The organism is Sphingobium sp. TomTYG72 (genome assembly GCF_055394715.1).
In genome coordinates this window covers 165,576-219,425 of the sequence record NZ_AP027336.1, presented here as the reverse complement: position 1 = coordinate 219,425, position 53,850 = coordinate 165,576, and the positions used below count along the sequence as shown (strand labels likewise).

At 63.1% G+C, this 53,850-nt stretch carries 62 protein-coding genes, 1 other RNA gene and 1 pseudogene (2 of these 64 running past the window's edge); 30 read left to right on the top strand and 34 right to left on the bottom strand.

Features of this window, described 5'->3' with window-relative positions; all coding sequences use genetic code 11:
* Both ACZ5U1_RS01180 and ACZ5U1_RS01175 read right to left on the bottom strand, forming a co-directional pair.
* On the bottom strand, window positions 1-892 hold the 5' portion of the coding sequence (locus ACZ5U1_RS01180; RefSeq protein WP_464779015.1) for an NAD(P) transhydrogenase subunit alpha. 227 nt of this gene lie to the left of the window's left edge; only the first 892 of its 1,119 coding nucleotides appear in the window; its start codon is at window positions 890-892; its stop codon lies beyond the left edge, outside the window.
* Window positions 893-917: 25 nt separating this feature from the next.
* Complete coding sequence (locus tag ACZ5U1_RS01175; RefSeq protein ID WP_464779014.1) at window positions 918-1,043, bottom strand: aa3-type cytochrome c oxidase subunit IV; 126 nt, start codon at window positions 1,041-1,043, stop codon at window positions 918-920.
* A 157-nt stretch (window positions 1,044-1,200) separates the two neighbouring features.
* On the opposite strand from ACZ5U1_RS01175, the gene ACZ5U1_RS01170 reads away from it, so the two are divergent.
* The 3 genes from ACZ5U1_RS01170 (at window position 1,201) to ACZ5U1_RS01160 (ending at window position 4,646) form a co-directional block, all read left to right on the top strand.
* The gene (locus tag ACZ5U1_RS01170; protein WP_464779013.1) at window positions 1,201-2,649 is read left to right on the top strand and encodes a sigma-54-dependent transcriptional regulator; all 1,449 of its coding nucleotides are present in this window, start codon (window positions 1,201-1,203) and stop codon (window positions 2,647-2,649) included.
* A gap of 84 nt (window positions 2,650-2,733) precedes the next feature.
* Complete coding sequence (locus ACZ5U1_RS01165) at window positions 2,734-3,351, top strand: hypothetical protein (RefSeq protein WP_464779012.1); 618 nt, start codon at window positions 2,734-2,736, stop codon at window positions 3,349-3,351.
* Window positions 3,352-3,641: 290 nt separating this feature from the next.
* Entirely contained in the window at window positions 3,642-4,646 is a 1,005-nt protein-coding gene (locus ACZ5U1_RS01160; protein WP_464779011.1) for an IS30 family transposase, read from the top strand.
* Between the two features lie 60 nt (window positions 4,647-4,706).
* Here the strand turns inward: ACZ5U1_RS01160 and ACZ5U1_RS01155 are convergent, their stop codons facing one another.
* Window positions 4,707-5,522, bottom strand: a complete 816-nt coding sequence (locus ACZ5U1_RS01155) for an HpcH/HpaI aldolase/citrate lyase family protein (protein ID WP_464779010.1) — start codon at window positions 5,520-5,522, stop codon at window positions 4,707-4,709.
* Between the two features lie 98 nt (window positions 5,523-5,620).
* Between ACZ5U1_RS01155 and ACZ5U1_RS01150 the strand changes: the two genes are divergently transcribed.
* Together ACZ5U1_RS01150 and ACZ5U1_RS01145 are read left to right on the top strand one after the other, a co-directional pair.
* Complete coding sequence (locus ACZ5U1_RS01150; RefSeq protein ID WP_464779009.1) at window positions 5,621-6,592, top strand: SPFH domain-containing protein; 972 nt, start codon at window positions 5,621-5,623, stop codon at window positions 6,590-6,592.
* Window positions 6,592-7,035 (top strand): NfeD family protein, encoded by a 444-nt coding sequence (locus ACZ5U1_RS01145; RefSeq protein ID WP_464779008.1) that lies wholly within the window; start codon window positions 6,592-6,594, stop codon window positions 7,033-7,035. The genes ACZ5U1_RS01150 and ACZ5U1_RS01145 overlap by 1 nt, the downstream gene beginning before the upstream one ends.
* Window positions 7,036-7,433: 398 nt before the next feature.
* On the opposite strand, the pseudogene ACZ5U1_RS01140 reads toward ACZ5U1_RS01145, so the two are convergent.
* From ACZ5U1_RS01140 to ACZ5U1_RS01125, 4 genes and pseudogenes are all read right to left on the bottom strand, one after another.
* Window positions 7,434-8,439: pseudogene (locus ACZ5U1_RS01140) on the bottom strand (IS30 family transposase).
* Between the two features lie 212 nt (window positions 8,440-8,651).
* The gene (locus tag ACZ5U1_RS01135; RefSeq protein ID WP_449471277.1) at window positions 8,652-9,467 is read right to left on the bottom strand and encodes a ferredoxin--NADP reductase; all 816 of its coding nucleotides are present in this window, start codon (window positions 9,465-9,467) and stop codon (window positions 8,652-8,654) included.
* A 173-nt stretch (window positions 9,468-9,640) separates the two neighbouring features.
* Window positions 9,641-9,958, bottom strand: coding sequence for a hypothetical protein (locus tag ACZ5U1_RS01130; RefSeq protein ID WP_464779007.1), 318 nt, complete (start codon window positions 9,956-9,958; stop codon window positions 9,641-9,643).
* Window positions 9,959-10,072: 114 nt separating this feature from the next.
* Window positions 10,073-11,668, bottom strand: a complete 1,596-nt coding sequence (locus ACZ5U1_RS01125; protein WP_464779006.1) for a phosphoenolpyruvate carboxykinase — start codon at window positions 11,666-11,668, stop codon at window positions 10,073-10,075.
* A gap of 286 nt (window positions 11,669-11,954) precedes the next feature.
* Here ACZ5U1_RS01125 and ACZ5U1_RS01120 point away from each other — a divergent pair, with 286 nt between their 5' ends.
* From ACZ5U1_RS01120 to ACZ5U1_RS01075, 10 genes are all read left to right on the top strand, one after another.
* The gene (locus ACZ5U1_RS01120) at window positions 11,955-12,659 is read left to right on the top strand and encodes a response regulator (protein ID WP_464779005.1); all 705 of its coding nucleotides are present in this window, start codon (window positions 11,955-11,957) and stop codon (window positions 12,657-12,659) included.
* The gene (locus ACZ5U1_RS01115) at window positions 12,628-14,223 is read left to right on the top strand and encodes a sensor histidine kinase (protein ID WP_464779004.1); all 1,596 of its coding nucleotides are present in this window, start codon (window positions 12,628-12,630) and stop codon (window positions 14,221-14,223) included. The genes ACZ5U1_RS01120 and ACZ5U1_RS01115 overlap by 32 nt, the downstream gene beginning before the upstream one ends.
* A 93-nt stretch (window positions 14,224-14,316) precedes the next feature.
* Window positions 14,317-14,751 carry an HPr kinase/phosphorylase gene (locus tag ACZ5U1_RS01110; protein WP_464779003.1) on the top strand — a complete coding sequence of 145 codons (435 nt, stop codon included), beginning with the start codon at window positions 14,317-14,319 and terminating at the stop codon, window positions 14,749-14,751.
* Entirely contained in the window at window positions 14,748-15,680 is a 933-nt protein-coding gene (gene rapZ / locus ACZ5U1_RS01105; RefSeq protein WP_464779002.1) for an RNase adapter RapZ, read from the top strand. The genes ACZ5U1_RS01110 and rapZ overlap by 4 nt, the downstream gene beginning before the upstream one ends.
* A 29-nt stretch (window positions 15,681-15,709) precedes the next feature.
* On the top strand, window positions 15,710-16,114 hold the full coding sequence (locus tag ACZ5U1_RS01100; RefSeq protein WP_097091003.1) for a PTS sugar transporter subunit IIA: 405 nt from the start codon (window positions 15,710-15,712) through the stop codon (window positions 16,112-16,114).
* The gene (locus ACZ5U1_RS01095) at window positions 16,111-16,383 is read left to right on the top strand and encodes an HPr family phosphocarrier protein (RefSeq protein ID WP_464779001.1); all 273 of its coding nucleotides are present in this window, start codon (window positions 16,111-16,113) and stop codon (window positions 16,381-16,383) included. Before ACZ5U1_RS01100 ends, ACZ5U1_RS01095 begins: the two co-directional genes overlap by 4 nt.
* Window positions 16,384-16,448: 65 nt before the next feature.
* Window positions 16,449-17,252 (top strand): TrmH family RNA methyltransferase, encoded by an 804-nt coding sequence (locus ACZ5U1_RS01090; protein WP_464771900.1) that lies wholly within the window; start codon window positions 16,449-16,451, stop codon window positions 17,250-17,252.
* A gap of 24 nt (window positions 17,253-17,276) precedes the next feature.
* Window positions 17,277-18,551: an MFS transporter gene (locus ACZ5U1_RS01085; RefSeq protein WP_464779000.1), complete on the top strand. Its 1,275-nt coding sequence runs from the start codon at window positions 17,277-17,279 to the stop codon at window positions 18,549-18,551.
* A gap of 202 nt (window positions 18,552-18,753) precedes the next feature.
* Window positions 18,754-18,933, top strand: coding sequence for a hypothetical protein (locus ACZ5U1_RS01080; protein ID WP_464778999.1), 180 nt, complete (start codon window positions 18,754-18,756; stop codon window positions 18,931-18,933).
* 4 nt (window positions 18,934-18,937) lie between these two features.
* A complete protein-coding gene (locus ACZ5U1_RS01075) occupies window positions 18,938-19,930 on the top strand; it encodes a TerC family protein (protein WP_464778998.1) in 993 nt (330 codons plus the stop codon).
* A gap of 94 nt (window positions 19,931-20,024) precedes the next feature.
* On the opposite strand, the gene rplS is transcribed toward ACZ5U1_RS01075, so the two are convergent.
* The 6 genes from rplS to ffh all read right to left on the bottom strand — a co-directional run bounded on the left by rplS (window position 20,025) and on the right by ffh (window position 24,092).
* Entirely contained in the window at window positions 20,025-20,393 is a 369-nt protein-coding gene (rplS, locus tag ACZ5U1_RS01070) for a 50S ribosomal protein L19 (protein WP_464778997.1), read from the bottom strand.
* A gap of 11 nt (window positions 20,394-20,404) precedes the next feature.
* On the bottom strand, window positions 20,405-21,136 hold the full coding sequence (gene trmD / locus ACZ5U1_RS01065) for a tRNA (guanosine(37)-N1)-methyltransferase TrmD (protein WP_196225395.1): 732 nt from the start codon (window positions 21,134-21,136) through the stop codon (window positions 20,405-20,407).
* Entirely contained in the window at window positions 21,133-21,405 is a 273-nt protein-coding gene (locus ACZ5U1_RS01060; protein ID WP_464778996.1) for a hypothetical protein, read from the bottom strand. The genes trmD and ACZ5U1_RS01060 overlap by 4 nt, the downstream gene beginning before the upstream one ends.
* Before the next feature lie 13 nt (window positions 21,406-21,418).
* On the bottom strand, window positions 21,419-21,868 hold the full coding sequence (gene rimM, locus ACZ5U1_RS01055; protein ID WP_464779929.1) for a ribosome maturation factor RimM: 450 nt from the start codon (window positions 21,866-21,868) through the stop codon (window positions 21,419-21,421).
* A 162-nt stretch (window positions 21,869-22,030) separates the two neighbouring features.
* The gene (gene rpsP / locus ACZ5U1_RS01050; protein WP_464771894.1) at window positions 22,031-22,516 is read right to left on the bottom strand and encodes a 30S ribosomal protein S16; all 486 of its coding nucleotides are present in this window, start codon (window positions 22,514-22,516) and stop codon (window positions 22,031-22,033) included.
* 103 nt (window positions 22,517-22,619) lie between these two features.
* Window positions 22,620-24,092, bottom strand: coding sequence for a signal recognition particle protein (gene ffh / locus ACZ5U1_RS01045; protein WP_464778995.1), 1,473 nt, complete (start codon window positions 24,090-24,092; stop codon window positions 22,620-22,622).
* A gap of 348 nt (window positions 24,093-24,440) precedes the next feature.
* Here ffh and dapF point away from each other — a divergent pair, with 348 nt between their 5' ends.
* The 4 genes from dapF to ispZ all read left to right on the top strand — a co-directional run bounded on the left by dapF (window position 24,441) and on the right by ispZ (window position 28,350).
* Window positions 24,441-25,244 carry a diaminopimelate epimerase gene (gene dapF / locus ACZ5U1_RS01040; RefSeq protein WP_464779928.1) on the top strand — a complete coding sequence of 268 codons (804 nt, stop codon included), beginning with the start codon at window positions 24,441-24,443 and terminating at the stop codon, window positions 25,242-25,244.
* 3 nt (window positions 25,245-25,247) lie between these two features.
* Complete coding sequence (mtaB, locus tag ACZ5U1_RS01035) at window positions 25,248-26,660, top strand: tRNA (N(6)-L-threonylcarbamoyladenosine(37)-C(2))-methylthiotransferase MtaB (protein ID WP_464778994.1); 1,413 nt, start codon at window positions 25,248-25,250, stop codon at window positions 26,658-26,660.
* Window positions 26,657-27,595 (top strand): signal recognition particle-docking protein FtsY, encoded by a 939-nt coding sequence (ftsY, locus tag ACZ5U1_RS01030; RefSeq protein ID WP_404956525.1) that lies wholly within the window; start codon window positions 26,657-26,659, stop codon window positions 27,593-27,595. Before mtaB ends, ftsY begins: the two co-directional genes overlap by 4 nt.
* Before the next feature lie 107 nt (window positions 27,596-27,702).
* Window positions 27,703-28,350, top strand: coding sequence for a septation protein IspZ (gene ispZ, locus ACZ5U1_RS01025; RefSeq protein ID WP_464778993.1), 648 nt, complete (start codon window positions 27,703-27,705; stop codon window positions 28,348-28,350).
* A 71-nt stretch (window positions 28,351-28,421) separates the two neighbouring features.
* Here the strand turns inward: ispZ and ACZ5U1_RS01020 are convergent, their stop codons facing one another.
* The gene (locus ACZ5U1_RS01020; protein ID WP_464778992.1) at window positions 28,422-28,985 is read right to left on the bottom strand and encodes a urate hydroxylase PuuD; all 564 of its coding nucleotides are present in this window, start codon (window positions 28,983-28,985) and stop codon (window positions 28,422-28,424) included.
* A 211-nt stretch (window positions 28,986-29,196) separates the two neighbouring features.
* On the opposite strand from ACZ5U1_RS01020, the gene ACZ5U1_RS01015 reads away from it, so the two are divergent.
* Window positions 29,197-29,808 (top strand): superoxide dismutase, encoded by a 612-nt coding sequence (locus ACZ5U1_RS01015; protein WP_464778991.1) that lies wholly within the window; start codon window positions 29,197-29,199, stop codon window positions 29,806-29,808.
* A gap of 130 nt (window positions 29,809-29,938) precedes the next feature.
* A complete protein-coding gene (locus ACZ5U1_RS01010; protein ID WP_464778990.1) occupies window positions 29,939-30,370 on the top strand; it encodes a hemerythrin domain-containing protein in 432 nt (143 codons plus the stop codon).
* On the opposite strand, the gene ACZ5U1_RS01005 is transcribed toward ACZ5U1_RS01010, so the two are convergent.
* The 11 genes from ACZ5U1_RS01005 to mscL all read right to left on the bottom strand — a co-directional run bounded on the left by ACZ5U1_RS01005 (window position 30,363) and on the right by mscL (window position 38,934).
* Window positions 30,363-30,707: a (2Fe-2S) ferredoxin domain-containing protein gene (locus ACZ5U1_RS01005; protein WP_464778989.1), complete on the bottom strand. Its 345-nt coding sequence runs from the start codon at window positions 30,705-30,707 to the stop codon at window positions 30,363-30,365. The two genes, ACZ5U1_RS01010 and ACZ5U1_RS01005, sit on opposite strands and share 8 nt — an antisense overlap.
* Entirely contained in the window at window positions 30,680-31,228 is a 549-nt protein-coding gene (locus ACZ5U1_RS01000) for a J domain-containing protein (RefSeq protein ID WP_460987511.1), read from the bottom strand. The genes ACZ5U1_RS01005 and ACZ5U1_RS01000 overlap by 28 nt, the downstream gene beginning before the upstream one ends.
* Before the next feature lie 190 nt (window positions 31,229-31,418).
* An RNA gene (gene rnpB / locus ACZ5U1_RS00995) (RNase P RNA component class A) lies at window positions 31,419-31,806 on the bottom strand.
* A 43-nt stretch (window positions 31,807-31,849) separates the two neighbouring features.
* A complete protein-coding gene (locus ACZ5U1_RS00990; protein ID WP_464778988.1) occupies window positions 31,850-32,548 on the bottom strand; it encodes an N-acetylmuramoyl-L-alanine amidase in 699 nt (232 codons plus the stop codon).
* Between the two features lie 144 nt (window positions 32,549-32,692).
* Complete coding sequence (locus ACZ5U1_RS00985; protein WP_464778987.1) at window positions 32,693-33,565, bottom strand: CheR family methyltransferase; 873 nt, start codon at window positions 33,563-33,565, stop codon at window positions 32,693-32,695.
* A complete protein-coding gene (locus ACZ5U1_RS00980; protein WP_464778986.1) occupies window positions 33,562-34,644 on the bottom strand; it encodes a chemotaxis protein CheB in 1,083 nt (360 codons plus the stop codon). Before ACZ5U1_RS00980 ends, ACZ5U1_RS00985 begins: the two co-directional genes overlap by 4 nt.
* A 46-nt stretch (window positions 34,645-34,690) precedes the next feature.
* Entirely contained in the window at window positions 34,691-35,056 is a 366-nt protein-coding gene (locus ACZ5U1_RS00975) for a response regulator (protein ID WP_196225378.1), read from the bottom strand.
* A 77-nt stretch (window positions 35,057-35,133) separates the two neighbouring features.
* A complete protein-coding gene (locus tag ACZ5U1_RS00970) occupies window positions 35,134-35,571 on the bottom strand; it encodes a chemotaxis protein CheW (RefSeq protein ID WP_464778985.1) in 438 nt (145 codons plus the stop codon).
* Window positions 35,572-35,581: 10 nt separating this feature from the next.
* On the bottom strand, window positions 35,582-37,945 hold the full coding sequence (locus ACZ5U1_RS00965) for a chemotaxis protein CheA (RefSeq protein WP_464778984.1): 2,364 nt from the start codon (window positions 37,943-37,945) through the stop codon (window positions 35,582-35,584).
* Window positions 37,946-38,084: 139 nt separating this feature from the next.
* Window positions 38,085-38,360, bottom strand: a complete 276-nt coding sequence (locus ACZ5U1_RS00960) for a hypothetical protein (RefSeq protein ID WP_464778983.1) — start codon at window positions 38,358-38,360, stop codon at window positions 38,085-38,087.
* A 145-nt stretch (window positions 38,361-38,505) separates the two neighbouring features.
* Window positions 38,506-38,934 (bottom strand): large conductance mechanosensitive channel protein MscL, encoded by a 429-nt coding sequence (gene mscL, locus ACZ5U1_RS00955; protein ID WP_196225374.1) that lies wholly within the window; start codon window positions 38,932-38,934, stop codon window positions 38,506-38,508.
* A 102-nt stretch (window positions 38,935-39,036) separates the two neighbouring features.
* On the opposite strand from mscL, the gene ACZ5U1_RS00950 reads away from it, so the two are divergent.
* The 4 genes from ACZ5U1_RS00950 to ACZ5U1_RS00935 are packed head-to-tail and all read left to right on the top strand — an operon-like array spanning window position 39,037 to window position 41,668.
* Window positions 39,037-39,642, top strand: a complete 606-nt coding sequence (locus tag ACZ5U1_RS00950; protein ID WP_464778982.1) for a LemA family protein — start codon at window positions 39,037-39,039, stop codon at window positions 39,640-39,642.
* 9 nt (window positions 39,643-39,651) lie between these two features.
* Entirely contained in the window at window positions 39,652-40,449 is a 798-nt protein-coding gene (locus ACZ5U1_RS00945; protein ID WP_464778981.1) for a TPM domain-containing protein, read from the top strand.
* Entirely contained in the window at window positions 40,449-41,126 is a 678-nt protein-coding gene (locus tag ACZ5U1_RS00940) for a TPM domain-containing protein (protein WP_464778980.1), read from the top strand. The genes ACZ5U1_RS00945 and ACZ5U1_RS00940 overlap by 1 nt, the downstream gene beginning before the upstream one ends.
* Entirely contained in the window at window positions 41,123-41,668 is a 546-nt protein-coding gene (locus tag ACZ5U1_RS00935; protein ID WP_464778979.1) for an NUDIX hydrolase, read from the top strand. The genes ACZ5U1_RS00940 and ACZ5U1_RS00935 overlap by 4 nt, the downstream gene beginning before the upstream one ends.
* Before the next feature lie 3 nt (window positions 41,669-41,671).
* Here ACZ5U1_RS00935 and ACZ5U1_RS00930 read toward each other — a convergent pair whose 3' ends face one another.
* Window positions 41,672-42,130 carry a DUF6456 domain-containing protein gene (locus ACZ5U1_RS00930; RefSeq protein WP_464778978.1) on the bottom strand — a complete coding sequence of 153 codons (459 nt, stop codon included), beginning with the start codon at window positions 42,128-42,130 and terminating at the stop codon, window positions 41,672-41,674.
* Between the two features lie 100 nt (window positions 42,131-42,230).
* Between ACZ5U1_RS00930 and ACZ5U1_RS00925 the strand changes: the two genes are divergently transcribed.
* Both ACZ5U1_RS00925 and ACZ5U1_RS00920 read left to right on the top strand, forming a co-directional pair.
* Window positions 42,231-42,794: a helix-turn-helix domain-containing protein gene (locus tag ACZ5U1_RS00925; RefSeq protein WP_196225368.1), complete on the top strand. Its 564-nt coding sequence runs from the start codon at window positions 42,231-42,233 to the stop codon at window positions 42,792-42,794.
* Window positions 42,795-42,852: 58 nt separating this feature from the next.
* Window positions 42,853-44,025, top strand: a complete 1,173-nt coding sequence (locus ACZ5U1_RS00920) for a glycosyltransferase (protein WP_464778977.1) — start codon at window positions 42,853-42,855, stop codon at window positions 44,023-44,025.
* A gap of 97 nt (window positions 44,026-44,122) precedes the next feature.
* Here the strand turns inward: ACZ5U1_RS00920 and ACZ5U1_RS00915 are convergent, their stop codons facing one another.
* Entirely contained in the window at window positions 44,123-44,869 is a 747-nt protein-coding gene (locus ACZ5U1_RS00915; protein WP_464778976.1) for an HAD-IIB family hydrolase, read from the bottom strand.
* Window positions 44,870-44,945: 76 nt separating this feature from the next.
* Here ACZ5U1_RS00915 and ACZ5U1_RS00910 point away from each other — a divergent pair, with 76 nt between their 5' ends.
* Window positions 44,946-45,773 (top strand): phosphotransferase family protein, encoded by an 828-nt coding sequence (locus ACZ5U1_RS00910; RefSeq protein WP_464778975.1) that lies wholly within the window; start codon window positions 44,946-44,948, stop codon window positions 45,771-45,773.
* Here the strand turns inward: ACZ5U1_RS00910 and ACZ5U1_RS00905 are convergent.
* The 7 genes from ACZ5U1_RS00905 to thiS all read right to left on the bottom strand — a co-directional run bounded on the left by ACZ5U1_RS00905 (window position 45,766) and on the right by thiS (window position 52,983).
* On the bottom strand, window positions 45,766-47,034 hold the full coding sequence (locus ACZ5U1_RS00905; RefSeq protein WP_464778974.1) for a capsule biosynthesis protein: 1,269 nt from the start codon (window positions 47,032-47,034) through the stop codon (window positions 45,766-45,768). The two genes, ACZ5U1_RS00910 and ACZ5U1_RS00905, sit on opposite strands and share 8 nt — an antisense overlap.
* Window positions 47,027-48,619: a capsular polysaccharide export protein, LipB/KpsS family gene (locus ACZ5U1_RS00900; RefSeq protein WP_464778973.1), complete on the bottom strand. Its 1,593-nt coding sequence runs from the start codon at window positions 48,617-48,619 to the stop codon at window positions 47,027-47,029. The genes ACZ5U1_RS00905 and ACZ5U1_RS00900 overlap by 8 nt, the downstream gene beginning before the upstream one ends.
* Window positions 48,620-48,694: 75 nt before the next feature.
* Window positions 48,695-49,993, bottom strand: a complete 1,299-nt coding sequence (locus tag ACZ5U1_RS00895; protein ID WP_464778972.1) for a glycosyltransferase family 4 protein — start codon at window positions 49,991-49,993, stop codon at window positions 48,695-48,697.
* Window positions 49,994-50,037: 44 nt separating this feature from the next.
* Window positions 50,038-50,478, bottom strand: a complete 441-nt coding sequence (locus tag ACZ5U1_RS00890) for an HIT family protein (RefSeq protein WP_464778971.1) — start codon at window positions 50,476-50,478, stop codon at window positions 50,038-50,040.
* Window positions 50,479-50,489: 11 nt separating this feature from the next.
* Window positions 50,490-51,125 (bottom strand): CoA transferase subunit B, encoded by a 636-nt coding sequence (locus tag ACZ5U1_RS00885; RefSeq protein ID WP_464778970.1) that lies wholly within the window; start codon window positions 51,123-51,125, stop codon window positions 50,490-50,492.
* The gene (locus tag ACZ5U1_RS00880; RefSeq protein ID WP_464778969.1) at window positions 51,125-51,835 is read right to left on the bottom strand and encodes a CoA transferase subunit A; all 711 of its coding nucleotides are present in this window, start codon (window positions 51,833-51,835) and stop codon (window positions 51,125-51,127) included. Before ACZ5U1_RS00880 ends, ACZ5U1_RS00885 begins: the two co-directional genes overlap by 1 nt.
* Before the next feature lie 146 nt (window positions 51,836-51,981).
* The gene (gene thiS, locus ACZ5U1_RS00875) at window positions 51,982-52,983 is read right to left on the bottom strand and encodes a sulfur carrier protein ThiS (protein WP_464778968.1); all 1,002 of its coding nucleotides are present in this window, start codon (window positions 52,981-52,983) and stop codon (window positions 51,982-51,984) included.
* A gap of 122 nt (window positions 52,984-53,105) precedes the next feature.
* On the opposite strand from thiS, the gene aroQ reads away from it, so the two are divergent.
* Window positions 53,106-53,546 (top strand): type II 3-dehydroquinate dehydratase, encoded by a 441-nt coding sequence (gene aroQ, locus ACZ5U1_RS00870; protein WP_464778967.1) that lies wholly within the window; start codon window positions 53,106-53,108, stop codon window positions 53,544-53,546.
* Window positions 53,547-53,630: 84 nt separating this feature from the next.
* Window positions 53,631-53,850, top strand: the 5' end (the start) of a protein-coding gene (gene accB, locus ACZ5U1_RS00865) for an acetyl-CoA carboxylase biotin carboxyl carrier protein (RefSeq protein ID WP_464778966.1). It continues 260 nt past the right edge of the window; only the first 220 of its 480 coding nucleotides appear in the window; the start codon lies at window positions 53,631-53,633; its stop codon lies off the right edge, out of view.

The window sequence follows — 53,850 nt, the reverse complement described above, 5'->3', positions numbered from 1 at the left end:
CGCCTTCGACATTGCCGCCCTGTTCGACAGCAAGGTCGACGATCACGCTACCCGGCTTCATCGTCGCGATCTGCGCGTCGGTGATGAGGCGCGGGGCGGGCTTGCCCGGAATCAGCGCTGTGGTGATGACGATGTCCTGCTTGGCGATGTGGCTGGACACCAGTTCGGCCTGCGCCTTCTGGTAATCCTCGGACATTTCGGTGGCATAGCCGCCCTTGCCTTCGCCCTCGATACCCGCGACGCTTTCGACGAAAACCGCCTTCGCGCCAAGGCTTTCGATCTGCTCCTTGGTGGCGGAGCGCACGTCGGTCGCCGACACCTGCGCGCCCAGCCGCTTGGCCGTGGCGATCGCCTGAAGCCCGGCGACGCCCACGCCCATGACGAACGCCTTGGCCGGGGAGATCGTCCCTGCCGCCGTCATCATCATCGGGAAAGCGCGGCCATATTCGGCCGCAGCGTCCAGCACCGCCTTGTAGCCAGCGAGGTTCGATTGCGAAGACAGGATGTCCATCGACTGAGCGCGGGTGATGCGCGGCATGAATTCCATCGCCAGCGCCTCATAACCCGCCGATGCATAGGCATCGACACGCGCGCGCTCGACAAAGGGGTTGAGGCCCGCGACGATCCACGCGCCGGGCTTCGCGCCTGTAATGGTCGCGACGTCCGGCCCCTGAACGCCCAGGATGATGTCCGCGCCCGCCACCGTCGCAGTGCGATCGGCAATCGTTGCACCCAGCGCGGCATAATCGGCATCAGCGATGGCGGCGGTCAGGCCTGCGCCTGCTTCCACCGCGACATCAGCGCCCAGCGCCTTGAACTTCTTGACGGTTTCCGGCGTACCGGCCACCCGGCGCTCACCCTCGGCAAGCTCCTTGATAATCGCGATCTTCATCGACATCCCCCTCGCGGCACCAATCTCAGCTGGAGATCAGCAGGACGACGATCGCAGCCAGCACCACGCATGCGATGGTGCCCCACTTCACGAGGGACACGAACCCCGAATAGGTCTGGGTCGCGCTCTCCATATTTCCTTCTGACGCCATTTCCATTCCCTTAGTCGCCTGTGTTTTTAAGCGCGCCCCTCTTATCGACAAGGTTCTCCCCCCTCAACCTCGAAACAGAGGAAGAAAAACTTTCCGGTTAAGGGCGCCTTTACCCCCTTGGGCTAGGCTGGCGCCACCGAACAAGAAGAGGGGTAAGATGGCGCGCGACGGCGTTCCCATGCTGATGCTGATCGATGAAGAGCCTGCCCAGCGCAGGCTTGTGTCGGCGCTCGCCGCACGCGCCGGGTGGCGCACGATCTTCGCGAGTGACGGCGACATGGCGATCGCCATGCTCGGCACGCAGGACGGCATGCGGCTCGACGCGGTGCTGCTCGATCAATGGATTCCGGGTCCGGAAGCCACCGGCCTCGTCCGCGAATTGCGCAGCCGCCGCCCTGCGCTGCCCATATTGATTCTGACCGCGCATAACAGTGTTGCGGTTGCCGTCGATGCAATGCGCGCTGGTGCGACGGACTATCTGGCCAAGCCGGTCGCGCCCGAAAGGCTGCTCGCCGCGCTCAACGCCACCCTGTCGCAGGAGCATGGCAAGGGCGAGCTGCGCCCGCTCACGGAGAAGATTTCCGCCGCCCTGTCGTTCGAGGATGTGGTCGGCGCCGCGCCGCAATTCCGCGCCGCCCTCGCCATCGCGGCAAAGGCGGCGCGCGCCCGCGTGCCCGTCCTGATCGAAGGCGAAAGCGGCGTCGGCAAGGATGTCATCGCCCGCGCCATTCACGCCGCCTCACCCCGCCACAAACAGGCGATGGTCACGGTCAATTGCGGGGCCATCCCCGCGAATCTCGTCGAATCGGACCTGTTCGGCCATGAGCGCGGCGCCTTCACCGGCGCCTTCGAGCGCCAGGTCGGCAAGTTCGTCACCGCCGACATGGGCACGATCTTCCTCGATGAAGTCAGCGAAATGCCGCTCGACGCTCAGGTAAAGCTGCTGCGCGTCCTGCAGGATGGCGAAGTACAACCCCTCGGTGCGCGCAGGCCGGTCCATGTCGATGTGCGGATCATCGCCGCGACCAACAAGCGGCTGGTCGAAGAAATCGAAGCGGGCCGCTTCCGCGAGGACCTCTATTATCGCCTGAACGTCGTGCAGCTGACCATCCCGCCGCTGCGGGAACGGATCGGCGACGTGCCCGCGCTCTGCCGCCATCTGCTGGCCCGCATCGCCACCCAGCCGGGCCTTCGCGGCCTGGGCCTCACCGACGATGCGCTCGCGCTGCTGATGCAGCATGAATGGCCTGGCAATGTGCGCCAGCTTCAGAACGCCCTCTTCCGCGCCGCCGTCCTGTGCGAAGGCGACGCCCTGACGCCGCAGGATTTCCCGCAGATCGCCGCGCATATCCGGACGCGCGCCAGTGGCGAGCCGCTCCATCCCCGCCTGCGCACCGTGCCGCAGACTCACCGGGAAGCGGCAGGCATCACCCTGTTCGAAGGCGACGGCCATGTCCGCCAGCTCGCGGAGATCGAAGCGGACGTGATCCGCCTCGCCATCGGCCATTATCGCGGCCGCATGACGGAGGTTGCCCGCCGCCTCGGTATCGGCCGATCGACCCTTTACCGCAAGCTCGCCGAACTCGGGATCGACAGCGCCGCCTGAACGCCCGTCGCGGCGTAGCGCTCATCCGCCGCTCGGCATCGTTGCGACGTTGAAATGTCGGGCCGCCTATGCTTTGGACAGGGCATGAAAAAGCTCAGCCAAGCCGCCCTCCTCTCCCTCCTCCTGCTGGCCGCCTGCGGGCGCGCCGAGCCGGTGGAGGATATGCCGAGCCAGGAAGAACTGGCCGCCGCAGCCAATGCCGCCGCAGCCAAGGCGCTGGCGGAGGGCAAGGCGGAGGCCGCCGAGAACCGCAACTATGTGAATGACGATCGCGGCTTTTCGGTCAGCTTCCCCGAAGGCTGGGAACAGGATGCCGCCGCAAGCACCCCCGACGGCACGGTCTTTCAGGACCCCGGCGCAGGCGCGGACGTCCGCGTCTTCTGGCAACGCAATGGAGAACAGCAGACGCTCCAGCAGGTCGTCCAGTCGATGAGCAGCGGTTCAGAAGGCGTCGATGGCGACTTCATCGGCGACAATGAATATCGCGGTACGGCCAATGATGGCGAGGGTAACAATGTCGCCGTCCGCCTGCTGGGCCAGCCGGACGGGGGGATCGTTACCGCCACCTTCGTTTACCCGGAGATGCTGAGCGAACAATATCAGCCGATCGCGAAGAAGGTGCTGGATAGCTTGCGTGTTTTTGCGGCGAAGGGGGCGGCGCCTGCGGAAGCCGGGAAAGCGGCCAACGCTACGGAGCGATAGAGGCCATATCTCCCCTCCCGCAGGCGTTCAAACGAGGCACGTGACTCGTTTGAAGGGCCGGGGGTGGGCCTGCGCAACGCCAGATTTACATTTTGAGGTAAGCCCAGAAGCTCGCTTCGCTCGCGCCCACCCCTAACCCCTCCCGCAAGCGGGAGGGGGATGTTTCAGACTTGCCCCAAAATCCGTCATGCCAGCGCAAGCTGGCATCTCCATCGATAGCGCTCAACCCAGCCTCACGAGATCCCCTGAGTTCACGGAACAAGTGCAACACCTGCTAGGGTGTTGTTGCGATGGGACAGAGATATGGCCAGCTCAGCCTTGAGGAGCGGATCGAGATTTACCGCCTGCATGCAGGCGGTAAATCGCAAAGAGCCATAGCGGCGCATCTCGGGCGGGCACCGGCTACGATCAGCCGCGAACTGCGGCGCAACAGCGTGCGAACCAAGGTCTGGCCCGGTGGCTATGAGCCTGTCCGCGCCCAGCAGCTTGCCGAACGCAGGCGCCGATGGGATTGCCGCTTCAAGCTGGAACGCCAACCGGACCTGCGCGGCCTTGTGAGGGACGGCCTTGCGATGGGATGGTCCCCCGAGCAGATCGCAGGCCGATTGACGCGCGAACATGGTCGCACCCTCATCAGCCCTGAGTCAATCTACCGCTTCATCTATCACCGTTCGGCACAGAAGGATTACTGGCATCGCCTGCTGCCACGCGCCCGGCACAGGCGCGGTCACCCTGTCCCTACCGGCGGGAGCATGCTCGACATCATCAAGCATCGCCGCCCCTTGACCGAGCGCCCGCCCGACGCCGATGATCGGCAAAGCCCAGGCCATTGGGAAGCCGATTTCATGCTGTTTGCCTGCTATGGCCAGGCCATCCTCGTCGCCCATGAACGCGCCTCCCGGTTCACGATCATCCACCGGCCACAGGATCGAAAGGCCCGCAGAACCGCAGGCCATCTGGCGGACATGCTGGCCGACCTGCCCAAAACCCTCCGGCGCTCCATCGCTTTCGACAATGGACCCGAGTTCGCCCGGCATCACCAGCTCGCAAACCAGATCGGTATCCAGACCTTCTTCTGCGATGTCCGTTCACCCTGGCAAAAAGGCGGCGTCGAAAATGCCATCGGACGCCTCCGCCGCAGCCTGCCGCGCAAAACCAACCTCGATGCCATCACCCCCGATGACATCCTCGCTGCCATACAGCGATACAATCATACGCCAAGAAAATGCCTCGACTTCCTTACTCCCGCAGAGGCATTCTCACGCTTCAATCCAAATGTTGCACTTCAAACGTGAATCTACATCCCAGCGTCCGCTGGGATGACGGCGTTAACAGGCAATCACACCCCACACCCATCAACCCATCACCGCCTCAGCCCTCGCAACGAGCGCCCGGGCCTCCTCGACATGCATCCCCTCGATCATGCGCCCCTCGAACCGCTCAGCTCCACCTGTCGCCGCCTCGATCAAGCGCCGTGCGTCAGCAACCGCCTGCGCATCCGGCCCGAACACCTGATTGGCGACCGGCACCTGGCTCGGGTGGATCAGCGTCTTCCCGTCGAAACCAAGGGCATGCCCGGCGGCGCATTCCGCTTCGAACCCCGCTTCATCGTCCAGCCGGTTGAACACGCCATCGAATACCGCGATCCGCGCCGCTCGCGCGTTCAGTATCACTGACTGCAAGGCGAAGCTCAGCCCTTCCCGACCCGCGGAAGGAGGAATGCCAAGGTCCTGCCGCAGGTCATTGGTGCCCATGAACAGCCCAGCCGTGCCCTCCTCCGCCGCGATCGACGTGGCGGCAAGAACGCCAGCCGCGCTTTCGATCATGGCGATGACCGGCTTCTGGCAGACGCTGAACACGTCGCGCACCTGCTTGGCGTTTTCGACCTTGGGCAGGATGACATAGTCTGCGGCGGAACGCTTGACCGCGATCATTTCCGGGCCGTGCCACGGCGTCCCTTCGGCATTGATCCGCACGGCGCACAGCCGCTTGCCAAAGCCTTCCGCCGCCGCTTCCACGGCATTGGCGCGCGCCTCCTCCTTGCGATCGTCGGGCACCGCATCTTCCAGGTCCAGCATGACCATATCGCAGGACAGCGTACGCACCTTGGCGATGGCGCGCTTGTTCGACGCTGGCAGAAACAGCAGCGATCGGGCGTGGCGCAGCAACATGGCAGGTCTCCTGTATGGCCCAACCGCCTTCGTGACGGTTTGACTTTCCCCGTTAACGAATCCGCGTCATAGTCAAGCGCTTCTTAAGGGGGAAAAAGATGCTGACGACCTTCGCGCTAACGGTGACCTTCCTGGTGCTCTTCTATCTGGCCGTGAGCGTCAAGGTAGTGCGTCAGGGCTATCAATATACCATAGAACGCTTCGGCCGTTTTACCGAAGTCGCCCGCCCCGGCCTCAATTTCTACCCCGCGTTCTTCTACGCCGTTGGCCGCAAGATCAACATGATGGAGCAGGTCGTCGACATTCCGGGGCAGGAGATCATCACCAAGGACAATGCCATGGTGTCGGTCGATGGCGTCGTCTTCTTCCAGGTGCTGGACGCCGCGAAGGCCGCCTATGAAGTCTCCGAGCTTTACGTCGCGATCATGCAGCTTGCGACCACCAACCTGCGCACCGTCATGGGCTCGATGGACCTCGACGAAACCCTGTCGAAGCGCGACGAGATCAACGCCCGCCTGCTCTCGGTCGTCGATCATGCCACCAACGCCTGGGGCATCAAGATCACCCGCGTGGAGCTGAAGGACATCCGCCCGCCCGCCGACATCGTCAACGCCATGGGCCGCCAGATGAAGGCGGAACGCGAAAAGCGCGCGCTGATCCTGGAATCGGAAGGTTTGCGCGCTTCTGAAATCCTGAAAGCCGAAGGCCAGAAGCAGAGCCAGATCCTGGAAGCCGAAGGCCGCCGCGAAGCCGCCTTCCGCGACGCCGAAGCCCGCGAGCGCGAGGCCGAAGCCGAAGCGAAGGCGACGCAGATGGTCTCCGAAGCCATCGCATCGGGCAACGCGCAGGCGATCAACTATTTCGTCGCACAGAAATATGTCGAGGCCGTAAGCCAGTTCGCCACCTCCCCCAATGCCAAGACCATCCTGTTCCCGGTCGAGGCGACCCAGCTGATCGGCACGCTGGGCGGCATCGGCGCGCTCGCCAAGGAAGCGCTCGGCGGTGACGGCGCGCCAACCTCGCCCCCCGCTCCGCCCCGCCGCAGCCCCTTCGCGCAGGGTCAGGGCTGATGGACTGGCTCGGCATGCTGGACGATCATTGGGGCTGGCTGGTCTTCGCCGCCCTGCTCGGCGTCGCTGAAGTAATGATCCCCGGCGTGTTCCTGATCTGGGTCGCGCTGGCGGCGGCGGTGACGGGGCTGATCGCGCTGCTGTTGCCGGTATCCGTACCGGTACAATTGCTGATCTTCGCCCTGCTCTGCCTCGTGTCGGTCTGGGGCGGTCGCCGCTGGTATGCCGCCAATCCGGTGGGCTCACAGGACCCCCTCCTCAATGATCGGACGGCGAGGCTGATCGGCGAGGTCGTGCTGGTGGTCGAACCGATCGAAGCAGGCCATGGCCGCGTCAAAGTGGGCGACAGCGTCTGGTCCTGCCGAGGCCCCGACGCGCCGGCGGGGAGCCGGGTACGCGTGGTCGGTGCGGAGGCGTCGGTGCTACAGGTGGAATTGGCCTGAGGTGTCATTCCCCCTTCCGCTAGCGTTCAAACGAGGCACGTGACTCGTTTGAAGGGGTTAGGGGGTGGGCTGGCGCAACATCTGCCTTGTTATGTGAGACATAACCCAGAAGCTCGCTCCGCTCGCGCCGACCCCTAGCCCTGCCGCTCGCGGGAGAGGAATGTCTTTGATGGGTGGGGAAGCGGACATTTATCCTCCCCATCGGCAGATGGGGAGGGGGACCGTTCGCGAAGCGAATGGTGGAGGGGAAATCTCGCAGGTCGTGCCACTTTCCCCTCCACCAGCCTGCGGCTGGTCCCCCTCCCCACGCTTCGCGCAGGGAGGATTTGGAATGACCAAAAATGGTCGTTAACGGACCCTCCTCACTTCGTCATGCCAGCGCAAGCTGGCATGTAGATTCACGTTTGAAGTGCAACATTTGGATTGAAGCGTGAGAATGCCTCTGCGGGAGTAAGGAAGTCGAGGCATTTTCTTGGCGTATGATTGTATCGCTGTATGGCAGCGAGGATGTCATCGGGGGTGATGGCATCGAGGTTGGTTTTGCGCGGCAGGCTGCGACGCAGGCGTCCGATGGCATTTTCGACGCCGCCTTTTTGCCAGGGTGATCGGACATCGCAGAAGAAGGTCTGGATGCCGATCTGGCTTGCGAGCTGGTGATGCCGGGCGAACTCGGGTCCATTGTCAAAGGCGATGGAGCGTCGGAGGGTTTGGGGCAGGTCGGCCAGCATGTCCGCCAGATGGCCTGCGGTTCTGCGGGCCTTTCGATCCTGTGGCCGGTGGATGATCGTGAACCGGGAGGCGCGTTCATGGGCGACGAGGATGGCCTGGCCATAGCGGGCAAAGAGCATGAAATCGGCTTCCCAATGGCCTGGGCTTTGCCGATCATCGGCGTCAGGAGGGCGCTCGCTCAAGGAGCGGCGATGCTTGATGATGTCGAGCATGCTCCCGCCGGTAGGGACAGGGTGACCGCGCCTGTGCCGGGCGCGCGGCAGCAGGCGGTGCCAATAATCCTTCTGTGCCGAACGGTGGTAGATGAAGCGGTAGATTGACTCAGGGCTGATGAGGGTGCGACCGTGCTCGCGCGTCAATCGGCCTGCGATCTGCTCGGGGGACCATCCCATCGCAAGGCCGTCCCTCACAAGGCCGCGCAGGTCCGGTTGGCGTTCCAGCTTGAAGCGGCAATCCCCATCGGCGCCTGCGTTCGGCAAGCTGCTGGGCGCGGACAGGCTCATAGCCACCGGGCCAGACCTTGGTTCGCACGCTGTTGCGCCGCAGTTCGCGGCTGATCGTAGCCGGTGCCCGCCCGAGATGCGCCGCTATGGCTCTTTGCGATTTACCGCCTGCATGCAGGCGGTAAATCTCGATCCGCTCCTCAAGGCTGAGCTGGCCATATCTCTGTCCCATCGCAACAACACCCCTAGCAGGTGTTGCACTTGTTCCGTGAACTCAGGGGATCTCAGTCGATGGCGCTCGGCCAACCCTCACAAGATCCCAGCTTTCGCTGGGATGACCGAAGTGTAGTGATTACAAATGGCCTTGCGCAGAGGTTCGCCCATACCCAAACAAAAAGGGCCAGCGTCGCCGCCAGCCCTCTCGTACCACTGATCTCCGCCCACTTACCCGACGAAGGCGCGCTCAATCACGAAAGCCCCCGGCGCCGCATTAGAGCCCTCAACAAAACCTTCGCCCTCGAAGAACGCAGCGAACTGCTTGATCATCTCCATGCTGCCGCACATCATCACACGGTCAGTTTCCGGGTTGAACTTCTTGTCACCCGAGATGCCTTCGAACAGCGCCCCGCTTTCGACCAGCTTGTCGATCCGCACATTGTTGCGGAACGGCTCGCGCGTGACGGTCGGCACATAATGGAACTGGTTGGCGGCCTGCTCCGACACCAGCGGGTCTTCCGCCAGCTTGCCGGTCATCTCGTCATGGAAGGCAAGGTCGCTGACCCGGCGGACGGAGTGGACGACGACAACCTCTTCATAAAAGTCGTACACGTCCGGATCGCGCGCCAGGCTGAGGAAGGGCGCCAGGCCGGTGCCGGTCGACAGCATGAACAGCCGCTTGCCCGGCAGCAGCGCGTCAGTCACCAGCGTACCGGTCGGCTTGCGGCCCAGATAGATCTGGTCGCCCGGCTGGATCAGCTGGAGCTTGGACGTCAGAGGCCCGTCCTGCACCTTGATCGACAGGAACTCCAATTCCTCGTCCCACGCAGGGCTGGCCACGGAATAGGCGCGCAACAGCGGCTTGCCATTGTCGCCCTGCAACCCGATCATCACGAACTCGCCCGAACGGAAGCGGAAGCTTGCCGGGCGGCTGATGCGGAAGCTGAACAGATGCTCGTTCCAATGCCGCACCGACAGCACGGTTTCGACAGTCAGGGCGCCGGTCGGCTCCAGTACCGGCTTTTCGATCGTCACGTCGCTCAAAACCTTGTCTCCTGCCAAATCCACTGCGCCAACGTCCGGTCAGGACGCCAGTTGCGTGGCTTTCGCAATAAGTGATTGCGGCGCGAATGCCTTTTCGGCCCCGCCAAGGCAAGGTGAAAAAACTTTCATGGCCGATAGCTGACGATCATGCCCCGCCAGCTTCAGCCCTATTTTCAGCCGAACAGCCCCTTGGCGAGGCGGCTGAGTTCGCCGATCGGGCTGCCGTCGCCATCACTGTCGAACAGGCCGCCAAGCTTGCCTAAAATTGCCTCGGGGCCGCCGAACTGCGCAAACAATTCCTGCAACTTGTCCGCCGACACGCCATGCTCCGCCGCCGTGGTCGCCAGCGCCGCGACATCGGTTTCGCCAGCAGCGATCTTGCCGCCAATCTCGGTCATCAACGCCTGCATCTGCTCGGCCGAAAGCCCCAGCTTCGCCGCCACTGCTTCCAATCCGCCCACGCTGTTTATCAGTTGGTCAAACATCGCCATAATCCCGTTGAATTGGGCACCAGAATAGCACCGCAAGCCGCCGCCCGAAAGCAAAAGAGCCGGAAGCATTGCCCCCGGCTCTTTTTCAACCTTTGAAAGCGGGCAGCCCGCTTGTCAGGCCGCCGTCAGCGCAGCCTGCCGCACCGATGCATCGACATGATCTTCGAACTGGGCGAAATTGTCGACGAACTGCTTCACCAGCTTGCCCGCCGTCTCGTCATAGGCGGCCTTGTCGGACCAAGTCGCACGCGGATCGAGAATGGTCGCATCAACGCCCGGCACCGCGACCGGCACCTCAAACCCGAAATTGGGATCGATCCGGAACTCGACATCATTAAGGCTGCCGTCCAGCGCCGCGTTCAGCAGAGCGCGCGTCACCTTGATCGGCATGCGCTTGCCAACGCCATATTTGCCGCCGGTCCAGCCAGTGTTGACCAGCCAGCAGGTCACGCCGCCCTTGTTGATCCGATCCTTCAGCAGGTTGCCGTAGATCGAAGGGTGACGCGGCATGAACGGCGCGCCAAAGCAGGTGGAGAAGGTCGCCGAAGGCTCGGTAACGCCGATTTCCGTACCCGCGACGCGCGCGGTGTAGCCCGACAGGAAGTGATACATGGCCTGATCCGGGGTCAGCCGCGCGATCGGCGGCAGAACGCCATAGGCATCGGCGGTCAGGAAGATGATGTTCTTGGGCACCGGACCCAGATTCTTTTCCGACGCATTCGGGATGAAGTCGATCGGGTAGGAACCACGGCTGTTTTCAGCCAGGCTATTGTCGTCGAGGTCGATTTCGCGCGTATCCTCGTCGATCACGACATTTTCGAGCACTGTGCCGAAACGCTTGGTGGTGGCGAAGATCTCCGGCTCGGCCTCGGCCGACAGGTTGATCATCTTGGCATAGCAGCCGCCTTCGAAATTGAAGACCGCCGTGTCCGACCAGCCATGCTCGTCATCGCCGATCAACGTGCGGCTGGCATCAGCCGACAGCGTCGTCTTGCCGGTGCCCGAAAGGCCGAAGAACACCGCCGTATCGCCGTTCGGGCCGATATTGGCCGAACAGTGCATCGGCATCACGCCCTTGGTCGGCAGCAGATAGTTGAGGATGCCGAAGACCGACTTCTTCATTTCGCCGGCATATTTGGTGCCACCGATCAGGATCAGCTTTTCGGTGAAATTGACCGCGATCACCGTTTCGCTGCGCGACCCATGACGCGCCGGGTCAGCCCGGAAGGTCGGCAGATCGATGATGGTATATTCAGGGGCAAAGCCGCTCAACTCTTCCTGGCCGGGACGCACAAGCAGCGTGCGGATGAACAGATTGTGCCAGGCGAGTTCGTTGATGACGCGAACCTTGACGCGATGCTCGGGCTGCGAACCGCCGAACAGGTCGGCGACGTAGAGCTTGCTCTTTTCGCCCAGCGCCTTGAAGAAATCTTCCTTCAGCGCGGCGAAATGCTCGGGCGTCATGGGCACGTTGGTCTTGCCCCACCACACCGTCGATTCGGTTTCGGCATCCTTGACGATAAACTTGTCATTGGCCGAACGGCCAGTGTGCTTGCCGGTCTTCACGACCAGCGGGCCATCCTTCGACAGGATGCCCTCACCATTTGCGATGGCAGCTTCAACGAGCGGCGCGGTGCCGAGATTCCAATATTGTTCAGCGGTCGTGGAAATGCCCTGCTGATCCAGGGTAATTGGGGATTTGGCCTGCACGCCTTAGCTCCTGATGTGATTACTCCGGCTCGCCAACAACGAACGCTTGCGACCGATCCGCTGCCAGCGCCGCTCTCCCTTGTGAGCTGCGACATTCCTGCAGATGGGAGGCCCAATAAGCCTTTGCACCCCCAGCGTCAAATCCCGCCAGCAAGCCGTTTGTCCCAGATTAGGGGATGAAAACCGCATAATTGCCCACCTACCCCTTTCTTGCGAGCGCGACAGGCATCGTCTAACGCTGGACAGGAAGGCCTGAGCAGGGCGGCCAAGATCATTGGGAAGAAGCATGACTCCAACCATCGCCCTTGTGGATGATGACAAGAATATCCTGACTTCCGTGTCCATCGCGCTGCAGGCCGAAGGGTTCATGACGCGCCTCTATTCGGACCCGGAGGCGGCGTTGAAGGCACTGCTCGACAATCCGGCCGATCTTGCCGTGTTCGACATCAAGATGCCGGGCATGGACGGCCTGGAACTGCTCCGGCGCCTGCGCGAAAAAAGCCAGATGCCGGTGATCTTCCTTACTTCCAAGACTGATGAACTGGACGAAGCGCTGGGCCTCGCCATGGGCGCCGACGATTATATCGCAAAGCCCTTTTCCCAGCGCCTGCTGATCGCCCGCATCCGCGCCATCCTGCGCCGGGCGGAGGTGGGCCGGTTGGCCGACGCCAGTGACGAGCCCGCGGCCGACCCGATCATACGCGGACGGCTTGAAATGGACCCCGCCCGCCATCGCGTCAAATGGATGGGCCAGGACGTCACGCTGACCGTTACCGAATTCCTGATCCTTGAAACGCTCGCGGCGCGCCCCGGCGTCGTCAAAAATCGCAACCAGTTAATGGATGCGGCGTATCAGGATGACGTCTATGTCGATGACCGAACCATCGACAGCCACATCAAGCGGCTCCGCCGCAAATTCCGTGAGGCCGATCCTGAATTCAACGCAATCGATACGCTCTATGGCGCCGGATACCGATTCTCCGAAGAGTGATCTGCGGGACGGTGGGTTGCGCTGGTCGGGCCGGATCAGCCTGACGCCGCGCATCCTGGCAGTCAACGTGTTCGCGCTGGCCCTGCTGGCGGGCGGCTTCTTCTATCTGGACAGCTATCGCACCCGGATCGTGGACGCGCGCCTCGACCAGTCCGCGCGCGAATTGAAGCTGCTGGCGATCGGCCTGGAGACGGCACCGGCCGAACGGCACAATGCGCTGATCGCCGCCTATGCCAGGCAGACGCGCGACCGCGTTCGCCGCTATGGCCCGGACGGACGGCTGATCGCCGACAGCTTTACGATGGATGCTCCTCGTTATCGGCTGACCCTGCCGTCGGAAGAAGGGTGGCGGCGCCATGTCGCGCGTTTTCTGGACAAGGCGGTGGACCGCGTCGTCTTCGCCGACCGGCCGGCCAATTTCGAAGAGCCCGCCGTGGATCGCGCCGATGCCTGGCCGGAGCTGCTGCTCGCCCGCAAGACAGGCCAGCCGCAAGCGATGAACCGCTATGCGCCCGACCGCACCTTCATGATCTCGGCCGCGACGAGCATGAAGGATGGCGGCAGCCTCCTCGCGACCGAAAACGCCCGCGACATCACCCGGACGGTGCGCGCCGAGCGGCTGAGGCTGGGCATCGTCATTGCCACGGCCGTGCTGGCATCAGTGCTGCTGTCGCTGTTCCTCGCCCGGACCATCGTCCAGCCGCTCCAACGCCTTGCCCGCGCTGCCGTGCGCGTTCGTCTTGGCCGCGCGCGGGAGGTCACGGTGCCCCGCCTGCCCGAACGGCGCGACGAAATCGGCATGCTCGCCCGCGCGCTGTCCGACATGAGCCACGCGCTACGCCAGCGGATCGACGCCACCGACGCCTTCGCCGCCGATGTGAGCCATGAGCTTAAAAACCCCATCGCCTCGCTCCGCTCCGCCCTCGACGCGCTGGAACGGATCGATAAGCCGGAGCTGCGCGATCAGCTGATGGCGATAGCCCAGGATGACGTGCGGCGGCTGGACCGGCTCGTCACCGACATTGCCGAAGCCTCCCGCATCGACGCGCAGCTTTCCCGCACGCGGTTCGAGCCGATTGACCTTGGCCTGCTGATCGAACGCATGGTGGTGGCGCGCGAGGCACGGGGCGTTCCGCGTGGCGTCCGCCTCGCCTTTGCCCGCCCGCGCAAGGATGTCGCCGTCGTCCTTGGCGAGGAGCAGCGCCTGCTCCGCGTGCTCGACAATCTGATCGATAACGCCATCTCCTTTTCGCCCGATGGCGGATTGGTACAGATCGTCGCGACCGTCGCCGATCATGAGGTGCTGGTGAGCGTGGAGGATGAAGGCCCCGGCGTGCCCGAGTCCGAACGCGAGCATGTCTTCCGCCGCTTCCACAGCGTCCGCCCGGAAACGGAGGGCTTCGGCAAGCATTCGGGCCTTGGCCTCGCCATAGCCCGGTCTATCGTCGAAGGCCATCAGGGGAAAATCAGCATCGCCGATCGCGAAGATAATCAGCGCGGCGCCTGCTTCATGCTGCGCCTGCCCATGGGTGTCGAACGCGACCCCGGCATTGTCTCGGAATAGGACGGCTGCCCGAAGTTTTTGACCTTTGCGTGAATTCTTTGCGTCAATTCGATTCACACGCGCCCTATCAAGGTCTAGGATGAGTCCAGGGACATGGCGGCGCAAGACTCAACCGAAACAATGCATGCGACAAGCGTCGCGATAGACGGGCGGGCCGTGCTGATCTGTGGCGCGAGCGGCGCGGGTAAATCGGATCTGGCACTGCGCCTGATCGACCGTGGCGCCATGCTCATCAGCGACGACTACACCATCGTGCGATCCAGCGGGGGGCAGCTGGAGGCGTCCGCGCCAGCCACGATCGCCGGAATGATGGAGGTGCGCGGCGTCGGAGTCGTGGACTTGCCGTCGATCAAAGGGGCGCGGTTGGCGCTGATCATCGACCTGTCGCAGGACATTGACCGCATGCCGGGCGACCCGGAAGAATGGCTCGTCGCAGGTGTCCCCCTGCCGGTGGTCAAGGTTTCACCCTTTGAAGCATCGGCGCCGATCAAGGTCGAACTCGCGCTCAAAACGATGGGGCTGGCGTGAACGCACGGACGCCCAAGACCATCCTGCTGGTGTCCGGCCTTTCCGGCGCGGGCAAGACGACGGCGCTCAAGACGCTGGAGGACATGGGTTGGGAAGTCGTGGACAACCTTCCCCTCCTCCTGCTTGAGCGACTGCTGGACACGCCCGTGCCCGCCGGTCACGAGGAACTGGACGACCGTCCCCTGGCGCTCGGCATCGACGCGCGCACCCGTGGGTTTGACGCACATACGATCGTTCAGCGCATAAAGGCCCTGCGAACGCGCCGGGGCCATGACGTCGAGACGCTCTTCCTCGATTGTTCCGACATGGAACTGGAGCGCCGCTTTGCCGAGACACGGCGCCGTCACCCCTTGGCGTCCGATCGCCCCGCGACCCACGGCCTTGCACGCGAACGGGAACTGACCGATCCGCTGCGCCGCTGGGCGACGCATGTCATCGACACGACCAGCCTGACCAGCAACGGGCTGCAACAGGAAATCCGCAACCGCTTTTCGCGCGAGGGGCTGTCTGCCCCGGTGCTAACGATCATGTCCTTCGGCTTTTCACGCGGCGTCCCGTTGAACGCAGACCTTGTCTTCGACATGCGCTTCCTGCGCAATCCGCATTGGGAAGCGGAACTGCGACCCAAGACTGGGCTGGACCCCGATGTCGCCGCCTATATCATCGAAGATCCCGCCTATGAGGAAGCGGTGCGCCGGATAGAGGAACTGCTGGCCCTGCTCATTCCCCGCTATCAGGACAGCGGCAAATCCTACGTGACCGTAGCGTTCGGCTGCACCGGGGGACGGCACCGGTCTGTTCATGTCGCCGAACGGGTCGCCAAATACTTGCAAGAGGCGGGCTTTTCGCCCACGGTCTCGCACCGCAATATGGAATCAGCGCCCCAGGATAGTCTGGAGAAGCGCGAACCGGGAGGCCCGAAAGCTTAAATCATGAAACAATGTGGGCCGGTAAGTAGATGATAGGACTTGTTCTCGTCACTCATGGGTCGCTGGCGACGGAGTTCGTCGTCGCGATGGAGCATGTGGTCGGTCCGCAGCAGCAGATCGCGACCATCTGCATCGGCCCGGAAGACGATATGGAGGTGCGCCGCGCCGACATCGCGTCGGCAGTGGAGCGGGTGAATGACGGTTCGGGCGTCATCCTCCTCACCGACCTGTTCGGCGGCACCCCGTCCAACCTTGCCATATCGCTACTGAAAGCGGGCGAGATCGAGGTTATCGCGGGCATCAACCTGCCCATGCTCATCCGTCTGGAAAGCGCGCGCAAGGTCATGGACGTGCGCCAGGCCGTCGCCGCCGCGCGCGAGGCGGGCCAGAAATATATCAGCGTCGCATCGGAATTGTTGGGCAGCACTACATGAGCGAAATCAGTCAGGAAGTCCTGATCAGCAACAAGCGCGGCCTCCACGCGCGCGCCAGCGCCAAGTTCGTCACGTTGGCGAGCGGCCTTCCCGCCCAGATCACCGTGCGCAAGGATGGCAGCGAAGTGACCGGCACATCGATCATGGGCCTCATGATGCTGGGCGCGGCGCTGGGCGATTCGATCATTATCAGCGCCGCCGGTCCCAATGCGGAAGAATCGCTCGGCAAGCTGGTGACGCTGGTCGAAGACAAGTTCGGCGAAGAATAGCTCTTCCGCGCTCCGCCCCGGCCCGATAGAGAGGCCGCCTCGTTCCAAGGAGGAAAGCAGGCGCAGTGGCACGCGAGATCACCGGATTTTCCAACCCGCTGGTGAAGCGTGTCCGCTCCTTGCGCGAAAAGAAGTTCCGCAAGGCCGAAGGACTGTTCCTAGCCGAGGGCCTGCGCATCCTCACCGAAGCGCGCGAGGAAGGCGTGTTGCCGGAAATGCTCTTCCACGCCGGGTCCACCCATCCCCTCGCCGCTGACCTCATCGCGGCGATGGAGGCATCGGGCGGCGATGTCATCGAAACCACGCCGGACATTCTCTCCAAGATTTCCGGCAAGGACAATGCGCAAGCCGTCGTCGGCGTCTATCGCGACCGGCTGACCCCGCTGGAAAAGCTCGACCGAAGCAAGGCCGACATCTGGATCGTCGCGCAATCGCTCCGCGATCCCGGCAACCTCGGCACCATATTGCGCACCGGCGACGCGGTGGGCGCTGGCGGCCTCATCCTGATCGACGATTGCGTCGACCCCTTCTCGGTAGAGTCCGTCCGTGCCAGCATGGGCGCGCTCTTCACCCAGTCGATCACGCAGGCGCGCTGGGGCGAATTCATGCACTGGCTGCGGCAGGGTCCGGGCGAACTCATCGGCACCAGCCTCAAGGCCACGCAGGATTATCAGGAGCCGCGCTATGCCAGCCCCTCCTTCCTGCTCGTCGGCAACGAAGCGCAGGGCCTGCCCGAATCCTATGAGGCCGAGTGCGACCAGCTGGTAAAAATGCCGATGCTGGGCAAAGCGGACAGCTTGAACGCGGCCGTCGCCTGCGCGGTGATGGCCTATGAACTGCTGAACCAGAAACGGGCGAAGAAGACTTAAGACATGGCAAGGGGCGGGGAAGACATGGCTGCGGACGGAATCGGCGCAATGCTGCGCCACAAGCGGGTGTTGGCAGCCAGCCTGATCGGCACGGCGGTCGAGTTTTACGACTTCTACATCTACGCCACCGCCGCCAGCCTAGTGTTCGGCCCGCTCTTCTTTCCCGCCTCCTCCCCTTCGGCGCAGCTTCTCGCCGCGTACGGCTCCCTCGCCCTCGCCTTCTTCGCCCGGCCTTTGGGCGCAGCGGTGTTCGGCCATTATGGCGACCGCATCGGGCGTAAGGCGACGCTCGTCACTTCGCTCATGCTGATGGGCGCGTCCACGCTCGCCATAGGCTTCCTGCCGACCTACCAGATGATCGGCTGGTGGGCGCCGCTGATCCTGTGCGTCCTGCGCTTTGGGCAAGGGTTCGGCCTTGGCGGAGAATGGGGCGGCGCGGCACTGCTCGCCGTCGAAAACGCGCCCCCCGGATGGCGCGCGCGTTTCGGCATGTTCCCCCAGCTCGGCGCGCCAGTCGGCTTCCTCGCCGCCAACGGCCTGTTCCTGATTCTGGGCATGTTCCTGACGGACGAGGATTTCTTCGCATGGGGCTGGCGCCTGCCCTTCCTTGGCAGCGCGGTGCTGGTGTTCCTTGGCCTCTGGGTTCGCCTGAAGCTCACCGAGACGCCGGAATTCGCCGCCGCGCAAGCCGAAGCACCACCCCCCGCACTCCCCCTCGCAACGCTCCTCTCCAACCATCTCGGCGCAGCCATCGCGGGCACCTTCGCCGTCGTCGCCTGCTTCGCCGTCTATTATATCGCGACCGCCTTCGCGCTCGGCTATGGCACCACGACCCTCAAGATCGATCGCGAAACCTTCCTGGCGATCCAGCTCGGCGCGATCCTGTTCATGGCTCTCAGCATCGTCATAGCGGGTTGGTGGGCGGACAAGACCAGCCCCACCCGCGTGCTGGTCGCGGGCTGCATCGGCACGGTCCTGATGGGCGTCATCTTCGGCCCCGCCATGGGCACCGGCCAGCTGCTGCCAATCTTCCTCATCCTCAGCCTCGCCCTGTTCCTGATGGGCTTCGTCTACGGGCCGCTGGGCGCATACCTGCCCCACCTCTTCCCGGTCCAGCTGCGCTACACGGGCGCATCCTTCTCCTTCAACCTCGGCGGCATCATCGGCGGCGCACTGGCGCCGATCGTCGCGACATGGCTTATCCAGGTGCAGGGTGTGGCGCTCGTCGGCCTCTATATGTCGGCGGCGGCAGCGATCAGCCTTGGCGGGCTGTGGTTCACGAGCCGACAACCGACCTGATCGTGGCACGGCAGCGCTAGGTCACCCCGGACTTGCGCCCCGCCCGCGAACCGGTTATCCCAATCTCTGCGGACCGGGTCCCTCTGGCGCTGCTTCTCCTAGAAGCGACGTGATGTCGGACCGCATCGGGTGACACCGGTGCAGGCTCCTTATCCTTCCCTGTCATCCGATCGAGCGAAACGCACGAAAGAGGATGGCACAAATGAAGCCTTTTACCTTTATTCTCATGCTTCTGGCGCAGCGCGTCGATGACCAGCTGCGGATGGAGCGGCTGCGCTCAGCACCTGATCCCCGCCGCATCGAAAGGCTGTTGCAGCGCAGGGATCAACTGAACGCCCGCCTGCGCCGGTCGATAGCGCGCCCCGCCTGGAACGCGAGCTGACGCCATGGATTTTTTATCGCTGGTCTGGCTCGGTACGCCACTCTGGATGTGGCTATCCTTCTTTGGCATCGTGATCGCCCTGCTCGCGCTGGACCTCGGCGTCCTTCACCGGCGCGAACGCGAGATTGGCGTGCGCGAAAGCCTTGCCCTTTCCGCCTTCTACATCCTTCTCGGCCTTGGGTTCGGCGCCTGGATATGGTGGCATATGGGCGCGACGGCGGGTCTCAACTACGTCACCGGCTTTGTCGTTGAAAAAAGCCTGGCGATGGACAATGTCTTCGTCATCGCGATGATATTCACCTATTTCGGCATACCGCGCCTGTATCAGCATCGCGTGCTTTTCTGGGGCATATTGGGCGTCATCCTGTTGCGCGGATTGATGATCGGCTTCGGCGCGGCGGCGGTGCAGCAATGGGGGTGGCTGCTCTATTTCTTCGCCGCCTTCCTGATCGCGACCGGTATCAAGATGTGGATGACCGCGGAGAAGGACTATGACGTCGGCGCGTCGCCTGTGCTGCGCTGGGTGAAGCGCCGCATGAGGGTGACCGACACTCTGCACGGTCATCATTTCTGGGTGAAGCAGACCGATCCCCGGACGGGACGGCTCGCTCTATTCTTCACGCCGCTGTTCCTGGCGCTGGTCATGATCGAATTTGTCGATGTGGTGTTCGCGGTCGACTCGGTGCCAGCGATCTTCGCGATCACCACGGACCCGTTCATCGTCTATACGTCGAACATCTTCGCGATCCTTGGCCTGCGCGCGCTCTATTTCGCCCTGGCCGCGATGGTGGAGCGTTTTCATTACCTCAAATATGCGCTCAGCCTGCTGCTGATCTTCATTGGATCGAAGATATTTGTCGCCGACGCGTTGGGCCTGGCCAAAATCCCGCCGCCGGTTTCGCTGGCCGTCACCTTCGCCATTCTTGCGGGCGGCGTGGGCTGGTCATTGTGGAAGACGCGACCAGAAAAGGCCGCGCTTCCTGCCAAGGTCCAATAGGGTCTGACCGGGTCAATCGGCCCCAAAAGCAAACAGGCGGCGCTCTTGCGAGCGCCGCCTGTTCAACTTAGCGACCGTAAAGCCGCGAGGAAGATCAATCCTCGGTGCGGACGTCGCGGCGCTCGGCGATGCGAGCGCGCTTGCCGGTGCGGCCACGCAGATAATAGAGCTTCGCACGACGCACGACGCCACGGCGGACGACGGTGATCGAATCGAGATTGGGCGAATAGAGCGGGAACACACGCTCCACGCCTTCACCGAACGAAATCTTGCGCACGGTGAAGTTGCTGCCCATGCCCTTGTTCGAGCGGGCGATGCACACGCCTTCATAATTCTGGACGCGGCTGCGGTCGCCTTCGACGACCTTCACACCCACGCGCAGCGTGTCACCGGGACGGAAATCGGGAATATCCTTGGCGAGAGCCGCGATGTTTTCGGCCTCGATCTGCTGGATCAAGTTCATGACTTAAAGTCCTACCTTTTGCGTTGCGCACCAGAGGGCGGCTGGTCCCGAACGCCGATATGACGTTCCCAAAGGTCCGGCCGCCTTAGCCGTGTGTCATCCTCCGCCCTTTGTTTCCGCCAGGCGGCGATTTTCGCATGATCCCCCGATCGCAACACTTCAGGGATCGCGCGCCCTTCCCACAAAGCGGGCCGGGTATAGTGCGGATATTCAAGAAGGCCGCTTTCGAAGCTCTCTTCATCCCCACTGGAAGCCGCGCCCATTACTCCGGGAAGCAGCCGAATGCAAGCATCGAGCAGCATCAGCGCACCCATCTCGCCGCCGGACAAAATGATGTCGCCCATGCTGATCTGCTCGACCGGCCGCGCCTCGAAGATCCGCTCGTCAAAACCCTCGAAACGCCCGCACAATATCGTCGCGCCCGGCCCCGCCGCCAGTTCGCGCACGCGGGTCTGGGTGATCGGCTTGCCGCGCGGCGTCATGGCGATAACCGGCAGGTCCGGCCCCTGCTCCAGCGCATGATCGATAGCCAGCCCCAATATGTCGGCGCGCAGCACCATCCCCGCGCCACCGCCCGCAGGCGTGTCGTCAACGGTGCGGTGCTTGTCGGTCGCAAAATCGCGGATGTGGATCGGATCGCACGACCATTTTCCTTCCGCCAGAGCGCGCCCGGCCAGCGACACGCCCAGCGGTCCCGGAAACATCTCCGGATAAAGCGTCAATATTTGGGTCCGAAAACTCACGCCTTGCGCTTGCGCAGCCACGCCGCAGACATGCCCCCCAGCAACGACACGGTGCCACCTGCCATCAGGGCAACACCGATAGCACGCAGCAGATCGGCAAAGGGCCGATCCGGATTCATAAGGGCGGGCAGGAGAAAGAGCAGGGGAATAGGGATGACCAGCGCCACCGCTGCGCCAATCTTCAACCCGCGCTTCCATGGCGTGGTGAACAGGCGCCACCCTGCGGCGATCATCATCAGCAGATAGAGGGCGGTAAAGACTTGGGGCATCAGCAACCGCCGATCAAACCGCAAAGGCCGCTTCGATCACGGCCCGTCCGTCCGCGATCGTGACCGCATGCATGGGCGCCATGAAGCGTTTCCCGTTGGGCCGTTCGACCTCGACAATATCGCCAGCGCCGAAATTCTCGACCGCGACGATATTGCCCAGCCCCTCACTCTCGCTGGAGAAACAGGGCAAGCCGATGAGGTCGGCGTGATAATATTCGCCCTCCTCCAGCGGAGGCAAGGCAGAGCGAGGAACGGTGAGTTCCGTCCCGCGCAGGGCTTCGGCCGCGCTTCGGTCATTGACCTCGGCGAAACGCGCAACCGCGCCATTGGAACCGGCGCGCACCGACTTCAACGTCAGCTTGCCGCCCGCAGCGTCGAAGCTCTTGTAGGATTTGAGCGTTTCCACCCCTTCCCCGAAGAGCTTCAGACGAACCTCGCCCGCCACCCCATGCGCGCCGATGATGACGGCGAGAGTAAGGGCGCGCGAAGTGGCTAGCCCCTCCCCTTCAGGTTCAACCGAGGCGCGTGACTCGGTTGAAGGGTTGAGTTGGGGGGTGCCGGGCGCGGAGCCATTGCCAGCCCCCACCCCCGGCCCCTCCCCTGAAGGGGAGGGGTGATTACCCATTTAGCCTTCAGCCTGTTCTTCAGAAGCGGCTTCAGGAGCAGCTTCTTCAGCGGCAGGCGCTTCTTCGACAGCCGGAGCCTCTTCAACCGCAGGAGCAGCGGCGGCCTCAGCGGCAGCAGCCTTGGCGGCTTCGGCAGCTTCAGCGGCTTCCGCAGCCTTTGTCGCGCGGTCTTCAGCGCGATCCTTGGCCTTCTGGCCCGGCTCAGCCTTCTTCGGGTTGTTGCGGACAGCGCGTTCCTTCACGCCAGCGGCGTCCAGGAAGCGGGCAACGCGGTCGGTCGGCTGCGCGCCAGCGGCAACCCAGTGCTTCGCACGCTCGACGTCAATCACGACGCGCTTCTCGTCGCCCTTGGGCAGGACGGGGTTGTAGCTGCCGATGCGCTCGATGAACTTGCCGTCACGCGGCGCGCGGCTGTCGGCCACGACGATGCGGTAATAAGGACGCTTCTTGGAACCGCCGCGCGAAAGACGAATGGACGTTGCCATGTTGTTTTAGACCTTTCTAACTAACTACTTGTTTCTCAATTCGTCATCCCAGCGAAGGCTGGGATCTTGTGCCTGAGATCCCAGCCTTCGCTGGGATGACGGGCTATTTCTTCATGAAATTCTGAAAACCCGGCGGCAGGTTCGGCATGTTGCCGCCACCGCCCAGCCCGCCCAATCCACCAAGACCGCCAAGGTCGGGCGCGCCGCCCGCGCCGCCCATCAGCTTGTCCATGCCGCCGCCGGTGAACATCTTGGCGAGGCCCTTCAATCCGCCCATCTTGCGGATTTTCTTCATCGCCGTTTCCATCTCCTGATGCATTTTCAGGAGCTTGTTGACTTCCTGCACAGTGCGGCCGGAACCCTTGGCGATGCGGATTTTGCGCTTGGCGTTGATGAGGCCGGGCTTCTCCCGCTCCTTGGGCGTCATCGAACCGATCATCGCATCCAGATGGATCAGCGTCTTGTCATTGGCGCCACTCGCCGCCATCGCCGCCTGCGCCTTCTTGAGGCCCGGCAGCATGCCCGCCAGCGCGCCAAGGCCGCCCATGCGCCGCATCTGATTAAGCTGGCTGCGCAGGTCGTTCATATCGAACTGACCCTTGGCCATCTTCTTGGCGAGCTTGTCCGCTTCCTCAGCGTCGATCGTCTCGGCCGCACGCTCGACCAGTGACACGACGTCGCCCATGCCAAGAATGCGCTGCGCCACACGCGCCGGATGGAAAGGCTCGATCGCGTCCAGCTTTTCGCCCGTGCCCGCAAACTTGATCGGACGCCCCGTGACTGCACGCATCGACAGCGCCGCACCGCCACGCGCATCGCCGTCCATACGGGTCAGCACCACGCCGGTCAGCGGCACCTGTTGGGTAAAGCTGGTCGCGACATTCACCGCGTCCTGCCCGGTCAGCGAATCGACCACGAGCAGGATTTCCGCCGGGTTCGAGACTTCGGCCACGGCCTTCATCTCGTCCATCAGCGCCTGATCGACGTGCAGACGGCCCGCCGTGTCGAGCATCACCACGTCGAAGCCCTGAAGCTTCGCCGACTGCAATGCGCGCTTGGCGATCTCGACCGGCTGCTGGCCCGCCACGATCGGCAGGGTCGCGACATCGGTCTGCGTACCCAGAACCGCAAGCTGTTCCTGCGCCGCCGGACGCTGGACGTCGAGCGACGCCATCAGCACCTTCTTGCGCTCTTTTTCCTTCAGCCGCTTGGCGATCTTGGCGGTGGAAGTGGTCTTGCCCGACCCCTGCAGGCCGACCATCATGATGACGGCGGGTGGGCTGACATCGATCAGCAGATCGGACGTTTCGGAACCCAGCGTTTCGGTGAGCGTGTCGGAGACGATCTTGACGACCATCTGTCCCGGCGTGACCGACCGCAGCACGTCGCTGCCCACGGCCCGCTCGGTCGCCTGATCGACGAACTGGCGCACCACCGGCAGCGCGACGTCGGCCTCCAGCAGCGCGATTCGCACCTCGCGCATCGCGGCGCGGACATCGTCCTCCGTCAGCGCACCGCGCCCACGCAGCTTGTCGAATACCCCGCTCAGACGATCGCTTAGCGAATCGAACATCATCACCTCATTTGGGCCGAAAAGCCCGGAAAACAGCGTCACCCCGCCAAACGACAAAATCGCCGGCGGGCGAAACCTCGCCGACCAGCGTCCATCCGGTGCTCCCTTGTGAGCGCCATGGATCTGTCAGGGTATCGAACGGCAAACCGCCCGATTGCGATGTGGCCCTTAGCGGAACGGGGGGAGGGATGCAATGCGGACCAACACACAAACCGTTCGGGCTGAGCTTGTCGAAGCCCTTCCCTTCTTTTCAAAGGAAGAAGAACCCTTCGACAGGCTCAGGGCGAACGGAGGAACAGTTGGCCTCGCCTGCTCTGGCCTTTTCCCCGCACAACCCCTACATGCGCGACCATCATGGGCCGATTTTCCAAAATGCACGGGCTGGGCAATGACTTCGTCGTCATCGACGCGCGCGACAGCGCCGTCGACATCACCCCCACCCGCGCCCAAGCCATAGCCGACCGCCACGCCGGGATAGGCTGCGACCAGCTGATCCTCATCGGCCAGTCCGACCGCGCCGACGTCTCCATGCGCATCTTCAACAGCGACGGCAGCGAAGTCGATGCCTGCGGCAACGCCACCCGCTGCGTGCCCCTGTTCGTCGGCCGCGACGTGCTGATCGAAACCAAGGCGGGGCTGCTGGAAGCCAGGGCGATCGATGGCGGGGCAACCGTAGACATGGGCGCGCCCCGGCTCGACTGGGACGCCATCCCCCTCGCCTATGCCATGGACACGCTGACCATGCCGGTCAGCTGGGAAGACCTCCCCGCGCCCGCCGCCGTCAATGTCGGCAACCCGCATGTCGTCTTCTTCGTGGACGATCTGGACGGTGTGAACTTTGACCATTTAGGCCCGCTGATCGAGACCGACCCGCTCTTCCCCGCCCGCGTCAACGTGAACTTCGCGCAGGTCATCGGCGACAATCATATCCGCCTGGTCGTGTGGGAACGCGGCGCCGGCCTCACCCGGGCCTGCGGCACCGGCGCCTGCGCCACGGCCGTCGCAGCCGTGCGCCGCAAGCTGGTGAGCGGCCCGACACGCGTGACCTTGCCCGGCGGCGACCTCGTCATCGACTGGCAGCCCGGCGGCCACATCATGATGACCGGCCCCGCCACCCACGTCTTCGATGGCGAGGCTGACTGGGCGCGCTTTTAGAGCATGTCCGGCCCGCAGATCATCACCCTGGGCTGCCGGCTCAACATCGCGGAGAGCGAGGCGATCCGCGAAATGGCGGGCGGACAAGATGACCTGATCGTCGTCAACAGCTGCGCGGTAACCGCCGAAGCCGTACGCCAAACCCGCCAAGCCATCCGCCGCGCCCGCCGCGAACGGCCAGAGGCCCGGATCATGGTCACCGGCTGCGCAGCGCAGACCGAACCGGAAACCTTCGCCCGAATGGCGGAGGTGGACGCGGTAATAGGCAATCGAGAGAAACTCGACCCCACCCACTACCCGTCATCCCAGCAAAAGCTGGGATCTCAGCCGGTAGGGCACGACGTCGGGCATGAGACCCCAGCCTCCGCTGGGGTGACGCACGGGGAGGAGGCGGACGCTCACTCCACTTCCGTTCGTGTCGAGCGCAGTCGAGACACAGATGCGCGACCGCTTCTCGATTTCGCTCGAAGCCAACGGGCGGTCGTGAACGTCTCCGACATCATGACCGTCCGCGACACAGCTCCGCACATGGCCAGCGCCTTCGCCGAACATGCCCGCGCCTTCCTTGAAGTGCAAAATGGCTGCGACCACCGCTGCACCTTCTGCATCATCCCCTATGGCCGGGGAAACAGCCGCTCCGTCCCGGCAGGCGCGGTCATCGACAAGGCGCGCGAGCTTGTGGACGCGGGCTACAAGGAAATCGTGCTGACCGGCGTCGACGTCACCAGCTATGGCCCCGACCTCCCTGGATCGCCGTCCCTCGGCCTGCTGGTCGAACGCATCCTGAAGGCCGTGCCCGCCCTCCCCCGCCTCCGCCTCTCCTCGATCGACAGCGTAGAAATCGACGACCGGCTCTTCGACCTCATCGCCCATGAGCCACGCATGATGCCGCACCTCCATTTGTCGCTCCAGGCAGGCGATGACATGATCCTCAAGCGCATGAAGCGGCGCCACATGCGCGCTGATGCGATCCGCATCGTGGAGCGCCTCAAGGCCGCCCGCCCCGACATCAGCATCGGCGCCGACATCATCGCCGGTTTCCCGACGGAGGACGAAGCGATGTTCGAAAACAGCCTGAAGCTGGTTGAGGAATGCGCCATCGTCCACGGCCATATCTTCCCTTATTCTCCGCGCAAAGGCACCCCCGCTGCGCGGATGCCGCAAGTCGATCGCGCCACGATCAAGGCCCGCGCCGCCCGTCTCCGCGCGGCCTGCGAAACGCAACGCCAAGGCTGGCTCCAAAGCCTCATCGGTTCCACCCAATCCGTGCTCGTCGAGCGCAACGGCACCTCCGGCCATGCGGAAAATTTCGCCCCGGTGCGCTTCGAAACGCCCCAGCCCTCCTCTTCCATCACCTCGGCAACCATCACGGCCCTTGAGAATGGCGTGCTGATCGCGCAAGAGGCTCGGCAATGACTGAACCCGGCACCAGCTGGCGCGACCGCCTCTTTGGCGGTTTGAAGCGCACCTCCGATAAGCTCGGCGAAAACCTCACCGGCATTTTCACCAAGGCCGCACTCGACGAACAAACGCTCGACGAGATCGAGGAAGCTCTGATCGTCAGCGACCTTGGCCCGGCGATGGCCGCCCGCGTCCGCGATCGCCTGTCCGAAGGCCGCTACAACCGCGAACTCACCGAAGATTATCTGCGCGAAATCATCGCGGAGGAAATCGAAAAGGTCCTAGCCCCGGTCGCCCGCCCGCTGGAGATCGAAGCCTTCCCCCGCCCGCAGGTGATCCTGGTCATCGGCGTCAACGGATCCGGCAAAACCACCACCATCGCCAAGCTCGCCAATAATTTCCTGGAGCAGGATTATGGCGTGATGCTGGCGGCTGGCGACACGTTCCGCGCGGCGGCCATCGGCCAGCTAAAGGTCTGGGCCGACCGCCTCGGCATCCCCATCGTCGCGGGCAAGGAAGGCGGCGACGCAGCGGGCATCGTCTTCGACGCGGTCAAACAGGCGACCGCCACCGGCATCGACGTCCTCATCGTCGACACCGCAGGCCGCCTCCAGAACAAGACCGAGCTGATGGACGAGCTCGCCAAGATCCGCCGCGTCCTCGGCCGGTTGAACCCGGCGGCGCCCCATGACGTTGTGCTGGTGCTGGATGCCACCACGGGACAAAATGCGTTGAACCAGATCGAGGTTTTCAAGGAAGTCGCGCAGGTCACCGGCCTCGTCATGACGAAGCTGGACGGCACCGCGCGCGGCGGCGTGCTGGTCGCGGCGGCGGAGAAATATCGCCTGCCCATCCATGCTATCGGCGTTGGTGAAAAGATCGAGGACTTGCGCCCCTTCGACGCAGGCGACATGGCGCGCGCGATCGCAGGAACAGCCTATGCGCGCTAATCGCCCAACATCCGTCATCCCAGCGCAGGCTGGGATCTCCTGCCTTGATGGCACAACACAGCCTCACGAGATCCCAGCTTCAGCTGGGGTGACGGGAAATTAGATCGATGACTGACACCAAACCTGCCCACGGCGGCAATCTCAGCCTTGCCCTCGACTTCGGTCCCCTCCTCGTTTTTTTCCTGACCTACAAGGGAGCAGGATGGATCTGGGGTCCCGGCAATCCCATCACCGCAATGAGCCTTGGCACCGCCGCCTTCATGACCGCCATCGTTATCGCGGTCATCATCTCGAAGGTGAAGCTCGGCCGTGTCTCACCCATGCTGTGGCTGTCGGCGATGCTGGTGCTCTTCTTCGGCGGGCTCACCATCTATTTCCAGGATCAGAGCTTCATTCAGATAAAGCCGACGATCATTTACAGCTTCTTCGCGCTGATGCTGTTCGGGGGCCTTCTGCGCGGCAAGGCGCTGCTCAAATATCTTCTGCAAGCCGCCTATGACGGCCTCACCGAAGAAGGCTGGCGCAAGCTGTCGCGCAACTGGGGCTTCTTCTTCGCCGCCATGGCGGCCGCCAATGAAGTGATGCGCCATTCGATGAGCTTCGACGCGTGGCTCGCGGTCAAGGTCTGGGGCGTCACCGTCGTTTCGCTCGTCTTCGCGCTCGCCAATATCCCGATGCTGATGCGACACGGGCTGACGATTGGGAACGCCGTTGACAGCGAGGAAATCGGCGAAACCACCCCGCCACAGGGTTGATGTTCGTTAAGTAGAACGCGTTTTTAACACAGGCGGAGCCAGCCTCAACCAGCCCCGCCCACGTCATAAAATCAACCGCCGTTGAAGTTCACCATGCAATAAAGCATCGGCAGCGAAAGCAGGGTGTTCATACGCGAAAACATCATCGCGGTGGTCGCCGCCTTGGCCTTCACCGCATCCTCGGCAGGGACGATACCCAGCGCCTTTTTCTGGTTCGGCCAGATGATGAACCACACATTGAACGCCATCACCAGCGCCAGCCACATGCCGACGCCGATCAGCACGAAACCGGGCTGAAGCGTCAGCGCTTCCACCAGATAGACGCTGCGCCAGGCGATGATCGCCCCGGTCAGCACGGTCAGCGCTGCGCCCCAGCGGAAGAAGAACAGGGCCGAAGGCGCGATGAACTTCGACACGCCCGGCTTCAGTTCAGCCGGAACCTTGGGCATGGTCGGGATCTGGACGAAGTTGAAATAATAGAGAAGGCCGATCCACACGATGCCGAAGAACAGGTGGAGCCAACGCAGGATCGCTTGCTCGGGAATTGTATTCGCCGGGACCGAGAAAATCACCACCAGCGCAAACACCAACCCCACGGCGAGCACCAGATGCAAATTACCGAAGAATTTTGCCATTGATCCGTCCCCTTCATTCGGCCGCCGTTCGTGAACGGCCTGACCGATGATTCTATGTCATCGTTACGCTGCTGTCACATGGATATTTCCATGCAGCTAAACGAAAATATCCTGTTTTCCGCAGTGCAATAAGGCTGCTACGGGGCCGGGACCCTTTCGGTGGCATGTCCGTTATGCCGCCATCCATCCCAAGAACCCGAGGAGTTCCGACATGGCCTTTGTGCTGCCCAATCTGCCTTATCCAAAGGATGCCTTTGGCGACATTCTTTCAGTTGAAACCTTCGACTATCACCATGGCAAGCATCACAACGCCTATGTCGTGAAGGCGAATGAACTGGTCGCCGCAGACCCGGCGCTTCAGGGCAAGTCGCTGGTCGAACTGATCAAGAGCAGCAAGGGCGCTCTGTTCAACCAGGTCGGACAGATCTGGAACCACACATTCTACTGGCTGTCGCTGTCGCCGGAAAAGAAGCAGCCGACCGGCACGCTGCTCGCCCTCATCAACGAAGGCTTCGGCTCGGTCGATGCCTTGATCGAAAAGCTGAAAGCGGAAGCCGTCGGACACTTTGCCAGCGGCTGGGCCGCGCTGATCCTGAAAGACGGCAAGCTGGAAGTGACCAGCTATCATGACGCCGACACCCCCGTTGCGCATGATCACACGCCGTTGCTGATCCTCGATGTGTGGGAACATGCCTATTATATCGACTATCGCAACCTGCGCCCCAACTATGCCGAGCGCCTGCTGAAGGACGCGATCGACTGGGATTTCGTCGCGCTTAACCTGGACGGCGAAGGTGCGAGCCGCGCCGATCAGCCGGGCTGATGCATGTCACGCCGTCCGCCGCCTGAAAGGGGCAGCGGACGGCGCCTCCCTCGGTCAATATCCGGCGGAAAGAACGGATTATTAACGGCACCGTGCGAAAAACATCTTATCCTATGTTTGGAAACGGCCGATGGACCTGCAGCAATTACAAAGCCAACATGACGCGCTCGACGTAGCCGCCGACGAATTTTTGCAGCTGATTTCCGACAACGCCACGCCTCGCCAGCTTGGCACCTTCCGCTGGCAGTTTGCCCGGCTGTTAATGTCTCACCTCGCCCTGGAAGACCATATCTTCTATCCCGCCATGCAGCGTCAGGCGCATGCACCCCTGCGGGAAACAGCGGCGCGGCTGCAAGCGGAAATGGCGCCGCTGGCGCTAGACTTCACCCACTATATGTCTCGATGGAGCGATGATCGTATTGCTCGCGAATGGCCCGAATTTTGCCGCGAGAGCCGCCAGATCATCGATGCCTTGCTCAACCGGATGCGCAAGGAAGAGACGCTGCTGATGCCCCTGCTCGCCCAAGCGGGGCTGGAGCCGCCACTCAAAAAGGCTAGTTGACCCCACCATCGGTCGGGGCAAGACCCAAGCTTTGCGCGACTTCGTCCAGATCAACGCCCGGCCGGATAAGCAGCCAGTCCCGCGCCTGCGCGCCATTGACCACGGTCACCGCCCCCTTGGGACAAACGCCGAGGCAATTGACCTCGATAATCCCCGCTGCCGCCTTGCGCCCTTTCTTCAGCGACAACTGCTTGCGTAGGGCCTTGGCGAGCCGTTCGTCCCCATCGGGACCAAAACCCCCATCCAGCTTCTTCGAACATTTGCGGCAGACCAAGACCGCATTCTGCCAGTTGGACCGGACATGATCCGTCAATCCACGGTCTCCCGCGGCTTCCATGTCCGCCGCTCCTCCGCCGACCGCAGCACTTCATAGGCGGCCTGGATCGTCTGGAAACGGACGGCGGCGTCCGCGTCGCCCGGCTTCACGTCGGGGTGATATTCCTTGGCCAGACGCCGCCAGCTCTTTTTCACCGCCTCGAAATCGGCGTCATCCTCAAGTTCCAGCGCCTTCAACGCATGAAGCTCGTCCCGCGACCGGCTGCCGTCGCCCGGCCCGCCCCAGCCATGATAGGCGCTGCCCTGATAGCCGCCAGCGTCGCGGCGCTCGGCGCGCTCGCGCTGCTCCCGCTCTTCCTTGTCCAGCCCCTGAAAATAGTCCCAGTTGCGGTTATATTCGCCCGCATGATCGGAACAGAAATACCAGCGTTCCGGGCTGTTGGGCGACTTGGGCGCGGGGCAGTTACCCGGCTGGTCACAGCCATACCGATCGCACATGCGCACCTGCTGCGCCTCACGCGATGCGCCGTAGCTGCGCCAGCGGGGAAAGCCCCAGTCATTTGATCGGCTGCTTCGTGCCATCGGTCCCAATTAGGTAAGCCGCAGGCAGAACGCCACCCCGGCGGTTCAAATAACATCCTCCCCATCGAAGATGGGGAGGGGGACCGCCGTCAGACGGTGGAGGGGAACAGGCGCAACGTCATCCCTCTTCCCCTCCACCATTTGCTGCGCAAACGGTCCCCCTCCCCCCGCTCCGCGCGGGGAGGATTCCAATGCCAGAGGGCCTATAAGCCGGGTCCTGTCCACCATGTTGTCATGGATGGGCGGCCATTCCTCTAGGAGACGGATTGCTCCGTCCCTCAAGCAACCAACCCGGGCGGTCTCAGCCGAAACTGGCCTAGCAGACGAAGCTGCGCGCCGCCCCTACTCGGTCTTGCTCCCGGTGGGGTTTACCGTGCCGCCTTCCGTTGCCGGAGACGCGGTGCGCTCTTACCGCACCCTTTCAATTTCGCTTAGCCGAAGCTGTAGCGACCTGCTTTCTGTTGCACTGTCCCTTGGATCACTCCAGCCGGCCGTTAGCCGGCACCGTCATTTCGTGGAGCCCGGACTTTCCTCGCCGTGGAAGTTACCCGCCACGCCGCGGCCGCCCGACCCTCTGGCACGGCGCGCTATACACGTACTGCGCGCGCCCGTCATCCCTGCTTATTCATCGCCCCTCGGCTTTGGCAGCAACAAGGCGAGCAGGATCGCACGGCATTCGCCATCGATCACCCCGTCGATCAGTTCCGGCCGGAAGCGCCGCTGGAACGCGACCACCGCCGCATCGGGCTCGGCAATGTCATAACCAAAGCGTTCCAGCGCCAGCAGGAAAGCACTGTCCGACCAAAGCGGGTCCATCAGATTGCGGGTGGGGCGCGGCAGCGCCAGACGCAGCCGGGACAGTCGCCACCAGGGGAAAAGTTCGCCCGGGTCCTGCTTGCGCACCGGGGCAACGTCGCTATGCCCGACGATATTGCCACGCGTGATGCCGTAACGTTGCACGATGTCATGCATCAGCGGGATGAGCGCCTCAATCTGCGCGTCGGGAAAGGGGCGATAACCCCATTCATGGCCAGGATTGACGATTTCGATCCCGATACTCGCCGAATTGACATCATCCGTGCCGCGCCAGTGGGACCGGCCCGCATGCCAGGCCCGTCTGGTTTCATCGACCATGCGGACGATGTTACCTTCTTCGGTGACGACATAATGGGCGGAAACCTTGGATTCCGGACTGGCCATCCAGTTGATCGCGCTCTGGGCGTCCGGCATGCCGGTATAATGCAGCACCAGCATGGATATGGGCAGCTTGCGGTCGTCGAAATTGGGCGACGGCGTTTCGATCATTGGAATGTCGCTCATCGGAAACCCGTAACCATTATCTGTCCTCGCCCCGCCGCATCAGGACGGGCAACTGCCGCAGACAATGGCCGAGAGCGAATGGCCGATCAAGCGCAAGCACTTCCCTGATCCCGTCTCGGGGACAGGATGTGCGCGAAACGCTGGTCAGACGGCGCGGCGAAGCGCGTCGTCGCTGTTCCGCGCCGTTTCCAGCCGCCGCGCATATCCGCCGCGAAATTCGGGATGGGGAATGAAATCTTCGCTATGGCCGATCACGGTCTCGCCAGCACCCAGCAACAGCACCGACTTTTCCTGACTATGCCGCTTCAGAAGGCGGAACACCTCCTGTCGGCGTTCCGGCGTGAAATAAAGCAGCACATTGCGGCAAAGGAGCAGGTCATACTCGCCCGACGGGGCCTTCGCATCGAACAGATTGTCCGTCCGGAAATCGATCATCCGGCGCAGTTCCGGGCTGGCGCGCCAATTGTCTCCAGCGGGTTCAAACCATTTGATCAGGTCGCCGACCGCGAGACCGCGCTGAACGTCCATCTGCGAAAAGATGCCGCTGCGCGCTTGATCTATGGCGGCGGTCGAAATGTCCGTCGCCAATATTTCGATGCGCCAGCCACGCCAGCGCGCGATGTCGTTGCGCAGCTGAATCGCCAAGGAATAGACTTCCTGGCCCGTGGAACAGCCCGCGCTCCAGATCCGCAGCACCCGGTCCCGCCGATCCGCATAAAAGGACGGCAGGATGTGCCGGTGGATCATATCGAAGATCTGAAGATCGCGGAAAAAGCTGCTTTCGTTGTTGAGCAGCGCGTTGATCACTTCGTCTTCCAGCCGCGGATCGCGATTGCCCAGCAAGCGGCTGGCCAGTTCGTCCATGTCGGCCAGCCCGTTGTTGCGCATGACCGGCTTCAGCGCCGTTTCCATCCGCCATGCGCGGCTTTCCGACAATATCTGCCCGGTGCGCGCCTCCAGCAGAGCCGAAAAGATGCGGGCGGCGCCGCTCGAGGATGAATCGGTCGAAAGGGTCAATGTGTCAAACCTCTGCTCTTTCCGCGCCGCGCGACGAAATCCATGATGGCATAGGGGTCCAGCAGCGCGCAGCTGAGCCCGGCCGCTGTCACTGATCCGGGCATGCCCCAAACGACGCTGCTCGTTTCATTCTGCGCCACGATCCAGCCACCTGCTGCAACGATGTCATGTCCGCCGACCGTGCCGTCACGGCCCATCCCGGTCAGAACAACGCCCGCTGCGCCCGGTCCATATGCTTCGGCCATGCTGGTGAACATTGGATCGACGCCGGGCAGGTTTCCTGCCGGTGTGCGCTGGGGGTCCAGCATGACCATCACTCGCCCATGAAGCCCCCGGCGGACCTGCAAATTGGCGTCGCCGGGCGCGACGTAGATGGTATCGGGCACCAGCATTTCGCCCTGCTCGCCAACCTTCACGCGCAGGCTGGTCATTCGGGCAAGCTGCTGGACGAAATAGGATGTGAAACTGACCGGCAGATGCTGGGTCAGCAGGATCGGCACGCCCAGCGGTTCGGTCATACCAGCGAACAACTGGCTCAGCGCGTGGATACCGCCTGTCGAAGCACCGATGCCCAGGCAGGCGAGCGGAGCGGTGGGCTGGCTCGCCGCCATGATGACCGGCGGCGCCTCCGCCGCCTGTGCCAGATTGGCGCCGAACAGGCGCGACAGCCGATCGATGAGCGTTTGGGGAAACTGTTCGCCGAAACAACCGCTGCCGGGCTTCGCGAAAATGTCGCTCGCTCCCAGCGCCAGTGCCTCGATCGCCGCTCCGCTGCCTTCCTGGCAATTTCCGGAAAGGATGACCACCTTGCCGCCAGGATTCGCGCGGAGAAAGGCGGGAAGCGCCGACAATCCGCTCTGCCCCGGCAACTCGATGTCCAACAGGACCAGGTCGACCTCATGCGCGGCCAGATAACCCAATGCATGTTCGGCACTGTTGGTCTTGTGGACCACCGAAAATGCCGGATCGCTATCCAGGATGCGCGCGATCATTGTCCGCACGACGACCGAATCATCGACAACCATTACGCGGACCTGCGGTCTGCTCTGGCTGGCCAGGATAGGCGTGACGGCGGACATTGATGGGCTTTCTGGCGACAGGAACGGACTGGGACGAATCAACGGATCAGATGACGCCTACGATGGACAGCTTGCTTTCCAGCGTCTCGCGATCGAATGGCTTCATCACATATTCGTCGGCGCCCGCCTCCACGGCTGCCTTGATATGGCTGATGCCGTTTTCAGTGGTGCAGAAGATGATCTTCGGCCGAGCGGTTACCTTCGCAGTAGAAAGCGCCTGAAGAAACTCCATTCCGCTCATGACTGGCATGTTCCAGTCCAGCAGGACCACATCCGGCGCTGCGGCTTCGCACTGGGTCAGCGCGTCCTGTCCGTCCACCGCTTCACTTACCGACAAATCGAGTGATTCCAGGATATGCCGTGCGACTTTGCGGATGACTTTCGAATCATCGACTACCAGACAGTTTTTCATGAAGCGTCCCTTGGATTTTTCCCCGTACAGGAAAGATTAGCCACCAAAGCCGAGTAATTCGTAAACGAGCCAGGAATTTATGCCGCTTGCGCCAGGAGGCCGGTTTCGATGAAGCTCGCCAGCGAAACCAGCAGGTGCGGATGCCCATCCTGTTCGACAATCGCCCGCGCATAAGGTGCCCAGGCCTTGTCCAACTGCCCACGCAGCGGCAGATCGCCTTCGGGCACCTGGCAAATATCATGCACCGCATCCACCATCAGGCCATAGCTGTGCCCGCTGATGTCGGCGATGATCGCCAGGCCCCGCCGATCCGGCGGCGTGGGCGCACCATGGATCAGGGCGGGCACGTCGATGATCGTGAGCACACGGCTGCGCAGGGCCGACAATCCCGCCACATGTCCCAGCATGCCGGGCACCGGCGAGATGTCGGCCAGCTTCACGACCGCCTCCACCTCATTCGCGGCCACGGCGACGCGGGTTTCGGCCAATGTCGCCAGAAGGTAAAGCTGCTCCATAAATGCCTCCTTAGCGCCGGGTGCCGGTGATGGCCGCCATCAGGGCATCCTGATCGTAGCGGTAGATGCTGCCATCCTCTGGCCCTGCCGGTTTTGGTGACGCGCGCAGTTGAACGATGCGGCATCCCAATATCTCGGCCGCCTGCGTCAGGTCACGGTCAGAACAAAGGACCACGTCCGCCGGATCGACGGCCTCTTCCTGGGGTAGCCCCAGAAGGACTTCATGGCCCGCCTGACGCAGCAAGGGCGCCAATATCTCACGCGTCCAGCCATCCTCACTGTCAGCAAGGACGCATCGTCCCCGAACGCGTTTTGCTAAACTACTATCTGGCAGGGCGGCAAACAGCGCGAAGGGATTAAGGACCTCAAGATGTTCCCCATCGACCATGGCGACGCCGCTCAGCACGCCTTGCAGGGCGACCATGTCGGGCACCGCAGGCATTTCCACGATGTCGAGAACAGCGGCGACCGGATAACAGGCTTCCTGATTGCCATCCCGAAGCCGCAGCGCCGAAACATGCTCGGCAGCAAATTTATGCGCACCATTGGCCACCGGCACCAGCCGTCCGTCCAGCCGCACAAAGGCATGGGCGCCCGAACGACCAAAGAGCGACGCATCAACGTCCTCTACCCGCTCAACCAGCGACAGCTTGATCAGCCGACGTTCGCCCGACAGCTCCTCAAAGCGCAGGGCCGACACCATCTCGACCCGGACAGCGCCATCGTCATTGTCATCGGCCTGATCATTTGACCGTTCATCCGCAACATTCGGCAGGCGCGCGGCATTGGCGAGGCCCGCCGCGTCGAGCAGCAGCATCGGCTTGCCATTGTCGGGCAGCGTCATGCCCGCATAGACGCCGGTCGCCATGACCAGCGGAGATGCGGGACGAATAACCAATTCCTCATGGTTATCGACAGCGGCGACACCCAGCGCGAAGGGAACGCCGGTCGCGGATCGCACCACCATGATTGCGCGCGGACCCGGCTGGACGGATTTCTCCATCCCCAGCACATCTTCCAGATCGATCATCGAATGACGCACGGACCGGATCGTCGCGATCTTCGCGCCACCGACTTCAGCGATGTGCAGCGTCTCGTTATTGTCATGTAGAATCTCGACCACCGCCGCGCGTGGAATGGCGAAGTGCAGCCCGCCAGACCGGATGATGAGGCCCGGAATGATCGTCAGCGTCAACGGAACGCGCAGTACGATCCGCAATCCCCGACCCAGCTCATTATGCAGCGCGATGACGCCGCCGATTCGCTCCACATTGGCGCGCACCACGTCCATCCCGACCCCCCGGCCCGATATCGCGGTCACATGGCTGGCGGTCGATAGCCCGGCCTGGAAGATCAGCTCCAGCTTTTCCGCCTCGCTCATTCTGGCGGCGGCATCGCGGGTCAGCTTGCCTGCTGAAACTGCCTTTTCCACCAGGCGCCCGGTGTCGATACCCTGCCCGTCGTCGCTGACCTCGATGACGATCTGGTTGCCCGACTGGCGTGCCTGCAACTTCAGCGTCCCGGCTTCCGGCTTGCCCAGCGCGCGACGCTGCTCCGGCGTTTCGATGCCATGGTCGATGCTATTGCGCACGATGTGGGTCAGCGGATCGACCACCATCTCCACCATCTCGCGGTCCATTTCGACGTCGCCGCCCTCAAGGATCAGGTCGATCCGCTTGCCCAATTCGCGGCCCAGGTCACGCACCATGCGCGGAATGGCGGTGAACAGCCGCTCCACCCGCTGCATCCGCGTCTTGGAAATGGCGTCCCGCATGTCAGCAACGCACGTGGAAAGCCGTTCGAAGCTGCTTTCAAGCTCGGGATCGCTCGACCGTTCGCGCAGCTTGCGGGACAGTTCGTTGCGCGCCAGCACCATGTCCGACACGCCGTTCATCAACTGATCGATCAGCGATAGCGGCAGCCGGATGGTCCGTGGCACCGCCTGCGCGCCCCCCTGACGCACAGCCTCGATCGCCGGAGCAACCTCTACGGCCGCCGTTACTTCCTCGCGTGCGGCGAGGGCGCCAATCAGATAGTCGTCATTTTCATCGGGCAACGCCGCGCCGATCGCCACCGCCTCTGCAAGTTCGGCGATCCGGTCCATGATGCCCAGCACGGCACTGACCGTCGCTGGATCGGCGGTACGGTTTCCAGCGCGGATTTCCGACAGCACATCCTCGGCCGCATGGCTCAGCCGTTCAAAACGCGGCAGGTTGAGGAAGCCGCAGCTGCCCTTTACCGTATGGAAGAAGCGGAAAATGGCGTCCAGCCGGTCGCGGTCGCTGGGGTCCGCCTCCCAGGCGACGACCTCGCCCGCCAGAGCTTCCAGCGTTTCCTGCGTCTCGGCTATGAATTCCTGAAGTAACTCGTCCATTCCCTTGGCCTTCACGGATGCGCGCGACGGCACCATGGGGAAGGCATAGTTAAAGGCCCGTTAAAGACGTTGAACAGCCAGCAAAAAGGGCGCCGCGATCATCATCGCGACGCCCCTTTCGGCTTGGGAAAGCGAAAGCTTAGCGCTCCGTCTTCTCTTCGACGGCATCGGCAGCGCGCTCACCCGCTTCGCGAGTGGCCTCGGCCTTGTTCTCCAAAGCGTCGGCGGCGTTCTCGGCGGCGCTCTCGGCATTGCCGGACAGATTATCGGCCATCGCTTCCATATTCTCGGCCTGGTTGTCGATGGCGTCCGCCTGATTCTCGTATGCGTTCTCGACCTTGTTCTCCTGCTTGGAATCGCACGCTGCAAGCGCGATCAAGCTGGCAAGGCCGAGGACTGAGACGATGGTTTTCACGGCGTGTTCTCCTGTTGCGCCCCCCTGGGGCTGACGTCATTCGGCAAGAATTCCGGCCGCGCAAAGCACCCAGAACTCTGACCGCGATCAACTGGTCGCACGGCAGATGGTTCCCGCCGCAGGCTCCTTTCGTCGCAGAAACGAATTATTTTTTGAGGTTATCGCGAATTTCACGGAGCAGCAGCACCTCCTCCGGGGTTGCGGCAGGCGCCTCATCGGGCTTGGGCATCAGCCTGTTCACTGCCCTCACGAGCAGAAAGATGATGAAGGCGAGGATGAGGAAATTGACCAGCACGGTCAAAAATTCGCCCCACCCCAGCATGGCGACCCCTGCGCCCTTAAGGTCGGCGTAGCTTTCCGGATTGCCCTTGAACCCGGCCGGTATGTCGCCAAGCCGGATGAAATAGCGGGAAAAGTCCGCACCGCCGAACAGATAGCCCACGACCGGCATGATCAGGTCATCTGTCAGCGACTTGGTGATGGTGGCGAAGGCGCCGCCAATGATGACGCCAACCGCCAGGTCGATCACGCTGCCCCGGTTTATAAATGTCTTGAATTCGGAAATCAGTCCCATGTGAGAACCCCTTGCACTGATTGCGTGTTTAGCAGGATGAGCCGTTGCACCCGCTTCCACAACCACCTATTTCCGACATCGTAACAATGCCGAGGATGCTCCATGACGATCCTGCGCCGATTTTCTCCTGCTCTCCTCCTGCCTTTGCTGACGGCCTTTGCGCTGTCTGCCTGCGGCATCAACAGCGTGCCCACCGCGGAGGAAGCGGCCAAAGCCAAATGGGCCGATGTTCAGGCGCAATATCAGCGCCGCTCCAACCTGATCGGCAATCTGGTCGCCACAGTGAAGGCAGCTGGCAAACAGGAACAGGACACTTTGGTGAGAGTCACGGAGGCGCGCGCCAAGGCGACATCGGTGCAGGTCAATGCCGAGGATCTGTCCGACCCCGCCAAGGTTCAGCAGTTCCAGCAGGCGCAGGCACAATTGAGCCAGGGCCTCGGACGGCTGCTGGCATCGGTGGAGGCTTATCCGGACCTCAAGACCAACCAGAATTTCCTCGATCTCCAGTCACAGCTGGAAGGGACCGAGAACCGGATCGCCGTCGCCATTCGCGACTACAATGAAGCAGTGCGCGCCTATAACACCCGCATCCGCACTTTCCCCGACGCGATCGGTGCCAAGATCATTCATGGCGCCAAGCCGATGACCCCTTTCCAGGCAACAACGCCGGGAGCCGAAGAAGCGCCCAAGGTCGACTTCGGCAACTAAGCGCCAGCCATGCTCCGCCGCCTGCTCCTGATCTTTGCACTCCTGTCAGGGATGCTTGGCATGGCTGCGGCCGCCCGAGCGCAGAGCTTTCCGAAGTTCGACGACAAGGGCGTCGTGGATGCCGCGAACATCCTCGACCCCGCGCAGGAACAGGCGCTGAGCCAGAAGCTGATCGCGCAGAAGCAGGCGAGTGGGCGGTCGCTGGTCGTGGCGACCATCCCAGACCTTCAGGGCTATGACATATCGGACTATGGCTACCGCCTCGGCCGCGCCTGGGGGATCGGGGACAAGAATAACCAGGGCGTCCTGCTGATCATCGCCCCCAATGAACGCAAGGTGCGGATCGAAGTAGGATATGGCGTCGAAGGCATACTGACGGACGCGCTGTCTTCGCAGATTATCCGCAACGCCATCACCCCACGGTTCAAGGCTGACGACATGGCGGGCGGGATCGATGCGGGCGTCGATCAGATCACGTCGCTGCTCGCCCTGCCACCCGATCAGGCAAGGGCGCGTGCCGCGCAGGCGGAGGCCGAAGCCCGCCAGCAGGATAGCGGCGGCGGCGGCATCCTCGGCTTCTGGATCATCATGTTCTTTATCTTCTTCGTCCTGCTTCCGCTGCTGTCGCGAGCGCGCGGCGGGAAGCGCTATCGCCGTGGTGGCGGCGCGCCTGTCATCCTCTGGGGGCCGGGTATGGGCTCTGGATGGGGCTCTGGCGGCGGGGGCGGATCAAGCTGGGGCAGCGGCGGAGGCGGCTTTTCAGGAGGAGGCAGCTTCGGGGGGGGCGGCGCCTCGGGGGACTGGTGATGCAAGTGCTTTTCAATCAGGCGGACCACGAACTGGTCACCGCCGCCGTCAAGGAAGCAGAGGCACAAACATCCGGCGAGATCGTGACGATCGTGACCCGCCGGTCCGACAGCTATCATGATGTCGGCCTCAGTTGGGCGGTGGCGGCCATATTCCTCGCCTTGTCTTTCATGGCCGCTTTCCCGGCACAGCTGCGCGCCTTCCTGTCCACGCTGCTGCTGGATTGGGAACATGAGCTTGCCGACTGGAAGCTCATCCTGGGCTTGACCGGCCTTCTGATCCTGAAATTTCTCGTGGTGCGCTATCTGCTCGCCATCATGCCGCTACGCATGCTGATGACGCCGCGCGCTACCAAGGCCCGCCGGGTGCGCCGCCGCGCCATCCTGCTCTTCCGCACCGCCGCCGAAGCACGCACGCGCGGGCGCACGGGCGTCCTCATTTATCTCTCGCTTGACGAGCATCGCGCCGAGATCGTCGCCGACCGCACGATCAACGAAAAAGTCGCGCCCGAGGCATGGGGCGATGCGATGGCAGCACTGATCGATGCGATCCGGGCGGGCCAGCCCGGACAGGGCCTGGCACAGGCCGTGCGTCAGGTCGGCGCTGTCCTCGCGACCCATTTCCCGCGCGAGCATGACGACATCAACGAATTGCCTGACAGGCTGATCGAATTATGAGTGAACAGGATATGGCCGCCCCGGAAGAAATCATGTGGGCTGGCCGTTTCATCACCGCCAAGCGTCGCGGCAGATGGGAATATGTGGGGCGAGCACGCGGCATCCATGCTGCCGTCATCCTCGCCATCTACGAAGACGCGGACGGACGGCGGCATGTGCTGCTCGTCGATCAATTCCGGGTGCCGCTCGGCCGCCGCTGCATCGAACTGCCTGCGGGCCTCGTGGGCGACGATGACGAAGGCGAGGCATCCGAACGCGCGGCGATCCGCGAACTGGAAGAGGAAACCGGATACCGCGCCGGACGCATGGAGGCCGCTGGCGAATTCTACAGTTCGCCCGGCATGGTGTCCGAAAGCTTTTGCCTTTTCCGCGCCCATGACCTGCAGAAGACGGGCGATGGTGGAGGCGTGGAAGGGGAAGATATCCGCGTCCATCGCGTGCCGCTGGATCAATTGACGGGCCAGATTGCCGCCTGGAGAGCCGAGGGCTTTGCCATCGACGTCAAATTGCTGCTGCTCCTCGGTGCCGAGCTGAGCCGCTAAACGTCACGGCACCCGATACCAGGCGGCTACCCTCTCCAGCGCCAGCGTCAGGACCAACTTGCCCGCCCGGCTCGGCCATCCGAGCGCCCGCTCCGCCGCGACCAGCCCCTCGCCAGCGCAGGCAACCCGCCATAATATGTCGCTAAGCCCCGGCCCGGCGGCGGCAATGGCGGCATGGAACCGCTCCCGCGCCGACAGCTGGGCCATGCTGGGATCAGGCGCTGCCGAGCCATTTCTTGGCCCACCCGTGGAAGGCGCCGGGTCCCATCGCATAGTGACACGCGGACCAAGCCCCGCTTTCTCCCAATCAGCGCGCAACAACTCCCCCGCCCTGAAATATCGCTCGCTCAGGTGACCGCGCGCATACAGCCATGCCAGCGGCGATTCGCCCATATTCACCGCCACTGTCTGGACATGTCCTGCGGGGTCCTCGATCTTCTGCTCCACATATTGGCTTCGCATCGGCTTCCTCCTCATGCATGAATGATGCGAAGGGGCTTGCCACGACGAACCATTTGTAGGAAAGATGAAAAACCAAATAGGTGAAAAATCGGGAATAGGCATGATCACCCGGATTAGAGAAGTTCGAAAAGCCAAGGGTTTGACGCTGGAGCAAGTCGCGGCGCTTTGCCGCCCTGCAACCACGGCGCAGACGATAGGCAGGCTGGAAACTGGCACGCGAACCGTATCGGTCAACTGGTTGAACCGCATTGCCGACGCTTTGGGCGTTGGCTCGTCGGAACTGGTGGCGCTGCCGGGTCAAAGCGTGGTGCCGGTCGCGGCGCTGCTCGGTCCCGAAGGCGCCCGCGCGCCCACGCGGAGCCTGTCCTTCCCTCCACCCGTGCCCGCCGACGCGATGATCGGCGTTCAGGTGGCCGCCAGTATCGGCGATTATCGCAGCGGGGATGAAATCTGGTGCCGCCGCATCGGCCCGGACGAATTTGCAAGCGCGCTCAATCGCGACATATTGCTGCCACGCCATGCCGGACGCTTCGTTTTCGGCCGACTGATCGGACGCGAAGGTGACAAGTTGCAGATATTGCCGCTCGGCAGTGGCAGCCGTCAGCAGGTGATCAGCGACCCACCCTGGGGCGCTGTGGCGGTTCAGTTGGTAAGACAATTATAGCCAAAGCCGCGCTTCAGCCCTAACTCTCGATTAACCGCGATGCTTTAAGGGGGACAGCATGACGCTGAATGTCCTTACGCTCTCGACCCTGTTCCCGGACATGAGCCGTCCGAATTTCGGGGTGTTCGTCGAACGGCAGGCGCGGGAACTCGCCAGCCGCCCCGATGTAAATGTCACGGTGATCGCGCCGCTCGGGGTTCCCATCTGGCCGATCGGCCTTGGCAATCAATATGCGCCGCTCCGCGCCCTGCCGCGCAAGGAACGGTGGCAGAACCTCACCGTCTACCGCCCGATTTTTTCGACGATCCCGAAGATCGGCGCGCGCTACAATGTCGGCAGCATGACGCGGGCGATCCTGCCGCTGGTACGCCACCTGCACGAACAGCAGCCCTTCGACGTCATCGACGCCAGCTTCTTCTTCCCCGACGGCCCCGTCGCGCAACGCCTGTCACGCGCGCTCGGCATCCCCTATTCGGTCAAGGCACGCGGCGCCGACATCCATTATTGGGGCAAACGGCGCGACACGCGCGGCATGGTAAAACGCGCCGGGGCGGAAGCGGCGGGCCTGCTCGCCGTGTCCAGCGCCATGCGCCGATCGATGGTCAAGCTGGGCATGGATGCGGAAAAGATCCGCGTTCACTATACCGGCGTCGATCTTGATCGCTTTGAACTGGCCGATCGCGCCGCCGCCAAGGAAGCATTGGGCTTCGAAGGACCCGTGGTCCTGTGCGTCGGGGCGCTCATTCCGCGCAAGGGGCAGGAACTGCTAGTGCAGGCGCTTCCCCGTCTGCCCGGCATCACTTTGCTCTTCGCTGGTCAGGGTCAATACCGCAGGGCGCTGGAAAAGCAGGCGGAGGAACTGGCCGTCGATCGCCGGATCGGTTTCCTGGGCTCCGTCCCGCATGACCGGTTACCGCGCATCTATGCTGCGGCCGATGTGATGGCGCTGCCCTCATCCTCCGAGGGGCTCGCCAACGCCTGGGTCGAATCGCTCGCCTGCGGCACGCCGATCGTCATCACCGATGTCGGCGGGGCGCGCGAACTGCTCGACCGTCCGGAAGCAGGCCAGATCGTTGACCGCGACCCTGAAGCGATCGCGGCCGCCATTGGAGAAATTCTCTACAACCCGCCCGAGCGCGAAGCGGTGCGCGATGCAGCACTGCGCTTCACTTGGGAAGCCAATGCCGACCTTCTACTCCATCATCTGAAGGGCATCGCCCGCGACGGCTAGGCCGGGTGGAGGGGTTTGCCCGTGAAGCCCCCCCCGCCCCTCTCAGATCATGGGCCGCACGCCGCAACCGACGGCGCTCGACATCAGTGCCAATCGGTCACTTCTGGCAGGAAACGATCGCCGCGATCACGGACAGCGTTTCCTCCGGGTCACGCACGCGCACCGTGTCCAGCCCCAGTTCCTTGGCCGGATAGTCATTGCCGCCGGGGAAGATCGCGTCGCCGATGAACATCATCGCATCCAGAGCGATGCCGCTCGCGTCGCGCAACTTTTTAAGGCCATAGGCCTTGTCCACGCCCTCGCGCGTGATGTCGATCGATGTCGCGCCGCCCATGTTGATCGACAGGCCGGGCAGCCGCTCCCGCAAGTCGGCCTGAATGATACGGCGCTTGGCAAAGTCGGGGTCCCATCCCTCCTTCGCATGAATAGGAGCCTGCTGCCCGAGCGCGGAAAAGGTGATCTGGCTGCCCCGATCCTCGATCCGTTCGCCCCATGTTTCTTCCGGCACGAAACCCGTCGCTTCCAATGCCTGATCGAAGGCAGCGAAGATGTTCTGCTTCTGCGCTTCGTCAAATAATTCGGCATAGACCGGCGCCCATGTGCCTGCCTGATGCGTGAAAAGCTTGGTGCCGGTCGTCGGCATCAGCCACAGGCGCGACAGGTCCGCGCGGCTGGGCAGGCGGCTTGCCACCTGCTTGTCGAACTGAGGCCAGTCACCACCGGAAATCACGGCAACATGCGCGACCGTCATCAGGTCAGCCAGCGCCTCCCCCATCTCTTCGCCCAAAGGCTGCTTGCTTTCCGCCAGCGTTCCGTCGAGATCGAAGGCGATCAACTCTTTCATATGGGCAAGCTCCTGGAATCCATGTCGGCGCAGCTACCATCAATTAAGCGATCGGCAAATGCATAGAGCAGAGGAAATGACGCCGCGCATGCCGTTGGAAAGTGGAAGCGATTGGGTGCTGCTCGGTCGGGGCAAAAGCTCGGAGGTTTTCCGTATCGGCGGGGGAAAGGTCGTCAAGATATTCCACGATGCCGTGTCGGAGGAGATGATCGAGCGCGAAATGACGGCGGCCATGATGGCTGCCTCCCTCGGCCTTCCCACCGCCGCGCCAAGCGCGCGGGTCGAGGTGGATGACAAGCGCGCCCTCATCTATCCGGAGATAAGCGGCCCATCGGTCGCCCACGCTATCCGCAAGAAACCGCTGTCATCCGCGTCCCTGCTGCGCGACATGGCGGGGGTTCTACACAGCGTTCATGCCCAGAGCGTATCGGGACTGCGCACCGTCAAGTCCGTCCTGCAAACCGACATCGACTATGGCCCTGCCCCGGAGACGCTTAAGCGCGCCGCCAAACATTATCTCGTCCGCCTGCCGGAGGGCAGCCAACTCCTCCACGGCGACTTTCACATCGACAATATTCTGGTCAACGATGGCGGGCTGGTAATCCTCGACTGGGCAAAGGCCGCAATCGGCGCTCCCGCCGCCGATGCCGTCAGGAGCGAAATGCTGATGCGGTTCGGCGAAGGTCCCAACGATGTCATCACCAATGCCTGGCGCGACTGGGCCGCTCGTCAGCTTGGCCGCGCCTATCGCAAAGAAAGCGGCGTCACGCCCGATCAGCTTACCCTATGGCGTCCGATCGTCGCGCTGGCCTGGCTCCGCGCACGCCCGCCCGTCCGCAATGCAGCTTTCACCCGCTATCTGGACGACGCCCTGCGCGGAGCGGGACTGCCGGTCTTCAGCTGACCCGCGCCAGATTTAGCCGCTGCACTGGCGCGTCCAAACTGCGCTCCGCCATCCTGGACTGACCGCACAGACGCTCGACAGCATTGTTAATCAGCATATCGAGACCCTGATCGCTCAGCAGGCCGCCTCTGATCAGGCATCGGTCGATCAGCACCCGGCGGAACGCTGCATAAAGCGTCTGGTCCGGCGCGCCCGGATCGAGCCAGAACTCGTCCAGCGTTCCTTTATAAACGACGCCGGGTACCTTGTAGACAGCATGTCCCAGCACCAGCACTGGCTTGCCCTTGTTCAGCGCCAGCGTACCCACCGTGCTGTTCACCGTCACCACGCCCAGCGACCGGCCGACCACCTGAGCGATATCGAGGTCCGCAAGATAATAGACGCGATCCGCGACCCCATAGCGAGACGCAAGCCGCCGCGTCAGCCGCTCCCAAGCCACGAGTCCCGAATCCAGCGGATGGCGCTTCACCACCAGGTTAGTGCCCTCGGGCGCATATCGCGCAAAGCTCTTGATCACGAACCGCAAAGCCGCGCGCATATTGCCAAACGGCGAATGCACGCGAATCTGATAGTCCGAATCCAGCTGCAGCGGCAGGGCGAAATAGGGCTTGTCCCTTATCACCTCCCACTGCGCCCGCGACAGACGCACGTCGCGCTTGCGCAGCATCAGCTTCTTGAACCATCCCGCCGCCTCCAGCAGAAAGCTCTGCGGCCGATGCGTGCGGTAAAAGGGAAAGATCGGCCACATCATCGCCGACGCCAGCCCATTGCGCGTCGTATTCACCGCGCGCCTGCGGAAGGTCGATGGGATTTGCGGCTCACGCCCACCCTCCGGCGGCAGGCCCAGCGCCTGATCCAGGAACCATTGCGGGTCGAGAGGCAGGGTAGAATTGCCGTTCACCCCGTCTTCCTGCAACGTCATGAAGTCCGGCCGGATATAGCCTTCCTCCAGCACATGAACGCGCAAGCCGCGCAGCCGCGCCATCTTGTGCGCGGACGCATGATAGGGGCGGCAATCGCCGTAGAGGATCAGGTCTGTAATGCCGTGCTGGACGATAAAATCATCGAAGAAGAGCGGCCAGTTGCGGAAGGAACCGCGATAATCCGTCGCCTCGCCCGGCCAGTCGACCTTGTCGCCGCCATTGATGTTGATCCGCAAGGCGCCATGCCCGCGTGCCCGCAAGGCATCTGCCAGCATCGCGAAAAAGGGTCCATGCGGTCCCTGAAGGAAGAGGAAGGTCTTGGCTTGGCTGTCAGCCATGAAGATGCTCGGCAGACACAGTCATAAATCTTCTAATTTTCCCCTGTAGCGTCCGCATTCGGATCAGCCATGATGGCGATGACGTCGATCCACTACCCAAACGTTCCACCATGATCTCGGGGCCGCAGGGCAGACCTGTTACCGGGTCGAGGTAACGAGGATAGAGAATGAGGGCGGCCGCCACAAGCTGATCGATGGTGAGCTTGCGCCCCCGCCGCACATTGGGCTCGGCAAGGTCGCGGGTCAGCCCCCATCCCGCATAAAATGGCATGCCATGCACGGTAACGGGCCGATCGCGCAGCAGCGCCTCGAACCCCGTCAGCGACGACAGCACATGCACCTCGTCCACCGCCTGCACCAGCGCCATCAGCGGCGCGCCGCTGTCCAGCGCGTCGGCATGTTCATGCACGACGGCATCGCTCAAATGTCCGCGCCTCAGTCCAGCCTGCACATCGGGATGAGGCCGATAGATGATATGGGCATCCGGCTCGGCCCGCCGCGCTCGCTTCAGCAGGCCCAGATTGCCCTCGACCCCAGCGCCGCCGAGCTGCACCGACAGGTCATCCTCCACCTGCCCGACGACCAATACCGTGCGCTTGGCGCTGAGGAGGCTCGGCATCTGGCCACCATCCTGCCCATATTTGGTGACGCCTGCCGCCCGAATCTTGGCGCGCAGCTGCCGGGCACGCTCGACAAGTGCAGGCGAAAAAGCATGTGTCGCAAGCAACGTCTCCAGGTCGCTCGGCCCGCCCGCATCATAATAAATGCCGGAGCGATCAATCACGACAGAACCCGGCGGCGTCAGCGCAGCCCCCAGCCCCTTGGACCGCAAAAAGCCGTCTTCCACACGCGCGACGGCGATGTCCGGCGCATCCGCCTGCAAGGAGGAAGACACCCGCGACGGCCACACCGCCAGCGCCCCGCCCTCGCGCCTTGCCCGCCGCACCCCGGCGCGTGGGGAAAGGAAGGGCGGCGACCGCACCCCATCCCATAGGAACCGCCGCATCGCTTCGCGCTTCCAGAAAGCCATGCCGCTGGCGGCGGCGATATGCCGGTTGCCTTGCAGATGGCGGCCCCACTCCGCCAGTTGCGCGACGGCTTGCTCGACACCCACCGCCTCGCCGCTGAAACAATCCCGGTAGCTGGCCGCCGCGACCGCGCGCTTCGCCGCCAGCCGAAGCCGCTCCGGCGCGACCAGTTCACCGTCAAGGCCATGCACAGCAACGCCCAGCATCCCCGCAATGATCGCCAGCTCATCGTCGGCCGCCGCGTGGACGGAGCGCGCCTGCGCCACCAGCGCCCACGGATCATATTGTTTGCAGGAAGGCCGCGCGGGCAGAATGACGATCTCATCGCGCTCCAAGCCCTCGCGGGGAAAACGGCACCCCGCTCGCGCCACAAGCTTCACGCCCTCGCGCTGGCGACCCCAAAAAGCCCCTCCAACCCGCGCCGCCGCGATCTGGTCGATAACGCTGTCCGGAACCTCGTCCAGCTCGCCAGCCCGGTCGCGCGGAATGCTCACCGCCGCCACGCGCGGGGCAATTCCGGGAAAGGGCGGCGATCGCAGGAAGGGCAGCGGCGTCACTTCGTCAAATCCCGTCCGCACCCGGCAGAAAAGCAATTGTCCACAAAACTTTCATGCGCACCCCCGGCAGGGACGTCAAGCGGGCGCGGTAGCCGTCACATCGTCCAGCAATTGCATGATGATGTCGAAATAGTCTCGCCATTGCGGCGCGCGCCACGCCTTAATACGCGCCATCTGCGCCTCGCGCTCGGGCGAATCCGGCAAGGCATAGGCCTCGATCAAACGCATCCAGCCCAGCCCATCGAGCGGATCGAGATAATCCGGCGCCTCTCCCCCGACCTCCCGATGCGCGACGATATCGCTGCAAATCACCGGCACGCCCACCGATAGCGCCTCGATCACCGGAATGCCGAACCCCTCCTCGAAGGAAGGCATCAGCATCGCCCGCGCGCCCGCGACCAGCGCATGCATTTCCGTGTCCGGGACGCTCCCCGCTTCGATGACATGGCCGCGCAGGATCTCCGCGCGCTCCAGCATGTCAACGACATTCTCATTTTCCCATCCCCGGCGACCGATCAGCACAAGGACCGGGGCCTGATCGCCCAACCGCTCCACCAGACGTCGCCACAGATTGAGCAGCAACAGGTGGTTCTTTCGCGGCTCGATCGTCGAGATGTAAACGAAATAAGGCCGCGACGGCACATTCTGGCTTTCACCGCCGAATATGTCGGGTGGGTCAGAACCGAAATGCGCGACGCAGAGGCTGCGCCCTTCCAGACTCCGCGTCAGGAAAGGGCCAAGCGCATCGATCGTCGCCTGGCTGTTGCCGATGATGCCATCGGCATAGCGATCGATCGTGCGTATCCGCCGCCGATGTTCCTCCGCCCCCTGCGGCCGTGCAAACTCCGGATGGGTGAGCGGGATCACATCATGCACCAGCGTCACGAAACGCGCGCCTTCCGCCCGCAGTATAGCGCCCACCTGATCCGGATCGTCCAGATGATGGGGCGACACTTGCAAATAGACGCGCGGGCTCCGGGCGCGCGGCACCGGGCGCGGCCGCAGCGCGATCAGGTGCCGGATCACCGCCGCCCGTCCTGCCGCCTCATCCTTGGCGCTGCTGTTGCGCCAGCGCGCCGCCGTAAACGCCAGAAACTGCCGTACCGCCGCACTGTTCAGCCGCCCATAATAGCCGCCAGCCGGATGCACGGCGGCAAAGGCCAGCCGATCCGGTATCCGCTCCAGCAATTCGCGAGCATAGACATATTCGACCCTATCGATGCCCGTCGGCGCCGCATGGAAGCTGCGCGACAACAGGCGCGAGATGTCGAGGATGATCTCCGCCTTGCCATCCGCCGCCGCGACATAGCTTCTCGCCGGTTTCGATCGCAGCGCCAGCCGTGCGCCCGGCGCCTTGAAGGGTTTCAGCGCCATGTCAGCGCTTCTCCATCGGCTTGGTCATGAAATTCGCGCGCGGCTCAGAACTGCGCACGTATCTCTTCCGCCAGCGCCTCAAGGGCAGCGGGATCAGCGAAATTGCCCTGCGCATGGGCGGAAAAGCCCATAGGCCCGCCCTGCCAGCGCGGCACGATATGGAAATGCAGATGAAACACGGTCTGCCCGGCAGGCGCACCGTTGAACTGGGCGACATGGATGCCGTCGGGATCGAGCGCCTTGGCGGTCGCCTTGGCGACTTTCCTTACCGTCGCCATTACCTGCGCCAGCGCCTCATCCTCGATCTCAAGGATATTGCGGGCCTTCGACCATTTGGAAATGACCAGGCTGTGCCCCTTCGACTGCGGCTGAATGTCGAGGAAGGCATAGGTGTGCTCATCCTCATACAGCTTGGTCGAAGGGATCTTGCCCTGAAGGATCAATGCAAAGACATTGCCTTCGTCATAATTGCCTTCAAGGCTCATGCCGCCCGTCCTCAGCTCAGATAATGAGCCGTGGTCTTAGCGGCGACTTCCTCCGCCGTCACGCCCGGCGCGAGCTCAATGAGCTTGAACGGGCTGTCATGGTCGGGCCGCTGGAAGACGCAAAGGTCGGTGACGATCATATCGACCACATTCTTGCCGGTCAGCGGCAGTGTGCAGGCCGGGATGAACTTCGCGCCGCCGTCCTTGGAGTTATGCTCCATGACGACGATGATCTTCTTGACGCCTGCGACCAGGTCCATCGCGCCGCCCATGCCCTTGATCATCTTGCCGGGGATCATCCAGTTGGCGATGTCGCCATTTTCCGCGACCTCCATCGCGCCCAGCACGGTCAGGTCGATATGCCCGCCCCGGATCATGGCAAAGCTGTCGGCGCTGGAGAAATAGGCGCTGTTGGGAAGCTCGCTGATCGTCTGCTTGCCCGCATTGATCAGGTCCGCATCTTCCTCGCCCTCATAAGGGAAAGGCCCGATGCCCAGCATGCCGTTCTCCGACTGAAGCGTTACTTCCACGCCAGCGGGAATATGGTTCGCCACCAGCGTCGGGATGCCGATGCCAAGGTTCACATAGAAGCCGTCCTTCAGCTCCTTCGCCGCACGCGCGGCCATCTCGTCACGAGTCCAGGCCATTATACGGTCTCCCTCTGGCGCACGGTGCGGAATTCGATCTTCTTGTCGTAAGGCGCGCCGACGATCATGCGCTTCACATAGATGCCCGGCAGGTGGATGCTGTCAGGATCAAGGCTACCGACCGGCACCACTTCCTCCACCTCTGCCACGCAGATCTTCGCGGCGGTCGCCATCGGCTGATTGAAGTTGCGCGCGGTCTTGCGGAAGATGAGGTTGCCGCTTTCGTCCGCCTTCCAGCCCTTGATGATCGCCACGTCAGCGAAAATGCCGCGTTCCAGGATATAGTCCTGCCCGTCGAAATTCTTCACTTCCTTGCCCTCGGCAACCGCAGTGCCGACGCCCGTCTTTGTGTAAAAGCCCGGAATACCCGCCCCACCAGCGCGGCAGCGCTCCGCCAGCGTACCCTGGGGGCAGAACTCCACCTCCAGCTCGCCCGCCAGATATTGCCGCTCAAACTCCTTGTTCTCGCCAACATAGGAGCTGATCATCTTCTTGACCTGCCGCGTGCGCAGCAGCTTGCCTAGACCTTCGCCGTCGATCCCGGCATTGTTGGAGGCGATGGTGAGGTCCTTGACCCCCGAATCACGGATCGCGTCGATCAGACGCTCGGGAATTCCGCAAAGTCCAAAGCCGCCTGCACAAAGATGCATGCCATCGAAGAGAAGGCCCTCCAACGCAGACGCAGCATCGGGGTATAGCTTCTTGACCATCGCTTTTCCTCCTCCTGAATGCGTTTCGCCCATAGGAGGAAGCGGGCAGCCGGTCAATTTGCTGCAATGGCGAAAATAAAGCCAGATGAGGCGTCGTGTTCCTGCGAAGGCAGGAACCCAGCACGCCCAGAGCAAGAGCCGTATCCCTAGATCAACCCGGCAAGCGGGCTGGACGGATCGGCATACATGCGCTTCCCCATCCGCCCGGCGCGATAGGCCATGCGCCCGGCTTCCACCCCAGCCTTCATAGCCGCCGCCATCAGCACCGGGTCCTTCGCCTCCGCGATAGCCGTGTTCATCAGCACGCCCGTGCAGCCCAACTCCATCGCTTCCGCCGCCTCCGACGCCGTGCCTACGCCCGCATCCACCAGCACCGGCAGCTTCGTGCCCTCCACGATCAGGCGGATCGTCACCCGGTTCTGGATACCGAGGCCAGACCCGATCGGCGCGCCCAGCGGCATGATCGCCACCGCGCCCGCATCCTCCAGCCGCTTGGCCGCGATCGGATCGTCAACGCAATAAACCATCGGCTTGAAACCTTCCTTGGCCAGCACCTCGGTCGCGCGCAAAGTCTCCACCATGTCGGGATACAGCGTCCGCGCCTCCCCCAGCACCTCCAGCTTGACGAGGTCCCATCCGCCCGCTTCCCGCGCCAGCCGCAGCGTGCGGATCGCCTCTTCGCCAGTGAAGCAGCCCGCCGTATTGGGCAGATAAGTGATCTTCTTGGGATCGATGAAGTCCGTCAGCATCGGCGCCTTGGGATCGGACACATTGACACGCCGCACCGCAACGGTGACGATTTCAGCCCCCGACGCAGCAAGCGCGGCCGCATTCTGCTCAAAATTCTTGTACTTGCCCGTGCCCACGATCAGCCGCGACCGGAAAGTCTTGCCCGCGACGCTCCAGCTGTCGTCATCCACCGCCGACACATCGCCGCCGCCAACAAAATGCACGATCTCCAGATCGTCGCCATCCTCGACGCACACCTGCGCCAGGGTCGAACGCGGCACGACCTCCAGATTGCGCTCCACCGCGACCTTTTCCGGCACGAAGCCAAGTTCGCTCGCCAGTTCCGCCAACGTCATGCCCGCGCGCACGCGGCGATGCTCGCCATTGATGGAGATCGATACTGTTCCGTCAACGTGCAATGCTCTGTCCTGTCTCTTACGAAAGAAGGTGTCTCGACTTGGCGGGACACGAAAGGCTAAGGATCTTGGGCAGCATATAGGGGCCACGACGCCCCTGTCGCAACATGCTAAGGGGGATTGCCATGGCCGACGCGCGGAAAATCTTTGTGTTGAACGGCCCCAACCTCAACATGCTGGGCACGCGGGAGCCGGAAATCTACGGCTATGATACGCTGGATGACATTGCCGAGCGGATGGAGGATGCCGCCACCCGCGCCCATGTCGAAATCGATTTCCGCCAGTCCAATCATGAAGGGCACCTGATCGACTGGCTTCAGGAAGCGCATGAGGAAGGCGCGCATGCCGTCATCCTCAATCCCGGCGGCCTTACCCACACCTCCATCGCGCTCCACGACGCGATCAAGGGCATCAGCGTGCCCGTCATTGAGGTGCATCTGTCCAACCCGCACAAGCGCGAGCCCTTCCGCCATAAAAGCTATGTCGGCATGGCGGCGAAGGGCACGATCGCCGGTTTCGGTTCGCTCTCCTACATGCTTGCACTGGAAGCCGCGCTCGAGCTGTAACTCGTCGCTCAAAAGTTGCGCTTTGCCCCAAATGCGCATAGGCGCGGGCATCGCATAAGAGATTTTACGGTCCAGGGACTTCAAATGAACGATAAGGCTGAAAAGGGCGCAATGCAGGTCGACGTGCAGCTGGTGCGGGATCTTGCCGCCCTGCTCGACGACACCAACCTGACGGAAATCGAGGTGGAGGACGGCGATCGCAAGATCCGCGTCGCTCGCAAGGCCGCCGCCGCCGTCGCCTATGCGCCCGCTCCTGTGGCAGCCCCGGCCGCTGCCGCGCCGGTGGCCGCGCCCGCAGCAGCCC

Bases quoted from the DNA above. Each gene is read 5' to 3' on its own strand.
- ACZ5U1_RS01160 (WP_464779011.1), top strand. From the start codon at position 3,642: ATGGGACAGAGATATGGCCAGCTCAGCCTTGAGGAGCGGATCGAGATT.
- ACZ5U1_RS01110 (WP_464779003.1), top strand. From the start codon at position 14,317: ATGGCGGCGCAAGACTCAACCGAAACAATGCATGCGACAAGCGTCGCG.
- ffh (WP_464778995.1), bottom strand. From the start codon at position 24,092: ATGATGTTCGATTCGCTAAGCGATCGTCTGAGCGGGGTATTCGACAAG.
- ispZ (WP_464778993.1), top strand. From the start codon at position 27,703: ATGACTGACACCAAACCTGCCCACGGCGGCAATCTCAGCCTTGCCCTC.
- ACZ5U1_RS01010 (WP_464778990.1), top strand. From the start codon at position 29,939: ATGGACCTGCAGCAATTACAAAGCCAACATGACGCGCTCGACGTAGCC.
- ACZ5U1_RS01060 (WP_464778996.1), bottom strand. From the start codon at position 21,405: ATGCCCCAAGTCTTTACCGCCCTCTATCTGCTGATGATGATCGCCGCA.
- ACZ5U1_RS01075 (WP_464778998.1), top strand. From the start codon at position 18,938: ATGGATTTTTTATCGCTGGTCTGGCTCGGTACGCCACTCTGGATGTGG.
- ACZ5U1_RS01155 (WP_464779010.1), bottom strand. From the start codon at position 5,522: ATGTTGCTGCGCCACGCCCGATCGCTGCTGTTTCTGCCAGCGTCGAAC.
- ACZ5U1_RS01170 (WP_464779013.1), top strand. From the start codon at position 1,201: ATGGCGCGCGACGGCGTTCCCATGCTGATGCTGATCGATGAAGAGCCT.
- ACZ5U1_RS00965 (WP_464778984.1), bottom strand. From the start codon at position 37,945: ATGGACGAGTTACTTCAGGAATTCATAGCCGAGACGCAGGAAACGCTG.
- rpsP (WP_464771894.1), bottom strand. From the start codon at position 22,516: ATGGCAACGTCCATTCGTCTTTCGCGCGGCGGTTCCAAGAAGCGTCCT.
- ACZ5U1_RS00890 (WP_464778971.1), bottom strand. From the start codon at position 50,478: ATGAGCCTTGAAGGCAATTATGACGAAGGCAATGTCTTTGCATTGATC.
- ACZ5U1_RS00975 (WP_196225378.1), bottom strand. From the start codon at position 35,056: ATGAAAAACTGTCTGGTAGTCGATGATTCGAAAGTCATCCGCAAAGTC.
- ACZ5U1_RS01100 (WP_097091003.1), top strand. From the start codon at position 15,710: ATGATAGGACTTGTTCTCGTCACTCATGGGTCGCTGGCGACGGAGTTC.
- ACZ5U1_RS01175 (WP_464779014.1), bottom strand. From the start codon at position 1,043: ATGGCGTCAGAAGGAAATATGGAGAGCGCGACCCAGACCTATTCGGGG.
- ftsY (WP_404956525.1), top strand. From the start codon at position 26,657: ATGACTGAACCCGGCACCAGCTGGCGCGACCGCCTCTTTGGCGGTTTG.
- ACZ5U1_RS01145 (WP_464779008.1), top strand. From the start codon at position 6,592: ATGGACTGGCTCGGCATGCTGGACGATCATTGGGGCTGGCTGGTCTTC.
- ACZ5U1_RS01120 (WP_464779005.1), top strand. From the start codon at position 11,955: ATGACTCCAACCATCGCCCTTGTGGATGATGACAAGAATATCCTGACT.
- ACZ5U1_RS00990 (WP_464778988.1), bottom strand. From the start codon at position 32,548: ATGAGCGACATTCCAATGATCGAAACGCCGTCGCCCAATTTCGACGAC.
- ACZ5U1_RS01150 (WP_464779009.1), top strand. From the start codon at position 5,621: ATGCTGACGACCTTCGCGCTAACGGTGACCTTCCTGGTGCTCTTCTAT.
- ACZ5U1_RS01165 (WP_464779012.1), top strand. From the start codon at position 2,734: ATGAAAAAGCTCAGCCAAGCCGCCCTCCTCTCCCTCCTCCTGCTGGCC.
- ACZ5U1_RS00910 (WP_464778975.1), top strand. From the start codon at position 44,946: ATGACGCCGCGCATGCCGTTGGAAAGTGGAAGCGATTGGGTGCTGCTC.
- ACZ5U1_RS00935 (WP_464778979.1), top strand. From the start codon at position 41,123: ATGAGTGAACAGGATATGGCCGCCCCGGAAGAAATCATGTGGGCTGGC.
- ACZ5U1_RS01130 (WP_464779007.1), bottom strand. From the start codon at position 9,958: ATGGCGATGTTTGACCAACTGATAAACAGCGTGGGCGGATTGGAAGCA.
- ACZ5U1_RS00880 (WP_464778969.1), bottom strand. From the start codon at position 51,835: ATGGTCAAGAAGCTATACCCCGATGCTGCGTCTGCGTTGGAGGGCCTT.
- ACZ5U1_RS00970 (WP_464778985.1), bottom strand. From the start codon at position 35,571: ATGGAGCAGCTTTACCTTCTGGCGACATTGGCCGAAACCCGCGTCGCC.
- rplS (WP_464778997.1), bottom strand. From the start codon at position 20,393: ATGAACTTGATCCAGCAGATCGAGGCCGAAAACATCGCGGCTCTCGCC.
- mtaB (WP_464778994.1), top strand. From the start codon at position 25,248: ATGTCCGGCCCGCAGATCATCACCCTGGGCTGCCGGCTCAACATCGCG.
- ACZ5U1_RS01080 (WP_464778999.1), top strand. From the start codon at position 18,754: ATGAAGCCTTTTACCTTTATTCTCATGCTTCTGGCGCAGCGCGTCGAT.
- mscL (WP_196225374.1), bottom strand. From the start codon at position 38,934: ATGGGACTGATTTCCGAATTCAAGACATTTATAAACCGGGGCAGCGTG.
- ACZ5U1_RS01005 (WP_464778989.1), bottom strand. From the start codon at position 30,707: ATGGAAGCCGCGGGAGACCGTGGATTGACGGATCATGTCCGGTCCAAC.
- ACZ5U1_RS00895 (WP_464778972.1), bottom strand. From the start codon at position 49,993: ATGGCGCTGAAACCCTTCAAGGCGCCGGGCGCACGGCTGGCGCTGCGA.
- ACZ5U1_RS00980 (WP_464778986.1), bottom strand. From the start codon at position 34,644: ATGTCCGCCGTCACGCCTATCCTGGCCAGCCAGAGCAGACCGCAGGTC.
- ACZ5U1_RS01095 (WP_464779001.1), top strand. From the start codon at position 16,111: ATGAGCGAAATCAGTCAGGAAGTCCTGATCAGCAACAAGCGCGGCCTC.
- ACZ5U1_RS00925 (WP_196225368.1), top strand. From the start codon at position 42,231: ATGATCACCCGGATTAGAGAAGTTCGAAAAGCCAAGGGTTTGACGCTG.
- ACZ5U1_RS01015 (WP_464778991.1), top strand. From the start codon at position 29,197: ATGGCCTTTGTGCTGCCCAATCTGCCTTATCCAAAGGATGCCTTTGGC.
- ACZ5U1_RS00905 (WP_464778974.1), bottom strand. From the start codon at position 47,034: ATGGCTGACAGCCAAGCCAAGACCTTCCTCTTCCTTCAGGGACCGCAT.
- ACZ5U1_RS00885 (WP_464778970.1), bottom strand. From the start codon at position 51,125: ATGGCCTGGACTCGTGACGAGATGGCCGCGCGTGCGGCGAAGGAGCTG.
- ACZ5U1_RS00950 (WP_464778982.1), top strand. From the start codon at position 39,037: ATGACGATCCTGCGCCGATTTTCTCCTGCTCTCCTCCTGCCTTTGCTG.
- ACZ5U1_RS00945 (WP_464778981.1), top strand. From the start codon at position 39,652: ATGCTCCGCCGCCTGCTCCTGATCTTTGCACTCCTGTCAGGGATGCTT.
- ACZ5U1_RS01115 (WP_464779004.1), top strand. From the start codon at position 12,628: ATGGCGCCGGATACCGATTCTCCGAAGAGTGATCTGCGGGACGGTGGG.
- ACZ5U1_RS01020 (WP_464778992.1), bottom strand. From the start codon at position 28,985: ATGGCAAAATTCTTCGGTAATTTGCATCTGGTGCTCGCCGTGGGGTTG.
- aroQ (WP_464778967.1), top strand. From the start codon at position 53,106: ATGGCCGACGCGCGGAAAATCTTTGTGTTGAACGGCCCCAACCTCAAC.
- ACZ5U1_RS00930 (WP_464778978.1), bottom strand. From the start codon at position 42,130: ATGCGAAGCCAATATGTGGAGCAGAAGATCGAGGACCCCGCAGGACAT.
- ACZ5U1_RS01000 (WP_460987511.1), bottom strand. From the start codon at position 31,228: ATGGCACGAAGCAGCCGATCAAATGACTGGGGCTTTCCCCGCTGGCGC.
- ACZ5U1_RS00915 (WP_464778976.1), bottom strand. From the start codon at position 44,869: ATGAAAGAGTTGATCGCCTTCGATCTCGACGGAACGCTGGCGGAAAGC.
- ACZ5U1_RS01085 (WP_464779000.1), top strand. From the start codon at position 17,277: ATGGCTGCGGACGGAATCGGCGCAATGCTGCGCCACAAGCGGGTGTTG.
- ACZ5U1_RS00920 (WP_464778977.1), top strand. From the start codon at position 42,853: ATGACGCTGAATGTCCTTACGCTCTCGACCCTGTTCCCGGACATGAGC.
- ACZ5U1_RS00940 (WP_464778980.1), top strand. From the start codon at position 40,449: ATGCAAGTGCTTTTCAATCAGGCGGACCACGAACTGGTCACCGCCGCC.